The organism is Scleromatobacter humisilvae (assembly GCF_023231945.1).
GTDB lineage: Bacteria > Pseudomonadota > Gammaproteobacteria > Burkholderiales > Burkholderiaceae_C > Scleromatobacter > Scleromatobacter humisilvae.
Map to the genome: position 1 here is coordinate 336531 of NZ_JAJLJH010000001.1, position 56159 is coordinate 392689.

Below are 56159 nucleotides of genomic sequence, written 5' to 3' on the forward strand. Positions count from 1 at the left end.
ATGTTCAAGACTTCGAACCTCGTTCGCGGCACCGTTGCGGCCGCTTCGTTGCTGATCGCCGGCGGCGCGCTCGCCGAGGGCACGTTCACGCCCGAGATCGGCATTGGCTACGGCAGCGGCAAGCAGATCGGCATCCCGGGCGACCGCCAGACCTTCACCTACAACCTCGGCTTCGGCTACAGCGACGTCAGCGGCTTCGGCGCGCGCGCCGTCGTGATCGCCGACGGCGACCTGGTGCGCGGCGTGTTCACGGACACGCGCTCGTTCGACAACTTCGTCGGCGCCGAGGCCACGTACTCGCTGCCGCTGCAGGACAGGCTGAAGCTGACCGGCGGCCTGGGCGTCGGCCGCACGAAGCTCGATGACGGCAATGGCGGCGTGGCCAACTCGGGCTCGATCACCGACGGCCTGCTGTCGCTGGGCCTGCAGTTCAAGTTCCACGCGCACTACGCGATGGAACTGCGCGTCAGTCACCTGACCAGCAGCAACGTCACCTCGACGACGCTGCAGGCGCAGTTCCCGTTCTGACGCCTGCGCGCGCCGCGTGACGCACGCGCGTCACGCGAGCAGCACGCTGCAGCCCGTCGTCCTGCGCGCCTCGAGATCGCGGTGCGCCTGCGCCGCCTGCGCGAGCGGGTAGCGCTGGTCGATGCGGATCTTGACGGTGCCGTTGCGCACCACCTCGAACAGCTCGTCGGCCATCGCCTGCGTGCGCTCGCGCGTGGACAGGTGCGTGAACAGCGTCGGCCGCGTCAGGTACAGCGAGCCCTTGGCGGCCAGCGTGTTCGGCGCGAACGGCGGCACCGCGCCCGACGCGTTGCCGAACACCGCCATCAGGCCGAACGGGCGCAGGCAGTTCAGCGAACCCTCGAACGTGTCCTTGCCCACCGAGTCGTAGACCACCTTGACACCCTTGCCGCCGGTGATCTCCTTGACGCGGTCGACGAAGTTCTCGCTGCGGTAGTTGATCATGTGCGCGGCGCCGTATTCCTTGGCAAGCGCGCACTTCTCGTCCGAGCCCGCGGTGCCGATCAGCTCGAAGCCCAGCGCCTTGGCCCACTGGCAGGCGATCAGGCCGACGCCGCCGGCGGCCGCGTGGAACAGGATCGTGTCGCCCGGCGCCAGGCCCTCGACCGGCAGCGTGCGCAGCAGCAGGTAGTTGACGGTCAGGCCCTTGAGCATCATCGCGGCGCCGGTCTCGAAGTCGATCTCGTCGGGCAGCCTGCACACGTGCAACGCGTCCATCAGGCGCGCCTGGCAGTAGCTGCCGGGCTTGGGCGCGGCGTAGGCGACCCGGTCGCCCGCGGCCAGGTGCGTGACGCCCTCGCCCACCGCCTCGACGACGCCGGCGCCCTCGCCGCCCGGGATCAGCGGCAGCGGGTTCTGGTACAGGCCGGTGCGCTGGTAGACGTCGATGAAGTTGATGCCACAGGCGTGGTGGCGCACGCGCACCTGGCCGGGGCCGGGATCGCCCACGGCCACGTCGACGAGACGCAGCACGTCGGGGCCGCCGTATTCGCTGATCTGGATGGCCTGGCTCACGTTGGTTCTCCTCGTTGGGTGGCGGAGAGTTTTAGCACGTGCGCGTTGACCTCGCGCGCGGCTCAGAAACCGGCGGCCTGGCCGTCGCGCCGCGAGTCGCTCGCCGCGACGTAGCCGTCGGCCGGGTCGTCCGACAGGCGCCAGATGAACTGGCCCGAGCCGAAGTCCATGTACGGATCGACCGTGGCCTGGGATTGGTGGCCCAGCGCGCGCAAGCCGTCGATGCGCGACGGCGCCATCGTGCGCTCGAAGTCGATCGCCAGCCCCGTCGCGACCTTCCAGCGCGGCGCGTCGCACGCGGCCTGCGGCTGCTGGCGATGGCGCAGCATCCGCATCAGCGTCTGCACGTGGCCTTGCGGCTGCATGTTGCCGCCCATCACGCCGAAGCTCATGCGCGGCCGCCCGTCGGCGTCGCAGAGGAAGCCCGGGATGATGGTGTGGAACGGCCGCTTGCCGCCGGCCACGACGTTTGGATGATCCGGATCGAGCGTGAAACCCTGGCCGCGGTTCTGCAGGCTGACGCCGGTGCCCGGGACGACGACGCCGCTGCCGAAGCCCATGTAGTTCGACTGGATCAGGCTGACCATGCGGCCCTGCTCGTCGGCCGCGGTGAGGTAGACCGTGCCGCCCGACGGCGGCGTGCCGTGCGCGAAGTCCTGCGCGCGCGCGGGATCGATCCGGCGCGCGCGCTGCGCGAGGTAGTCGTCCGACAACAGGTGCGAGGCCGTCACCTCGGTCATCGCACGCGCGTCGGCGACCCAGCGGTAGGTGTCGGCGAACGCCAGCTTCATCGCCTCGATCTGCAGGTGCTGGGCCTCGACGCTGTCGATGGGAAGGCGGGCGACGTCGAGCTTGTCCAGCATGCCCAGCGCCATCAGCGCGGCGATGCCCTGGCCGTTGGGCGGGATCTGGTGCACCGTGTGGCCGGCGAAGGCCATCGAGATCGTGTCGACCCACTCGGGCTGGTAGTTCGCGAGATCGGCCGCCGTCATCGAGCCGCCGTTGGCCGACGCATGCGCGACCAGCGCGGCCGCGACGCCGCCGCGATAGAACGCCTCGCCCTGCGTCTCGGCGATCGCGCGCAGCGTGCGCCCCGCGGCCTCGAACACGAAGCGCTCGCCCGGCGCCGGCGCGCGGCCGCGCGGCATGAAGGCGTCCGCGAAGCCCGGCTGCGAGGCCAGCAGGGGCACCTGGCGCGCCCACTTGTCGGCCACGATGCAGGCGACGCCGTGGCCCCGCTCGGCCAGCTCGATGGCCGGCTCCAGCAGGTCGCCGAAGGGCAGCTTGCCGCAGCGCCGCGACAGCGCGACCCAGCCGGCGACGGCGCCGGGCGTCGTCACCGTGTCCCAGCCGCGCAGCGGGATCGCGCCGCCGTGGCGCCGCTCGAAGTACGCCGGATCCCACGCCGCCGGCGCGACGCCCGACGCGTTGAGCCCGTGCAGCCGCTCGCCGTCCCACAGGATCGCGAACAGGTCGCTGCCCAGTCCGTTGGACACCGGCTCGACGATCGTCAACGCCGCCGCCGCCGCGATCGCCGCGTCGATCGCGTTGCCGCCCTTGGCCAGCATGCGCAGGCCGGCCTGCGAGGCGAGCGGATGCGAGGTCGAGACCACGTTGCGCGCGAACACCGGGCTGCGCACGGTGGGATACGGGTTGTGCCAGTCGAAGCTCATGTCGATCTCACGTTTTCGGATGTGCCTTGGCCAGCATCCAGATGCCGGCCAGCACGAACACGGTGCCCACGCCGATCCACACCGTGAACGGCTCGCCCAGGATCAGGATGCCCATCAGGATCGTGCTGACCGGGCCGACCATGCCGGTCTGCGCGGCGACGGTGGCGCCCACGCGCTCGATGGCCATCATCACCATCAGCACGGGCGCGAACGTGCACAACGTGGCGTTGAGCACGGACAGCCACAGCACCTCCGGCGCGACCTGCGCGGCGGACAGTGGTCGCACGAGCGCGAACTGCGCGAGGCAGAACAGGCAGGCGACGCTGGTGGCCAGCCCGGTCAGGCGCAGCGAACCGAGCCGGCGCACCTCCTCGCCGCTGAAGACGAGGTACAGCGCGTAGCTCACCGCGCTGCCGAAGACCAGCGCCGCGCCGAGCGCGACATGGGTGCCGGCGACGCGCACCTCATGACCGAAGACGAGCAGCACGCCCGCGTAGCTCACCGCCAGCGCGATCAGCTGCGCGGGTGCCACGCTTCGCTTGAACCACACGCGGCCGATCAGCAGCACCAGCGTCGGATTGAGGTACAGCACGAGGCGCTCGAACGCCGCGCTGACGTAGGCCAGCCCCGCGAAGTCGAGGAAGCTCGCGAGGTAGTAGCCCGAGAAGCCGAGTCCGACGACGATGCGCCAGTCGCGCGCCGTGAGCCGCGGCCGGCCGCGTCCGGCCCACCACGCGAGCCCGAGGAACAACGGCAGCGCGAACAGCATGCGGTACATGATCAGCGTCACCGCGTCGACGCCATGCCGGTACGCGAGCTTGACGATGATGGCCTTGCCGGAGAAGGCGATCGAGCCCGCGGTGGCGAGCGCGAGGCCGGGCCACAGCCGCTGCGGCCGCGGCACCGCGTCGGTGGTTCGCAGCGTCGCGAGCGTGGGCGGCGCGGGCGCGTCGGAGCTCATGCGGCCGTCGGGCGGCTGGGCGCTACTTGGACTGCCACTGCGGCGTCGTGCGCAGCACCTCGTCCATCGTCGTGAGCCCCTCGGCCACCTTCATCAGGCCGGCCAGGCGCAGCGGGCGCATGCCTTCGAGCAGCGCCTGGCGCTGCAGCCGGGCGACGTCCAGCGTGGGATGCATCGCGTCCTTCAGCGGCTCGGTGATGGGCATCAGCTCGTAGAGCGCGGCGCGGCCACGATAGCCCGTGTTGCGGCACGCCGGGCAGCCCACCGGCTTCATCGGACGCAGGCGGCCGCCCAGCTTCCAGGGCTGCGCGAGTTCCTCGAGCATCCTGGCGTGGTCGGCGGAGTCGTCGGGCACCTTGCACGACACGCACAGCGTGCGCGCGAGGCGCTGCGCGAGCACGCCGATGACGGTGGCCGAGATCAGGTACGGCGGCACGCCGAGGTCGACCAGGCGCGTGATGGCCGAGGGCGCGTCGTTGGTGTGCAGCGTCGAGAAGACCAGGTGGCCGGTCAGCGCGGCCTGGATCGCCATCTCGGCGGTCTCGAGGTCGCGGATCTCGCCGACCATGATGATGTCCGGATCCTGCCGCATCAGCGAGCGCAGGCCGGTGGCGAAGTCGAGGTCGATGGACTGCTGCACCTGCGTCTGGTTGAACGCCGGCTCGATCATCTCGATCGGGTCTTCCACCGTGCAGACGTTGACCTGCTCGGTCGCCAGCTTCTTCAGCGTCGAATAGAGCGTCGTCGTCTTGCCCGAGCCGGTCGGGCCGGTGACCAGGATGATGCCGTGCGCCTGGCTCATCAGCGTCTGCCAGCGCTCCGCCTCGGACGCGGAGAAGCCCAGCGCGTCGAACGGCTTGTCGACGGTGCCCGGGTCGAAGATCCGCATGACGACCTTCTCGCCGAACGCGGTGGGCAGCGTCGACAGCCGCATCTCGACCTCCGCGCCCGGCATCCCGCCGGCGCCGTCGGGGCGCTTGGTCTTGATGCGGCCGTCCTGCGGGCGGCGGCGCTCGATGACGTCCATGCGACCGAGCAGCTTGATGCGCGCGGTCATCGCGTTCATCACCGCGGCCGGTACCTGGTGCGCGGTGTGCAGCACGCCGTCGATGCGCAGGCGGATCGCGGCCATGTCGCGCCGCGGCTCGAGGTGGATGTCGCTGGCGCGCTGCTCGAACGCGTACTGCCACAGCCAGTCGACGACCTGCACCACGCCCTGGTCGTTGGCGTCGAGCTGGCCCTTGGTCTTGCCCAGCTCCACCAGCTGCTCGAAGCTGTTGGCCGCGGCGGCGCCCGTGGTCTTGTTGGCGAAGCGCACCGACGCGGCGAGCGAGTAGAACTCCGGCGTGAAGCGCGTGATGTCCTCGGGATGCGCCAGTTGCAGCCGCACCGGGCGCTTGACGACGGCCTCGATCTCGGGAACCCAGGCCACGTCGAACGGCTCCGACGTCGCCACGACGATCTCGTTGGCGTTGACCGTGACCGGCAGCGCGCGCTTGCTCTCGGCGTAGGCCACCGACATCACCTCGGTGACGCGGCCGACGTCCGTGCGCAACGGGTCGATGCGCGTGTACGGGATGTCGAACCGCGTCGCCAGCCAGCGCGCGAGGGCGTCGGTGTCGAGCACGCGGCCGTCGCGCACGTCGACCAGGCTGGCGCCGCCCAGGCGTTGCAGCGGATGCAGGTTGGACGCGCTGTTGCCGAAGCGGCGCACGAGCTTGTCGGCCTCCTCGGGCGCGAGCACGCCGTCGTCGCGCAGCCACTTGAGCAGTTGGCGCAGGTCGAGGCGCCCCTTCGGCGGCGTGTGGCGGCGGCCGGGTGCGTGCGAGGGCGCGGACTTGACGGGAGGCGTGGCGGACATGGAAGCTTTCAAAGGGACAGCGGCCGCACCATGCGCAGCCACTTGCGCGCCGGCAGGCCGAAGCGCGACTCGATGTTATCTGCCCGGGCGGACAGCGTGTCGCGGTCGGGCACGACGACCCCGCGGCCGGCGATGACGACGGTGTTGCCCTCGCGCGTGGGCCGCAGGCTCCAGACCTGGTCGACGCCGAAGGCCGAGGCGATGCGCGCCGCGCTGGCGGCGAAGCTGGCGTCGCGTCCGAACAGGTTGACGGCCATCAGGCCGCCGTGCACCAGCGCGCCGCGGCAGGCCGCGTAGAACTCGTCGGAGTCGAGCACGGGCGCGGCGGCGTCGTGGTCGTAGAGGTCGACGCTGAGCACGTCGGCGGTTTGCAGGTTCGCGGCGTCGCACACCCAGGCCCCGGCATCGCCCTCGACGACCGCCAGCCGCGCGTCGTCGGCCGGCAGCTGGAACCACATCCGGCAGGCGCTGATGACGGTCGGGTTGAGCTCGACGGCCGTCGTGCGCATGCGCATCACCTTGTGCGTGAAGCGCGTGATGGACGCGGCGCCAAGGCCCAGCTGGACCGCGTGGCCCTGGTCGACCTCGTCCTGCGGCCGCCACAGCATCCAGGCCATCATGCGCTGCACGTACTCGAGCTCGATCGCCTGGGGCTTGCGCACGCGCATCGCGCCCTGCACCCACGGCGTGCCCAGGTGGAGGTAGCGCACGCCGTCCTGCTCGGACATGGTGGCGGGCTCGAGGGTCTGGCGCGAGGGACTCATGAACGCAGGCGAGGGACGATGGCGGTCTCGGATCGTAGCGCGAGAACGTTTCTCGTCCCGATACAGAATGCGCGTCACCGACACGACGCCTGCAGCGGGACGATGCCCGCGATCGCCAGACGAACCTTGGCTGGCCTGCAGCGCCCGGTGCGCGACGCCTGCGCAGGACCGACGCCGACTGCCTGCCGGCGCTGCACGCCTAGCGCAGCGCGATGCTCAGGCGCAGCCAGGCGCGGCGCTTGTCGTCCAGCGCGATCGTGTGCGCGGGGCTGGACGACGGCAGGTCGATCAGCGCGAGACCGTGGTCGACGCCGGCCAGCTGCAGCCGCCCGAGCCGCGCCGCGGTGCCGCCGTTGAAGCCGATCGCCCGCAGTTGCGGCAGCGTGGCGACGAAGTCGGCGAGCGGGTTGCGCGTCTCGTTGCGGATCGCCGAATCCAGGCTGCCCTGGCGCTCGGCCTTCGCGATCACATCCCACACGCCGACGCCATGCGCGCGCAGCGTGTCGAGGCGAGTGGCGTACGGCAGGCCGCGCAGGTCGACACCGAGGACCGCGCCGACCAGCTCCCAGAAGCCGTTGCGCGGGTGGCCGTAATACTGCTGCACCGCCAGCGACGCGGCGCCGGGGAAGCTGCCGAGGATGACCAGGCGGGTGTCGGCGGAGACGACGGGGGCGAGGCCTTCGAGCATCGGCCGATCGAACGCGATGCGGCCTACTTGCCGGTCACCTTGTCGACGCCCTCGTGGATCGCATGGCCCGTGGCCCTCACGCCTTGATGGATGGCGTGACCCGTGGCCTTGACGCCCTCGTGGATCGCATGGCCGGTCTTGCGCAGGCCCTGGTGGAACGAGTGGCCGGCCTCGCGCGCATCCTGGCGCACGCTGCCGCTGCTGGCGCGGCCGCTCCCGGTGCTGCCATCATGGCGCGTGCGATCCTCGGCGCGCGCATCCTGTGCGGACGCGCCGGCGGACAGCGCGACGAGGACGATGGCGAGTGCAGTGGAAAGCTTGTTGTTCATGGAGCGCGAACCTGCGGCAACGACGGCCGGATTATCGTCGGGACGGGCGGTCGGCTGGTAACAACAAGCTCGCGGGCCGGCGTCACTCCTTGCCGGTCGCCTTGTCCACGCCGTGATGGATCGCGTGCCCCGTGGCGCGCACGCCGCGGTGGATCGCGTGGCCGGTCGCGCGCACGCCGTTGTGGATCGCGTGGCCGGTGTCGCGCACGCCATTGTGGATGTCGTGGCCGACGCGATGCGTGTCGTCGCGCGCGGCCTCGCCCGCGGTGCGGTGGGAGTCGGCGTAGGCCGCGTCCATGCGCTCCTGGCGTGCGGCATCGGATTCCTGCGCGAACGCGCCAGCGGACAGTGCGAACAGGGAGACGGCGAGAACGGCGTGGAGCTTGGTCATGGAACTTCCTCGATGTGGAATGGGCCGGCTGCGCGCAGCGCGACAGCAGCTGCCCCAAGCTCGGCAATTGGCGAGCCCGCCCGGCCTCACTTCAGCAGCGTGGCCTTGAAATGCATCCAGACCAGCGTGCCGCCGTCGATCTCCGGCGCCGCCGGCCCCAGCGCGCGCTCGGCGAGCCGATTGTCGGTCGCGAGGCCGGGCAGCACGTGGCCGCTGCCATGCAGCACGACCTGTTGCGACAGTTGCCCGCCGACGCAATGCGAGCGCACGATGCGCTCGGCCCAGCGATGGCGCTCGTCGGCGGCCTGGTCGGTGATCGCCTCGCGCGCGGTGGGCGCGGCGCAGCCGGCGCGGTCGGCCCAGAAGCGGAAGGTGGCGTCGGCCGAACGCAGCGCGGCCTGCGTCTCGCCGCGCCGCACGGTGCCGTCGACCTGGCCGCCGAAGGGCACCGCGGGATCGTCGGTGCCGTTGACGGCCAGCCATGGCAGCGGCCGCGGCGACTTGCAGTCGCGCGCGAGCGCGTCGGGCATCGTCGAGAGCAGGCTGGCCGCGGCGCGCAGGCCCTCGCCGGCGTCGCAGGCGAAGCGCATCGTCATGAAGCCGCCGTGCGACGAGCCCACCATGAAGACGGCCGACGGGTCGCCGTGATCCTGCGCGATCACTTCCGCGATCACGGCCTTGAGGAAGCGCACGTCGTCGACCGCCGACGCGCCGGTGACGCCGCGCGCATCGTTCCAGTGGCGATCGAGCGCCTCGGGCGCCACGACCAGGAAGCCCTCGCGCGCGCCCAGCGTGGGCAGGCTGGTCTCGCGCCAGATGTCCTCGGCCGACTGCGTGCCGCCATGCAGCAGCACGACCACCGGCAGCCGCCCCGCGCCGCGCGCGCCGGGCACGGGCTGCACGAGGTAGCTGCGATCGAGGCCTGCCACCGTCATGTGGCGTCGCCGCGCGTTCGCGACCTTGCCGCGCTCGGGCATCGCGCCCTCGGACGTGCGCGCGCGCAGGACCGACGACGCCAGCAACGCATCGGACGCCGCGCCGGCCATCGCCTCGGGCGTCGCCGCGCGCAAGGGCGTCGATGCGGCCGCCGGCAGGCCGTCGGGGGCCAGCAGCCTCACCGCGCCGGCGTCGACGATCGCGCGCGCCGGATCCATCGCCAGCGCCAGCGCGCCGGCCAGCGCGCACGCCAGCGCCGCGAGGCCTGAGCAGCGCGATCGACCTGCGGGCAGCGGACGGGCGGGATGTTCGGTCATGTCTTCTTGTTCTCGGGTGAGCTTGTCAAACGCGGGGCCTTGCTCGGCCGTTGACCGTGCCCTGCCCGCTCGCCGTCGTGCGCGGCGCCTCGAGTTGACCGAACTCGACAGCGACAGTTCCGTCCCGACCGAACTTTGCGTTGGCTCACAGAACCGGCGCGAGGACGGCGATCGCCTCCCTAGTTCGACCTGCCACCCGCGTTGACCCGCCCCGGGCCGCCCCGGAGACTGGCTCGGTTCGGCTTGGCTTCAGCCCGCCCGCACGTCAACATGCGCGAACCTGGAGGACATGAAAATGAAGAGTCTTCTCGTCACGACCCTGGCCGGCCTCGCGCTGGCGAGCCTCGCCGGCGCGTCCGGCGCGGCCACGACGCTGGCCGGCAACCTGACCGACAGCGGCAACACCCACCTCGTCGGCAGCGACCTCGGCGCGCCCGACTTCGGCAATCCGGCGTACAACGTCGCGCTCTACACGTTCTCGATCACGCGGGGCGGCGCGGTCGACATCGCCAGCAGCGGCTTCGCCGGCGGCAGCGGCGTCGATCCGTACTTCACGCTGTTCGCCGGCAGCGGGGACGGCGCGACCTTCCTCGACTCCAACTACACGCAGGCCTACTTCGGCGGCGGCGGCGATTTCGACTGGAACGGCACGCTCTCGGCCGGCACCTACGAGATCGCGCTGGGCGTGTTCGGCAACATGTCGTTCGCCGAGCAGGACGTGACCCCGGGCACGCTCGGCGAGGGCTTCATCGCCATCCCCAACATCGATTCGCTGGGCGACGGCAGCTATGTGCTGACGCTGACCACGCCGGTGCCCGAGCCCGCGACAAGCTGGCTGCTGGCGCTGGGCCTGGTGGCCGGGGGCAGCCGTGCCTGGCGCGCCCGTCGCGGCGCCTGATCCCGCGCCCGCAATGAAAAACGGCCCGCGAGCGCGGGCCGCTTCTCGTGGCGCGGGGCTCAGCCCATCGCCAGCGAGTTGCAGATCTCGTCGAGCACCGCCGCCTCTTCCGGCGGCAGCCTGCCGGCGGCCAGCAGCGTCGCGCGCTGCACGCCGCGCAGGCGGAAGTACAGCTCGTCCTCGAGCGCCTCGACCTCGGCGGCATCGGTGGCCGAGATGGCGTCGACGCTCCACAGGCCGCTCTCGTTCCAGCCGGCGCGCAGGCGCGAGATGAGGAACTGCGCGAGCTCCATCGCCTTCTTCATCGCCAGCAGCTTCGAGCGGCCGGCGACGGCCGCGATGTTGGCCTCGGCGGCGGTCAGCACGCCGTCCAGCGCCTCGAGACGCGCGCGCACGTCGGCCGGCTCCATCACCGACTTCTGCGGCGCCAGCGCGCTGGCGGCCTGCGTCACGCGGCCCATCCAGTGCAGGTCGAACTCGCCCGGCACGGCGCGCAGCGCGACGCTCGCGCGCTGCAGCGTGTCGTAGGGGCTGCGCACCGCGCTCAGCGTGGCCTCGGTCACGGCCAGCAGCCGGCCCAGCGGCGAGAAGCGGTCGGACTCGATCGCGTGCGGATAGCCCGAGCCGTCCATGCGTTCGTGGTGCTCGGCGACGGCGCGCGCCATCGACGCGGGATAGTTGGTCAGCTGCGAGATCAGCAGCGAGCCGACGTGCGGATGCACGACCAGCTGCTGGTAGCTGACGAAGTCGAGTGCGCGGTCGGCATCGGCCTCGCCGTGCGCCGAGGCGATGTACATCTCGCCGAGGTCGTGCGTCAGCCCGCACAGCATCGCGAGCCGGATCGAGGCGACGTCGGCGCCGCTGGCCGCCATCAGCGCGCCGTTGAGCGCCATCGCCGCGACGGCGTGGTCGTAGGCCTGCGGGCGCGAGGTCTCGACCGCGGTCAGCAGCAGCTGCACCACCGGATGCAGCGGCAGGTAGGCCGCCTCGCGCGCGAGACGCGCGCCGTGCGCGCGCAGCACCGGCGCCAGCGGCGTGTCGCTCTGCAGCAGCTCGTTGAGCGACTCCAGCAATGTGATCGAGGTGACGCCGTCCTGCGCGATCAGGCAGCTCTCCAGCGGCTGGCGCAGCTGGCGATCGAGCAGCTTGCGCTGCAACGCGGCCGACACCGGCTGGTTGCTGGCCCACAGCTTGATGCCGGAGATGTCGAAGATGTCGGTTGCCGCGATGATCCGCTTGGTCTCGCTGGCCTCGAGGATGGCGGCCAGCGCGTGCGGATTGGCACGCCCGAAGGACGATTCGGTCTGGGTCAGGGTCGACATGGCGGCGGTTTCGGGAGTTTCGTGCCATCTTCATCGGCACGCGGCGCGGGCGATCAAGGGGCGCGATTGAGTGAATACCCGCGGGTTCGGCTGCCAATTGGCGAGCCTCCGCGCCCTGGCACGGCCCCCGCCGGCGCGCCGCCGGCCGGCTTGGCGATCGCGGGATCCGGGGCGGCCCACCGAAGAGGCTTCGTCCCGGCCGGACGCTGCGATCCGGAGACCCGGCGGCCACGCCCGCAGCGTCGCGACGCCGCGGCTCACGCTCGGCGTTGCCAGGTCACGCGGGCATTTCGGCGAGCGAGGACGGGCGCGGAGCGCCGTCAAGGCGAGCAGCGGAGTGCGAAACGACGGTTTGGCGGATAGGCGGGTGTCGACCCGTTGCGGACTTCCCAGTTTGTGATCAGGCCGCCCGGAACCGGTCAGTCGACCCGCCCACAAATGAGCCGGCTACTCCTTTTTCGACTCTGCGTCGCAGGCGGCGGCGGTGTTGTCGATGTCTTCAAGGGAAATGTAGTTGCCAGACTCGGTACCGAACGCTCGGGCACCAAACTCGGACACCAGTACCGACGCAACTCGAAACACGGAGGCGCACTCCAAAAAATGCCCGCCGAATCCCAGCGAAATCACCGACTTGGCAGCGCCACTTGGAACCCTGGCTTGTGGATAGTCCGTGGTCAGCTCTTTGTAGGTGAGCTGAGCAACGAAGAAGCCGGTCGGCTTCATCTCGTACATGAGCGGCAAGAACCCCGCGCGCTTTTGCAGATCGCCGGACTGAGACAGGCGAATGGGCACGCCTTTGCGATCCAGGGCGGATTGCAGACTTTCGGCCGAAGGCGGCATGGCTAGCGCAAAGACAACGACGAGTTCCAGTGACATGTCGGCAATCGAAAGTCTGCGTCAGCGGCAAAGGCCACGTGGATGGAGTCTTGCGAGGTGGCCGTAGCCTACCCTAAACCTGTCGCTCGTCGAAGACCGCTCATGGCCGGCCTGCGACCCCAGTGCCGTCGGCCAAGTTGCGAGCCGAGGAGATCACCCTGCTCGCTTGCGCGGACAGAGATTCAATTGTGCGTCGAGCCGATCACTCGATCCTTGCGCATCGAGCTCAATAGGGAATCGACGTACGCATCCACGAGCGAATCGTCGATCCTGGCCGTCAGCGAGGATGAGCCTACCAAGGACTCATAAGTCCAGAAGGTGTGCCCCTTGTCATCCTGCAGCTTCGTCTGCAGGCCCAACTCTGGTCCGTCCCGCGTGGGAGTGCGGCTCGTCCCCATCATGTTCACATGCAGCAGGATTCGCCCCACGCCAGGGCCGGGTGCGTCGACTACGACCATGCCGTACTTCCGGGACTGCTCTTTGAATCGGGGCGAGAATCGAGCCAGGAATTCGCTGTACAACGCCTTCGATCCAGCCAAGGCCGCATTGCGGTCCGCATCCGAAAATTTCGGAGGCTGCAATTCGCTGCCCATCTTTTCCATATAGACCTCGGTAGGCATGGTGGCGTCGAAGGCGATACGGTACTGGGCAACCGGTGGCGGCTCAGACAGTTCGCCGCTGGTCCAGGGGTGCTGAACCGCACACCCTGAAGTGACGGCCAGCAGGGCCAAGCAGCAGAGCAGGAAGTTCGATCGCTTCGTCATATCGAGGCCAACCTTGTGCTTCTTACAGACAACGGCAGGATCGACGTCCGCCTTTGCATCTTCGCGTTCGGTCAGAGTATGCCGGTCCAGCCCAAAGCCAGACGCCCGGATTCGGCCGCTCATGGCCGACAGCCGGACCCCGCGATCGGGTGCGCGACTAGAGCATCTTGGTGAGAGCGTATCGTGCCCCACCCGGCGGGAACCCCTCGAGCTTGCTGTGCACCTCGTACCCCAGCTTCTCGTAGAACGGCAACGCCTGGAAGCTCAAGGTCTCGAGGAACACGCGCGGACAGCCGCGGCGCACGGCCTCGTCCTCGGCCAGCTTCATCAACGCGGCGCCGTGGCCCTGGCTGCGCAGCGACTCGTCCATCGAGACCATCGTGACGCTCAGCCAGCCCAGGTACGTGGCGCCGACCAGACCGCCGCGCACGGTGCCGTCCTCGTCGCGCGCCGCGATGAACAGGTAGTCGGGCGTCTCGCCGCCGGCCTTGGAAGCGTTGTAGGCCGTCAGCTGCTGCATGACGACGCCCACGTCGGCGTTGTTGGGAGGCTCGATGGCGATGCGGAGGTTGGCAGTCATGCGGATCATCGAAACGGGAGTTGCGAAGTGGCCAGCATGATGCCGCATGCGGCGGGGCGCGAGCGCGGGTCGACGAATCGACGGCGAACGCCCGTCCGATCGACGACCGCGTCGCCCGGTCACAGCGTGGCTAGTCGAGGCATCACGGCCAGCGCGTTCGCCCGCGTCAGCGCGGACAGCTCCGTCAGCGACATGCCTCGCAACGCCGCCAGCGACTCCGCGATCCGCGCCACCTCCGCCGGCTCGTTGCGCGCCTGCGGCAACGCGGGCGACCGGGACTCCCGTTCGGCCGCCGTCCGATAGAGCCAGTGCGGCGGGATGTCGGGCGAGTCGGTCTCGAGCACCAGCGCCGACGCCGGCACCGACGCCGCGATGCGCCGGATCTGCTGCGCCGTCTCGAACGTCACCGAGCCGCCGAAGCCCAGGCGGAAGCCGCGGTCGACGAAGTGGCCGGCCTGCTGGTCGCTGCCGTTGAACGCGTGCGCGATGCCGCCGGGCACCTCGATGCGGCGCAGGCCGGCGAGCACGGCGTCGGCCGAGCGCCGCACGTGCGTCAGCACCGGCAGGCCGAAGCGGCGGGCGAGCTTCAGCTGCTCGCGATAGAAGTGCTCCTGGCGCGGGCGGATGGCGATCAGCCCCGGCACGAACAGGTCGACGCCGATCTCGCCGATGGCCACCAGGCGCGGGTCGTCCTTGTGCGCCTGCAGCGCCTGCTCGAGGCGGTCGAGATCCTCGTCGGGCGCATCGCCCACGCACAGTGGATGGATGCCCAGCGCGTAGGCCAGCCGGTGCTCGTGCGCCAGATTGCGCACGGTGTCGAAGTTGAAGACGCCGACCGCCGGGATGACCTGCATCGTGACGCCCGCTGCATCGGCGCGCGCGACGACCGCGGCGCGGTCGGCGTCGAACTCGCGGGCGTCGAGGTGGCAGTGGGTGTCGATCCACTGCGGCGGGGCGGACTCGTCGGGCATGGCGTCCGCCGGCAAATCTCAGTAGGCCTCGGCGGCGATCGGCGGGACGAGCACGCCGCGTTCGAGCCGCAGCTGGCGCTGGCAACGCGCCGCGATGCGGCCGTCGTGCGTCACCAGCACGAACGCAGTGCCGCGCTCGCGCGCCAGCTGCAGCATCAGTTCGAAGACGCCGTTGGCGGTGTCGCGGTCGAGGTTGCCGGTGGGCTCGTCCGCGAGCACGCACGCGGGGCGCGTGACGAGCGCGCGCGCGATGGCCACGCGCTGGCGCTCGCCGCCGGACAGCTCGCCCGGCCGGTGCTGCGCGCGCTGGCCGAGCCCGACGGACGCGAGCATCGCCAGCGCCTGCTTGTGCGCCTCGGGCGCCTTGACGCGCCGGATCAGCAGCGGCATCGCCACGTTGTCCAGCGCCGAGAACTCGGGCAGCAGGTGGTGGAACTGGTAGACGAAGCCGAGGTGCTCGTTGCGGAACAGGCCCTGCTGCGCGAGGCCCATCGCGTTGAGGTCCTGCCCCATCAGCGTGACGCGGCCCTGCGTGGGCGCGTCGAGGCCGCCCAGCAGGTGCAGCAGCGTGCTCTTGCCGGAGCCCGACGCGCCGACCACCGCCAGCGTCTCGCCGGCGTGCACGTGAAGGTCGACGTCGTGCAGCACCTGCACGTCGAGGCCGCCTTCGGAGAAGCGGCGACCGAGGCCGGTGGCCTGGAGGACGACATCACTCATAGCGCAGGGCCTCCGCGGGACGGACGCGACTCGCGCTCCAGCTCGGGTAGAGGGTGGCGATGAAGGCGAAGAACAACGCCCAGAGGCAGATCGGCACCAGGTCCGACAGTTGCGGATCGCTGGGCATGTGGTCGATGAGGTAGACCTGGGCTGGCAGGAACGTGGTGTGCAGCAGGTGCTCGATGAACGGCACGATCGACGGGATGTTGTAGGCCACGAGCAGGCCGAACACGACGCCCCCGACGGTGCCGGCGATGCCCGAGGACGCCCCCTGCACCATGAAGATCAGCATGATGGAGCGCGGGCTCGCGCCCAGCGTGCGCAGGATCGCGATGTCGGCCTGCTTGTCGGTGACGGTCATCACCAGCGTCGACACCAGGTTGAACGCGGCGACGGCCACGATCAGCGTGAGGATGATGGCCATCATCGTCTTCTCGATCTGCACCGCGTCGTACCAGGCGGCGTTGGTGCGCGTCCAGTCCTGCACGCGCAGCCCGTTGCCGAGGCCGACGGCCAGGCGGTTGGCGGCGGCGCGCGCGTCGTGCACGTCGGCGAGCTTCAGCTGCACGCCGGTCGCGCCGCCGGTGCGATAGAGCTTGGCGGTGTCGTCGAGCGCGGCCAGCGCCAGGGCGCTGTCGTACTCGTAGTGGCCCACCGAGAACACGCCGACGACGTTGAACGACTTCAGCCGCGGCAGCGCGCCCGCGGGCGTCACCTGCGCGCCGGGGGCGATGACGGTCACCTGGTCGCCGACGGTGACGTCCAGCGTGCGCGCGAGCTCGGCGCCCAGCACGATGTTCCAGCTGCCAGGCTGAAGCTTCTGCAGGACGCCCTCGTGCTGCAGCTCGGCGGCCAGGTCGGTGATGCCGCCTTCCTCGGCCGGATCGACGCCGCGCACGACGGCGCCGCGCACGCCGTCGCCGTGGGCCAGCAGCGACTGCGTCTCGGTGTACGGAGCGGCGGCGCGGATGCCCGGCTCGATCTGCCTGGCCTTCGTCGCGAGCGCCTGCCAGTCGGCGATCGCGTCGCCGTTGTCGTTCATCAGCTGGATGTGCGGGATCGCCTTCAGCATGCGATCGCTGACTTCATTCTGGAAGCCGTTCATCACGGACAGCACGATGATGAGCGCCGCCACGCCCAGCGCGATGCCCAGCATCGACACCAGCGAGATGAAGGAAATGAACGTGTTGCGCCGCCCGGCGCGGCCAGCGCGGGTGTAGCGCCAGCCAATGGACCACTCAAAAGGCACCAGGTTTCCTCGACCGCGTGGAGGCACGCGGGCATCGGGGCATTCTAGGCGGGGCCGGCAACTCACCAGTAAGGGTGGCTGCGCGGCTGTACAGCCGTGGAAATGAGCCCCTAAGATGGCAAATTGTCACGTGGCGCAGATTGAGCGCCTGAGAGAATGAAAAAATGAAAGCACCGGATTTCGCAGGCGCCTCCAGGGAGGTGCTCTCGTTCCTGCACCAGCGCATCGGCATGGAGCTGTGGATGGTCAGCCGCGCCGACAACGAGGACTGGGTCGTGCTCACGGCCGAGGATCACGGCTACGGCGTCAAGCAGGGCGACGTGTTCCGCTGGGCCGACACCTTCTGCTCGCGCATGGTGCGCGGCGATGGCCCGCGCATCGCGCCGTGCGCCATCGACGTGCCGGCCTACGCCGACCTGCCGTTCACGCGCCAACTGCCCATCGGCGCCTACGTGGGCGTGCCGCTGGTCGACGGCGAAGGCCAGTTGTTCGGCACGCTGTGCGGCCTGAACCCGCGGCCGATGCCCGCCGGCATCATGGACGAGCAACCGATGGTGGAAGTGCTCGCCGACATGCTCAGCGGCCTGCTGACCGCCGAGCTCAACACGACGGCGCTCACGCGCGAGGCCGAGGCCGCGCGCTCCGAGGCGCTGACCGACCCCCTGACCGGCCTGGCCAACCGCCGCGGCTGGGAAACCGCGCTGGCCGCCGAGGAAGAGCGCTGCCGCCGGTACGGCGCCACCGCCTGCGTGGTCGCCGTCGAGCTCGACGGCCTGAAGTCCCCGTGCACGAGCCAGGCCCAGCGCGAAGCCTGCGACGCCGTCCTCGTGCGCGCCGCGCAGGCGCTGCGCCAGACGGTGCGCAAGCCCGACACCCTGGCCCGTCTCGATGACGACCGCTTCGTCGTGCTGGGCGTCGAGTGCACCACCGCCGAGGCGATGGCGCTGCTGCGCCGCCTCGAGCTCGGCGTGCAGGGCGCCGAGCTGTCGGCCGCCCTCGGCATGGCCATGCGCAACCGCACCAGCGGGCTGTTCGACACCTACGAACGCGCGATCGATGCGATGGTGGAGCATCGGGACGCGCGGGCGCGCGACTGAGCGCGAGCCCGCCCGACAAGCACGCCTGCATCGCCCGCGCGCCTGACTGAACGCCCGATTCGGGTGTATCCACCAACTGTCGGCTCGCTGAACTCCTCCAAGTTGTTGGCACAATCCCACCCGACAGCAAGAGATTCCGCCTGCAGCGGAGCCATCAACGGGAGGAACCCCATGACGACGACTCTTCGCGGCAGCATTGCCGCAGCAGCGCTGTGCGCGCTTCTCGCCGCTTGCGGCGGCAGCGACAGCCCGCCCGCGCCCACCGTGCTGCCGGCCAGCGTGGCGATCGCCAACGACGCCCGCGCCGAGGCCGGCACCACCGCCACGTTCAGGACGGACCTCGCCACGACGACCGGCCTGACCTTCCGCTGGGACTTCGGCGACGGCAGCACGGGCACCGGCGCCACCGCGAGCCACGCCTACGCCAGGCCCGGCACGTACCAGGTGACGCTGGCCGTGGCCAACGACGCCGAGGACCTTCGCACGGCGACCTCCACCATCGAGGTCGGCGCCTATGCCAACGTGAGCGGCCTCGCCTGCTCGCAGGCGGATTCCGCGGGCTGGTGCTGGCAGCACGCGATCGTCACGGGCCATGAGATCAACGACCTCTTCTTCGTGGACGGCACCCATGCCTGGGCGGTCGGCAACGGCCCGTCGATCCTCAAGTCCAGCGACGGCGGCAACACCTGGTCGACGGTCGCGCTGGATGCCACGCTGCCGGCGGAGTCGCTGCAGACGGTGCGTTTCTACGACGCCGCGCACGGCATCGCCCTCGACAACCAGGGCGGCGCGCTCCTCACTGCAGACGGCGGCGGCACCTGGACGGCCACCAACTTCGGCGGACTGATCTACAGCGGCGGAGCCAACCTCGTCGATTACAGCGCCAGGCGCATCGTCGTGCAGGCAAGCTACGGCGGCAACGGCGCCATGAGCGTCGACGGCGGCAACAGCTGGAGCAGCGTCGCCGCCTACGGCCCGATCCAGACGACCTCGACGGACTGCTGGAGCTTCGGCGGGAACCTGGCCGAACGTGGCGCGGGATGCGGCCCCACCATGCAGCCGTCGTCGCCGTCGTTCATGGGGAACGGCTACAGCTACTTCACGGCAGGGTCGTTCGCGTCGGACAGCCAGGCGCTCGTCGTCGGCTCGGGCTACTCGTACGGCACTGGCATCCTGGGTTCCTGGGCCTGGGCGACGTCCGACGGCGGCACGACGTGGACGCAGTTCACGCCCAACGGCCTGCCCTCCTACGTGTACTACAGCCTGACGCTGCGCATGACGGATGCACAGACCGGCGTGCTGTACAACCCGTCCGATCTCATCGCCTACACCACGACGGACGGCGGCCAGAACTGGACGGCCCTCACCTCCTCCAACTCACTGATGCAGGCCTATGGCGGCTACCGGGCCACCGGACTCGTCGGAAACGGCGTGCTGTGGCAGGCGGTGTCCAACCACCTGGCCATCAGCACGGATCGCGGCCGGAACTGGAAGGACGTGGTCGTGCATGCCGAGGACGCCGTCAGCCAGAGCGGTCAATCGACCAGCCTCGCCATCACCCAATACACCGACGCGAGCAATTTCGTCGTCGCCGCCAGCAAGCGCTTCTACGTCACCAGCGACGGCGGCCAGACGTTTCGCGAGGTGCTCGGCCCGGACAGCCGCGATGTCGGCGCGCAGTACGCGGCGGGCGAATTCAGCGACATCCATCACGGCAAGTTCCTGACGTCCAACGGCGCGCTGCTGTCGACGGCCGACGGCGGCCGCACCTGGACGCGCCTCGACTATCCCTCGACGACCAATACGCCCACTGCGCTCCACTTCACGTCCGCGACCGAGGGCTGGCTGGTGCTCGGCGGCAAGCTCGCTCATTCCACTGACGGCGGCGCGACCTGGTCGACTCCGCTGACGGGCTCCGCCATGGCCAACCTGCAAGGCATGAGCTGGGGCGACGCCACGCACGGGTGGGCCTGGAACTCGGGCGTGCTTTTCTGCACGGCCAACGGCGGCGCGACCTGGACGCAGGCCACGATGCCCAACAACCTCATCGTGAGCAGCGCCGTGATGACGGGGCCGCTCACCGGTGTCGCCGCCTCGAACTACAGCGGCGCGGCGACGACGCAGGACGGCGGCGCCACGTGGCAGGCCGTCACCGTGCCCAACACCTACCTGGGGACGCTCGTGCACGCCAGCGGCCAGACGGTGTGGTCCGTATCGGGCTCCGTCATCGAACGCAGCAAGGATGGCGGCCGCACGTGGCAGTCCGCGGGCCCATCGGTCTACAGCACCTACGTCAGCAGCATGACGTTCGCGGACGCCATGCACGGCTGGCTCGTCACCAACACGGGCAGCGTCCTGCGCACCATCGACGGCGGCGACAGCTGGACGGCGCAGCCGGTCGGCTCCGACCTCGTGCTGGAGGCCGTCGTCGCGGCCGACGCACAGACGGCCTGGATCATCACGCGCGACGGCCAGATCCTGGCGACGGCGACGGCGGGGAACTGACGCCGGCGGGCGGCTCGCGGGCCCGGCACGGGATAATCGCCTGATGCATCTCGTGATCCCCTACGCATCGGCGCTGTCCGATGCCGCCGTGCAGGCCCTCGGCACGCTGAGCCTGCCCAACCTCGAGCGCCTGCTCGGGCGCTGGGCGCCCGTCGAGGACGCGAGCACGACGGATCTGCCGGATGCCGACGAATACGCGCTGTCGCTGCCGCACGAGCGCCTGCTCGCGCGCCTGCGCGGCTGGCCGGTGCGCGACGGGCTGCTGCCGTTCGCCGCCGAGGCCGCGCGCCGCGACGGCTTCGCGCCCGAGCCGGGCAGCGGCTGGGGCGTGCTCACGCCGGCGCACTGGCACGTCGGCCACGACCAGGTCAACCTCGTCGACCCCGCAATGCTGGAACTCGACGAGCCCGAGGCGCGCACGCTGCACGACACGCTCGCCCCGCTGTTCACCGACCTCGGCTGGACCTGGCACTGGGCCACGCCCACGCGCTGGTACGTGAGCCACCCGTCGCTGGCCGAGCTGCCCACGGCGTCCATCGACCGCGTGATCGGCCGCAACGTCGATCTCTGGCTCAACGACCATCCCGGCGTGATGCTGGTGCGTCGCCTGCAGAGCGAGGTGCAGATGCTGCTGTACGTGCATCCGCTCAACGACGAGCGCGAGGCGCGCGGCGCGATGAGCGTCAACTCGTTCTGGCTCGCCGGCACCGGCCCGACACAGCCGTCCGACAAGACGCTGCCCGCCGACGTCGTCGTCGACGACCGCCTGCGCGCGCCGTTGCTGGGCGACGACTGGAGCGCCTGGGCCGAGGCCTGGCATGCGCTCGACGCCGGGCCGCTGCGCGCGCTGGTCGACGCCTCCGGCGACGCACGCCTGTCGCTGTGCGGCGAGCGACTCGCGCGCACGTGGCAGCCGGCGCAGCGCTCGTGGTGGAAGAATCTGCTGGGCGCGCGCGGCCCTTCGATGCACGCCGTGCTGGAGGCGCTGTGAGCAGCTCGCCGCGCATCCACACGCGGGAAGTGCCGCCGCGCACCGCCTTCGCGCTTGAGCAGGCAGGCGTGCATCCCCTGCTCGCGCGCCTGTTCGCCGCGCGCGGCGTGCGCAGCGCCGCCGAGCTCGACGACGCGATGGCGCAGCTGCTGCCGCCGTCCACGCTGCGCGGCAGCGCCGAGGCCGCGCGCCTGCTGGCCGACGCGATCGCGGGCAACAAGCGCATCGTCGTCGTCGCCGACTACGACTGCGACGGCGCCACCGCCTGCGCCGTCGCGCTGCGCGGCCTGCAGATGCTGGGCGCCAACAGCGCGCGGCTGTCGTACGTCGTGCCCGATCGGCAACTGCACGGCTACGGCCTGACGCCCACCATCGTCGACCTCGCCTGCGGCGACGACGGCCCCGACGACACGCGCCCGTTCGATGCGTCGCGCGTGCCCCGGCCCGACCTGCTGGTGACGGTGGACAACGGCATCGCGAGCCTCGCGGGCGTCGCGCACGCCCGTTCGCGCGGGATCGACGTCCTCGTCACCGACCACCACCTGCCGGCGCTCGTCGACGGCCAGGTCGTGCTCCCTGATGCCAACGTCATCGTCAACCCGAACCAGCCGGACTGCACGTTCGAGAGCAAGGCGCTCGCGGGCGTCGGCGTCATGTTCTACACGCTGCTCGCCACGCGCGCGGAGCTGCGCGCGCGCGGCCGCTTCGATGCCGCGTCGCAGCCGCGGCTCGACGCGCTGCTCGACCTCGTCGCGCTGGGCACGGTGGCCGACGTCGTCAGGCTCGATCCGAACAACCGCCGGCTCGTCGCGCAGGGCTTGAAGCGCATCCGCGCCGGCCGCATGCAGCCGGGCATCGCGGCGCTGTTCCACGTGGCCGCGCGCAAGCACGAGCGCGCGAGCGCGTTCGACTTCGGCTTCGCGCTCGGGCCGCGCCTGAACGCCGCGGGCCGGCTCGCCGACATGACGCTGGGCATCGAATGCCTGCTCACCGACGACCCGACGCGCGCCGCCGAACTCGCGGCCGAACTCGATCGCATCAACCGCGAGCGGCGCGACGTCGAGGCCGGCATGCGCGAACAGGCCGAGGTGCTGATGGAGCAGATCATGCCCAGCGGCGCGCCGCCCGCGGCGCTGGCGCTGTTCCACGAGGGCTTCCACGAAGGCGTGGTCGGCATCGTCGCCGGCCGCATGAAGGATCGCCTGCATCGGCCGACCTTCGTGTTCGCGGTCGGCGCCGACGGCACCCTCAAGGGCTCGGGCCGCTCGATCGCCGGCTTCCACCTGCGCGACGCGCTGGACCTCGTCACCAAGCGCCATCCCGGCGTGCTGCGCAAGTTCGGCGGCCACTCGATGGCCGCGGGCTGCACGATCGCGCGCGAGGACTTCGAGACCTTCGACAAGGCCTTCACGGCCGTCGCGCAGGAGTGGCTGACCCCGGCCGCGCTGTCGCGCGTGCTCGCAACAGACGGCCCGCTCGCGCTCGAATGGTTCAACACCGCCACCGTCGCCGCGCTCGACGCCCAGGTGTGGGGCCAGGGCTTCGAGGCGCCGACGTTCTGCGACGAGGTCGACGTGGTGCAGCAGCGCCTGGTCGGCGAGAAGCACCTGAAGCTGCGCGTGCGCCACGGCGGCCAGCTGCGCGACGCGATCTGGTTCGGCCACAGCGAGCCGGTGCCCGAGCGCGTGCGGCTGGCCTATCGATTGAGCATCGACGAGTTCCAGGGGCAGCAGCGGCTGCAGATGGTGGTGGAGGCCGCTGACTGAAGGCGCCTCGGGCGGTGAGGCAGAATCGCCCGCGGCCCCTGGATCGACACGCCGGCGCATGACGCCAGGCGGCACCGCGAGGCCGGCAACCAAGGGTGCTCGCGCACCGGGAGGAAGATCGGATGTCGACGATCCTGCGAAGCGTCGCCCTGCTCGCGCTCGGCGCCGCGGCCGCATCCGCCAACGCGTCCGAAGGCGCCGATGGCCGCGCACGCGAACTGCACGCCCAGAAGCTGACGGTCAGCGACCCCCTGCTCGAGCCGTTCCTGAAGCCGCCCACCTTCACGCAGATGGCGCTGTCGCCCGACGGCAAGCACGCGGCCGGCGTCGCGATCAATCCGCTGGGCTCCAATTCGGCGGTGATCATGATCGACACCGAGACCGCCGAGGCGCGTGCGATCGTGCAGCCGCGCGTCTGGAAGGTGACGGGCTACCAGCCCTACGTGCGCGACCCGCGCGCCGTGCGCTGGCTCAACAACCAGCAGATCGCGGTCAACTTCACCGTGCCCGACGCGGCGATCTTCGGCATCGACGGCAAGCCCGGCACCGACCTGATGCAGGGCTACCTGCACCCGCTGCGCGACGCGCCCGGCAAGCCGACGGACTGGCACCTCGTCGTGCGCGAGGCCCGGGGCCACCGGTTGGCGGCCCTCAACGTGCGCACCAACGAGAACGTCTCCTACGACCTCGACCTGCCGGACAACCTGATGGACTGGGCCACCGACGCCACCGGCCAGATCCGCGCCGCGCGCACGATCGATACCGCGTTCTGGTCCGACACCTCCACCGTGACGACCTGGTACCGCATCGACGCGAAGGCCAGGTGGCAGAAGGTGGACGAGCGCTCGGTGCTGGCCGAGACCTTCCGTCCGGTGTTCGTGCCCGACCGCCCGAACCGCCTCGTCGTGCAGGCCCGCAACGGCGGCGACCGCCTCGCGATCTGGGACTACGACGTCCCGGGCCACACCTTCGGCGAGCTGCTGGCCGGACACGAGAGCGAGGACATCGTGTCGCTGCGCTTCGACAATCCCGAGGCCACGGAGCTGCAGAGCGCCGTGACCGACGGCCTCAAGCGCCACACCTACTGGTTCGACGCGCACTACGCGAAGATCCAGGCCGCGCTGGACGCCAGCCTGCCCGACAACGTCAACGTGCTGCAGGGCGGCAGCCGCAACCACCAGCTCGTCTTCTCGTATTCGGACGTCGATCCGGGCCGCTGGTTCGCGCTCGACGCCACGACGATGAAGATGTCGCTGGTCGCGACGCGCGAGCCGTCCATCGACCCGGCCCGCATGCAGCCCATGCAGGCGCTGCGCTACCCGTCGTTCGACGGCACCTCCGTGCCGGCCTACCTCACGCTGCCCGGCAAGCCCGCCGGCCCCGCGCCGCTGATCGTGCTGATCCACGGCGGGCCTCAGGCGCGCGACTACTGGGGCTTCGACCCCGAGGTGCAGATCTTCGCGGCCCACGGCTACGCGGTCTTCCAGCCGCAGTTCCGCGGCTCGACGGGATTCGGCAGGCACTTCGAGGAATCCGGCTACGGCCAGTGGGGCCTGGCGATGCAGGACGACATCACCGCGGGCGTGCACTGGCTGATCGCCCAGAAGATCGCCGACCCGCAGCGCATCTGCATCGTGGGCGCGAGCTACGGCGGCTATGCCGCGCTGTGGGGACTCGCGAAGACGCCGGATCTCTACAAGTGCGGCGTCAGCGTGGCCGGGCCGTCCGACCTGGCCCGCATCCTGGGCGACCGCTCGGACATGAGCCGCAACGCCATCGTGCGCGAGATCGTGCGACACCAGCTGGGCGATTCATCGAAGATGGCGGCCGAGATGGAGGCCGTCTCGCCGGTCAAGCACGCCGACCGCATCAAGGCGCCGCTGCTGCTGGTCTACGGCAAGCTGGACCAGCGCGTGCCGATCTCGCACGGCAGGCGCATGCTCGACGCCATGCAGGACCTGCACAAGGACGTGCAGTGGATCGAGTTCTCCGACGAGGGCCACGGCGTGCGCCTGGCCGCCAACAGGGTCGTCTACTACGACGCCGTCTTCGCGCTGCTCGCGCGCACGATCGGCAAGGGCGAGCCGCCCTTCCCGCCGCCGGTGGCGCAGACGGCGACGCCGCCGGCCTCCGCCCCGCAGTGAGGCAGGAGGCGCGCGCGGCGCCGGGACGCGAGCGTCAGTTGTTCAGCAGCAGGTCCGCGATCACGCCGGTCGCGACCGCGGCCAGCACGTAGTCGCCGTTGACGTTGACCCAGTGGTAGCCCGCCGGCGGCTGGCGCAGGTTGTGGGACTTCCAGTCGCTCACTTCGTAGCGCTTGTCGCGGTACTCGGCGGGAACGCGGTCGCCCTTGTGCCAGCTGTGGTCGGGGCCGGCACCGCGCTCGTCATGACGTTGCTCGGTGCGACGGTCGTCGTGCTTCTCTTCCTGTGCCATCGAGATGGCCGGAGCGGCGACGGCCGCGATCAGGAGAGCGCCCGCCAGGGTCTTGAGGGTGATCATGAGAGTTCCTTGGTGAGGGATGGAGTGAAGACATTCTTGGGCCATCCCGTCGACGCGGGCGTAGGCGGCTCGACGCATCGCCGGTAGGCCGGGCGACGGACACCCTGTCGGCGCGTGGCTTCTTTGCCGGACTTGACGATGCATCGATGCCGACACAATCGACGGCGGCATCCCCTGTCGCTGCGGACGGCGTAAGGAATCGCCTGCGTCAAGCGACGAACCGCTATCCTCCACCGCACGGACGCCCACGCTCGTCCGACCCGCCATGCGCCATCCCACCACTTCCTCCCCGCTGCGCCGCGTGCTCGCGTTGCTCGGCTTGGCCGTCTCCGCGACGCTCGCACTCGCGGCGCCGACCGGCGCCTCGGCGGCGTCCAGCTGCTCGGCGCAGTCGGGCGCGACGGTGCCGGCGGTCATCGAGCTCTACACGTCCGAGGGCTGCAACTCGTGCCCGCCGGCCGACCGCTGGCTGAGCTCGCTGAAGGGCCGCGACGACGTCGTCGCCCTCGCCTTCCACGTCGACTACTGGGACAGCCTCGGCTGGAAGGATCGCTTCGCGCAGCCGCAGTTCACGCAGCGGCAGAACGCGACGCAGCACACCAGCGGCGCGCGCTTCGCGTACACGCCGCAGGTCATTCTCGACAGCCGCGACGCGCCCAACTGGAGTTCGCTTCCCCCGGCCGTGCTGCAGCGCAGGACGCCGGCCGCGATCGGGCTGGCGCTGGCGCGCGACGGCAGCGGGCTCGCGCTGACGGTGACGCCCGGCGCCGGCGCGCCGGCGGCGCTGTCGGGCTACGTCGCCGTGGTCGACGACGGCCTGCAGACCCACGTGGGCGCCGGCGAGAACCGCGGCGAGACGCTGCACCAGGACGGCGTCGTGCGCGAGCTGCTGCCGTGGAACCTGGCCGGCGGCCGCCCGGCCACGCTGCGCTTCGCGTCCGCCTCGACGCCCGAGCCCGGCGCGACCCGGCACTGGGTCGCCGTGGCCACCGACGGCCCCTACGGCAAGCCGCTGCAGGCCGTGACGCTGGCGTGCGCTCGCTGACATCGGCCAAAACCTCGTAAAACCCGACCGATCGGTCGGAGAATCGACGGTTTGCCGAATCGGATTCCGGGCGAAATACGTTACGCTGTCGGATGCGACGCGCTGCGGTGACCCCGCCGTGCGCGCCATGTTCCGGCCGGCCGCGGCACACCCACCGCGCGACCGGCCGTTTCGCAGCTATCTTTCCGCTCGCCACCGCGGGCGCGGAGCTTTGCCGATGACCCAGCACGACCCCTTGAGTCTGCACGTCCCGGAGCCCACGGGGCGCCCGGGCTGCGCGACCGACTTCTCGTACCTCCACGTCTCGCCCGCCGGCGAGGTCCGCCGCCCGCCGGTCGACACCGACCCGAGGTCCACCAGCGACCTGGCGTTCTCGCTGATCCGCGTCCTCGACGCCGACGGCAACGCGGTCGGTCCCTGGGCCCCGGAGGTCAGCGACGAGCTGCTCCGCAAGGGCATGACCACGATGATGAAGACGCGCGTCTTCGACTCGCGCATGCTCATCGGCCAGCGCCAGAAGAAGATGTCGTTCTACATGCAGTCGCTCGGCGAGGAGGCCATCGGCACCGCGCACGGCCTCGCGCTGATCGATGGCGACATGTGCTTCCCCACCTACCGCCAGCAAAGCCTGCTGCTCGTGCGCGACTACCCGCTGGTCGACATGATCTGCCAGCTGCTGTCCAACGAGCGCGACCCGCTCAAGGGCCGCCAGCTGCCGGTGATGTACTCGGTCAAGGCCAAGGGCTTCTTCTCGATCTCCGGCAACCTCGCCACGCAATACATCCAGGCCGTGGGCTGGGCGATGGCGTCGGCCATCAAGGGCGACACCAAGATCGCGTCGGCGTGGATCGGCGACGGCGCCACCGCCGAGTCCGACTTCAACACCGCCCTGACCTTCGCGCACGTCTACAACGCGCCGGTGATCCTCAACGTCGTCAACAACCAGTGGGCGATCTCGACGTTCCAGGCGATCGCCGGCGGCGAGCACACGACCTTCGCCGCGCGCGGCGTGGGCTCGGGCATCGCGTCGCTGCGCGTGGATGGCAACGACTTCCTCGCGGTCTACGCGGCCTCGCAATGGGCCGCCGAACGCGCGCGCCGCAACCTCGGCCCGACGCTGGTCGAGTGGGTCACGTACCGCGCCGGCCCGCACTCGACGTCCGACGACCCGAGCAAGTACCGCCCCGCCGACGACGCACAGCGCTTCCCGCTGGGCGACCCGATCGCGCGCCTGAAGGCGCACATGATCAGGCGCGGCTGCTGGTCCGACGCCGAGCACGAGGAGACCCAGAAGGCGCTGGAGGCCGAAGTGGCCGCCGCGCAGAAGGAAGCCGAGTCCTACGGCACGCTCAACGACGGCCGCATCCCGAGCGCCGCGTCGATGTTCGAGGACGTCTACAAGGAAATGCCGGAGCACCTGCGCCGTCAACGCCAGGAGCTGGGAGTCTGATCATGGAAATGCAGAACAAGAACCAGTTGGCAGCGGCCCCCACCGGCCCGACCGCGCCGATGACGATGATCCAGGCGCTACGTTCGGCGATGGACGTGATGCTGGAGCGCGACCCCAACGTGGTCATCTTCGGCCAGGACGTGGGCTACTTCGGCGGCGTGTTCCGCTGCACCGAGGGCCTGCAGAAGAAGTACGGCAAGCAGCGCGTGTTCGACGCGCCGATCTCCGAAGGCGGCATCGTCGGCGCGGCGGTCGGCATGGGCGCGTATGGCCTGCGCCCGGTCGTCGAGATCCAGTTCGCCGACTACTTCTATCCGGCGTCCGACCAGATCGTCTCCGAGGCGGCGCGCCTGCGCTACCGCTCGGCCGGCGACTTCACCACGCCGATGACGATCCGCATGCCTTGCGGCGGCGGCATCTACGGCGGCCAGACGCACAGCCAGTCGCCCGAGGCGATGTTCACGCACGTCTGCGGGCTGCGCACGGTGATGCCGTCCAATCCGTACGACGCCAAGGGCCTGCTCATCTCGTGCATCGAGAACGACGACCCCGTCATCTTCCTCGAGCCCAAGCGCCTGTACAACGGCCCGTTCGACGGCCACCACGACAAGCCCGTGGTGCCGTGGTCCAAGCACAAGCTCGGCGAGGTGCCCGAGGGCTACTACACGGTGCCGCTGGACTCCGCGTCGATCTACCGCGAGGGCTCGCAGCTGACGGTGATCACCTACGGCACGATGGTCTACGTCAGCGAGGCCGCGGCCGCGCTGACCGGCGTCGATGCCGAGATCATCGACCTGCGCAGCATCTGGCCGCTCGATCTCGACACCATCGTCAAGTCGGTCAAGAAGACCGGCCGCTGCGTCGTCGTGCACGAAGCGACCAAGACCAGCGGCTTCGGCGCGGAGCTGACCGCGCTCGTCCAGGAGCACTGCTTCTACAACCTGGAAGCCCCCATCGAACGCGTCGCCGGCTGGGATACCCCCTACCCGCATGCGCAGGAGTGGGCGTATTTCCCGGGGCCCGACCGCGTCGGTGCCGCGTTCAAGCGTGCGATGGAGAAATAATCAATGGGTATTCACGTCATCAAGATGCCGGACATCGGCGAAGGCATCGCGGAAGTCGAACTGGTCGCCTGGAACGTCAAGGTCGGCGACAACGTCGTCGAGGACATGAACCTCGCCGACGTCATGACCGACAAGGCCACGGTCGAGATCCCGTCGCCGGTGCACGGCAAGGTGCTGGCGCTGGGCGGCAAGGTGGGCGACGTCATGGCGGTCGGCTCCGAGCTGATCCGCATCGAGGTCGAGGGCGCGGGCAACGTCAAGGAAGGCGCCGCGGCGCCGGCTCCGGCGACCGCTCCAGCGGCTGCTGCCAAGGCCGCGCCTGCGCCGGCTCCGGCCGTCGCGGCCGCGCCCGCACCGGCGCCCGTCGCTGCCAAGGCGCCGGCTCCGGCGCCGCAAGCGGCCCCGGCGCGCGCGCCCGCGGCCGGCGCGCAGAAGATCACCCGCGCCCCCACCGACAAGCCGATCGCCTCGCCCGCCGTGCGCAACCACGCGTGGGATCTCGGCATCGACCTGCAGTACGTGATGGGCACCGGCACCGCCGGCCGCATCACGCACGAGGACATCGAGGCCTACGCCAGGCAAGGCACCATCGGCGGCACCGGCGGGACCGCAAACGCGGGCGGCGATCCGCGCTACGCGCAGCGCGCCGACGAGGAGCAGATCCCCGTCATCGGCCTGCGCCGCAAGATCGCGCAGAAGATGCAGGACGCCAAGCGCCGCATCCCGCATTTCACGTACGTGGAAGAGATCGACGTCACCGAGCTCGAGGCGCTGCGCGGCAAGCTGAACCAGAAGCACGGCGCGACGCGCGGCAAGCTCACGATGCTGCCGTTCATCATGCGCGCCGTGGTGCTGGCGGTGCGCGACTTCCCGCAGATGAACGCGCGCTTCGACGACGAGGCCGGCGTGGTCACGCGCTTCAGCGCCGTCCATCTCGGCATGGCCACGCAGACCGAGGCCGGCCTGATGGTGCCGGTGCTGCAGCACGCCGAGACGCTGGACATGTGGGCCACCGCCGCCGAGGTCTCGCGGCTGGCGGCCGGCGCGCGCACGGGCAAGTCCGCGCGCGAGGAGCTCACGGGCTCGACGATCACGATCACCAGCCTGGGCGCGCTGGGCGGCATCGTCACGACGCCGGTGATCAACTCGCCGGAGGTGGCCATCGTCGGCGTCAACCGCGTCGTCGAACGGCCGATGATCCGCGACGGCCTGGTCGTCGCGCGCAAGATGATGAACCTGTCGTCGTCGTTCGACCACCGCGTGGTCGACGGCATCCATGCAGCGGAGTTCGTGCAAGTCATCCGGGGCTATCTCGAAACCCCGGCAACGCTGTTCGTGGAGTAAGACGACATGGATATCCAATCGACCACCCTCGTCGTCATCGGCGGCGGCCCCGGCGGCTACGTCGCGGCCATCCGCGCCGGGCAGCTGGGCATTCCCACGGTGCTGATCGAAGGCGAGAGCCTGGGCGGCACCTGCCTGAACGTCGGCTGCATCCCGTCGAAAGCCATCATCCACGCGGCCACCGCATTCGAGGAGGCCACGCACTGGGCGGGCGACTCGAAGATCGGCATCAAGGTCGCCGATCCCACCATCGATCTCGCGAAGACGATGAAATGGAAGGACACGATCGTCGGCAAGCTGACCGGCGGCGTCGGCGTGCTGCTGAAGAAGAACGGCGTCAAGGTCATCAAGGGCTGGGCCACGCTCGTCGACGGCAAGACCGTCAACGTGACGCCCGCCGGCGCCAGCGAGCCGACGATCCGCATGACCTGCGAGCACCTGCTGCTGGCCGCGGGCTCCGACGCCGTCGAACTGCCGATGATGAAGTTCGGCGGCCGCGTGATCTCGTCGACCGACGCGCTCGCGCTGACCGAAGTGCCGAAGACGCTCGCGGTCGTCGGCGCCGGCTACATCGGCCTCGAGCTGGGCATGGCGTATCGCAAGCTGGGCGCGGAAGTGTTCGTCGTCGAGGCGCTGGATCGCATCCTGCCCGCGTATGACGAGGAACTGACCAAGCCGGTACGGGCCGCGATCGACAAGGCCGGCATCAAGCTGCACCTGGGTCATACGGTACAAGGCATGAACGACTTGGGCGACGCGCTGCACGTGAAGAACGGCGCCGGCGAGTCCGTGCACCTGCCGGCCGACAAGATCCTCGTCGCGGTCGGCCGCAAGCCGCACACGGCGGGCTGGGGACTCGAGTCTCTGATGCTGGACATGAACGGCCGCGCCGTGAAGGTCGACAGCCAGTGCCGCACGTCGATGCGCAACGTCTGGGCCATCGGCGACCTCACGGGCGAGCCCATGCTGGCGCACCGCGCGATGGCGCAGGGCGAGATGGTGGCCGAGATCATCTCCGGCAAGAACCGCCACTTCGCGCCGGCCGCGATCCCGGCGGTGTGCTTCACCGATCCCGAGATCGTCGTCGTCGGCCTCAACGCGACCGAGGCCGCGGCTGCGGGCCATGAGGTCATCAGCGCCATGTTCCCGTTCGCGGCGAACGGGCGGGCGATGACGCTGGAGTCCACCGACGGGTTCGTGCGCGTCGTCGCGCGCAAGGACAACCACCTGATCGTGGGGTGGCAGGCGGTCGGCAAGGGCGTGTCGGAGCTGTCGTCCGCGTTCTCGCAGTCGATCGAGATGGGGGCTGTGCTGGAGGATGTCGGGCATACGATTCATGCGCATCCGACGTTGGGCGAGGCTGTTCAGGAGGCTGCTCTGCGGGCTTTGGGGCACGCGTTGCACATCTGATCCGGCGCCGCCGGTCGCATCGAAGGGCCCGCCGCGCGCGGGCCCTTGTCATTGGCGACTGCCAGAATCGCGGCGTGAACCTCGAGTCCCTCCAAGGCCGCGCGATCTTCGGCAAGACCACGCGCATCCGCCCGCTGCAACTGGGCCCGCACGCCGGCACCTATCGCATCGAGTCGCATCGCCTCGAGCGGCCGGACGGCGCCGTGCTCGAAGGCAGGTCGTCGCGCCCGCTCGATGATCGCGTCGACACCGTCGTGCTCTATTTCGGCGGCCGCAACGAGAACGTCGTCTGGGCGCCGGACATGGCGTCGTTCAACCCGCGCCATGCGATCTACGCGTTCAACTATCGGGGCTTCGGCCGTTCCACCGGCCGCGCGTCCGAGAGTCGTGCGAAGGCCGACGCCCAGGCCATCCACGAGTTCGTCGCCGCACGCGAATCCATGGCCGATCTCGCGATCGTCGGGCGCAGCCTGGGGACGGCCGTCGCGCTGTGGCTGGCCCGCGAGGCGCGTCCGCGGCGGCTGGTGCTGATGTCGCCGTTCGAGAGCGTCGCGGCGGTGCTGCGTACGCGGCGCCTCGGCTGGCTCGCCGCGCCGCTCGTGACGCAGCGCTTCGACGGCGTCGAGCTCGCGGCCGGCTACGAGGGCCGCACGCTGGTGCTGCTCGCCGGGACCGACACCTCCGTCCCGCACGCGCACAGCCGGCGTCTCTGCGCGCGCCTGCCCGAGGCGCCGGAGCTGCACGTCATCGGCGGCGTCACGCACCAGTCGCTGCCTCGCTCGCCAGGCGCGCAGGCGGCGATCGCGCGCTTCCTCAGTAGTGGTAGCCCAGTTGCAGGAAGATCGTCTCGTCCGTCCGCCGCTGCGTGAGCGGCGTGTGCGCGGCGCTGCCCAGCAGCACGCTCGTGTTGACGCCGGAGGCCAGCGACCACTTGTTGCTCAGCTGCGTGCCGGCGGCGATGTTGAAGAAGACGTTCTTCAGGCCGGGGTGCGTCACGTAGGGAGCGAGGTGGTCGCTCCCGGACTGCGCCGGCGTGATGCCGAAGCTGGACTTCATGTACGACGCATTGACCGCCTCGAAGCCCGGGCTCAACGTCAGGAAGCCGTGCGCGCCCAGCTTCATCGAGAAGTTGGCGTTGGCGACCAGCCTGACCCCGCTGCGGTCGGCGCCGCCGCCATACGTCAGCTCGCTGTTGAAGCGCACGTGCTGGTCGAACAGGAAGGTCGCGAAGACGCCGCCCTCGATGTCGAGGCGGATCTTGTCGGAAGGATCGTCCGTGCGCAGCGGCCGCAGGCCATAGGTCAGCAGCGGGCCATAGTCGAACACCGGATCGTCGGAGACATCCCAGAGCACCTGCCCGGGCGAGGCGACGATGCCGTTGCTCCAGCGTCCCGACAGCGAGGGCAGCAGCGCGACCTCGCGCCGCTCGCCGCCTTCGCTGCGCGGCGCGTCGACCGCGGTCGCGGCGAACGAGATGTCGTGCGAGCCCTCGGGCATGTTGAAGCTGCTGTCGGCTCGGGCCGCGCAGCAAGCCAGCGCGATGGCGGCGGCGACGAGAACTCTCGGCGATCGGGTCTTCATTCGTTTGGAGGACGGTTGTGGGAGGTCGGGGCGCAGTCTACGGGCAGCCGACGCGGCGGGCCCGTGCCGGAAGTCATGCCGCGCGGCCATGCCTTCCGGCACATGCGTCGGACACATCGCCATGCCTAGAATTTCGCCACGCTCACGAAGGACGACGCCCGGGACATGAAGACATCGCAAGCCATCGCCGTCACATTGCTGCTGGCCGCCGCGCTCGCGCCGGGCATGGGTCGCACGGCCGAAAGCGAGCCGCAGCACGTGGAGGTGGCGGGCGCGCTCGACGCCGAATGGGCCAGCTATCGCTACGCCTACGAGGCCGCCTCGTTCATTGGCAAGTTCCTTCGCAAGCGTCCGCTGATCCAGGCGCAGATGCAGCTGCGTCCGGTCGATCCCGCGACGCCCGTGACGGGCCTGAAGGTGCGCCTGGTGGGCAAGACGACGGACATCGAACTCGCCGCCGACGACATCGGCCTGGTCACCGTGCCGCAGCTCAAGCAGGCCTACGACGAGGACGCGGTGCTGCGCCTCAATCGCCCCAAGGGCCTGTACAAGTTCAGCGGCCGCTACACGATCAAGGCGCGCGACGACGGCCGCTACAGCGTCGCCGACCTGCGCGACGCCTGCGAGCAGATGATCGGCGCCCAGCGCGAGTCGGGCTACCGCATCCGGCTGTGGGGCAAGAAGTGCGTCGGCGTGAAGTTCGTCTATCCGGCCGGCGACACCGCCGCGGCGCTCGATTTCCACGCCGCCGATGACCGTGTCACGCCCATCGGTGCGACCGACGGCAAGCCCTTCGAGGACGACTCGATGGGCGACTACAAGATCGTCGTGGTGCGATTCGAGGACTGGCCCAAGGGCGGCCGAATCGTCGCCGGCATGAAGCCGCTGGCGATCGGCACCGTCTACGAATAGCTACTTCAGCAGCGTCATCAGGCTGGCCGCCGACACCGGCTTGACCAGGTGCGCCGAGAAGCCCTTGGCGCGCGAACGGCGCACGTCCTCGGGGCCGCCCGCGCCGGTGATCGCGACGATGGGCAGCTCCTCGCAGCCCGGCTGGAAGCGCAGGTGGGCGGCGAGCTCGTAGCCGTCCATCGCGGGCATGCCGATGTCCAGCAGCGCGATGTCGGGCAGCGTGTCCTGCAGGGCCGCGAGCGCCGCGGGGCCGTCGTGGGCGACTGTGACGCCGTAGCCCCAGGCCTCGAGCATGGCGCCGAGCGAGTCGGCGGCGTCGACGTTGTCGTCGACGACGAGGATGTTGCGGATCTTCGGATTGGCCGTGACGGCGTGCAGTTGCGAGAAGCGGCCGTCGTTCGTTTCGTGAAGGGCTGACATGTTGTTCTTCGAATGCAGGTGCGGACGCCTGGCGCCCGCTTCGTAAAATCTTGATACATGCCCAGCAATCGGGATGCCTGCCTCAGCGCGCGCAGAAGTCGAGCGGCACGGCCGCGGCGACGGCCGCATAGCCGGTGTCGTTGCCGTGGAGGTGGTCGGCGCTGGCCAGCCGCGCGAGCAGGCGCGCGGGATGCGCGGGATCGTGCACGATGGCGTCGAAGTCGATCACCGCGTCGAAGGCGCCCGCTGTGCGGATCCACGCGTTGATGCCTTGCCGCAAGGCCTCCTTGGCCGGCGTGTCGTAGCCGGGCAGGACGACGACGCCTTCCACCGGTGTCAGCGTCGTGCCGATCGCGCGCAGGCCCGCGCGGTGCGCGCGCGCGGCGAGCTCGCGATAGCCCGCGGCGAGCGCGTCCACCGTCGGCAGGTCGCCGGCCGGGGCGACGCCCGCGGCCAGGCCGAGGTCGTTGGTGCCCAGGTGGATGATCACCGCGTTCGCGCCGGGCTGCTGCAACACGTCGCGATCGAAGCGGGCCAGGCCGGACTCGCCGAGCGCGCTGCCGAAGTCCGGCGACCTGGGCTGGCGATGCGCCGGACTGTCCCGCAGCAGCCGGTTGCCGATCAGGCCTTCGTTGAGCACGGCCACGCGCGGGCAGGCGCCGCCGGCGCGTTGCAGGCGCGCGGCGAGCGCATCGGTCAGGCGCGTGTTGGCGCCGGGCGTGCTGCCGTCGCCGTCGATCCACGAGTCTCCGAAGGCCACGATGGCCGTGGCGTCGGCGGCGGCCACGTCCACGCCCGTCAGGAAGGGCCAGTCGTCGATCGTCCTGGCCGGCGGGAAATGGGCGGCGCCGGTGGCGTCGACGCGGTCCCGGGTGACGTAGCTGGTCTGCTGTGCAAGCGCATGCGTGGTGTCGGCCACGAGCGGCGCCGTCGAATGCAGGCTGATCGCCAGGTCGGACAGCGCGGGCACGTCCAGCGCCACGGCGTCGCTCGTCACGCTCGCGCCGGGCGCGATCACGACGCCGGGCCGGCCGCCGAAGGACAGCGCGCGGTCGGAGGCCGGGTCGATGTCCGCGCCCCGGCTGCGCCGCGCCACGTGCGCCGCGTCCAACCGCAACGGCGTCCTGCCGTAGGTGTTGGACAGCCGCACCCGCACGCGTCCGCCGCCGATGCTGACGTGCACCACCAGCCGCAGCGTGCGGCCCGCGTCGTTCGCCACCGGCCCCGGGAACGCCGGCTGCGCGGCCGTCGCCCAGGTGCCGACCCAGTGCTCGTCCGCCCGGGCCCGCGCGGGCCACAGGGCCGCCAGCATGAGCGCGGCGCCCACCAGGGCGATGGCGAACGAGGAGGTCGAATGTCGCGCGGGCTTGTCCATGCATGCCAAGGTAGCAGCGGCGGCACGGCGCGGCCGGCCGGCTGCGACGGGAGACGGACGCGAGGGGCCGAACGGCGGCGACGCCTTCGTTCGTCGGCGTTTCGGGGGCGTTGGTCGATTCGCGCGTGCGGCGGCCGCCGGCTTCTGCGATGCTTCGTTCATCAAGACCTCGCCCCGGACGCCCGCATGTTCGACTACTCCCGCCCCCACCCGCACGTCCACGTGCTGCGCCTGCGCGGCCATCGCACGCTGCGCCGCGTTTTCACCGGCATGGTGCTGATCCTCGCAGGCATCGGCGTCCTGCTGAAGAACCAGGGCCTGATCAGCGGCGACGAGCTGTGGCTGATCGCGCCGGCGGTGATCGCGCTGTCCGGCCTGGCGCGGCTGATCGCGTTGCCCGACGCGGTCAACGTCGTGCGCGCGGTGCTGCGGCTGGCGGTCGCGGCCTATCTCGTGGTGGTGATCGAGCACATCGGCGGCTGGACGTTCGCGGCCACCTGGCCCGTGCTGCTGATCGGCGTCGGCGGCAGCATGCTCGGCTACGAACTGCTCGTGCGCCGCCGCCCGTCGCAGGAGCCGAACTGGTGAGCCGTGACCCGCTGAACCGCCAGCGCAGCCGGCTCGTCTTCGGTGTCTTCATCATCGTCGTCGGGCTGTTCGCGCTGCTGGACAACCTGCATGTCTTCGACAGCCGCCTCGTCCAGCCGTTCTGGCCGCTCGTGTTCGTGGCGATGGGCGCGTTGAGGCTGTCGCAGAACGATGGCCATGCCAAGCACTACATCTTCGGCGTCGCGCTGATGGTGGTCGGCACCGGCATGACGCTGAACAATCTCGGGCTGATCCACTTCCAGTGGCGCGACCTGTGGCCGGTCGCGCTGATCCTCGTGGGCCTGAACGTGCTCACGCGCGGATTCACGCGCGGCACCGACGGCCAGCCGCTGCCGCGGCCGCGGCCCGGGCAGCGCGACGAGCGCTTCGAGCACGGCACCAGCATCGACGCCTCCGCGATGATGAGCGGCATCGTGCTGAAGAACGACTCGCAGGAGTTCACCGGCGGCGAGATCAACGCCGTCATGGGCGCGGTCGAGATCGACCTGCGCCAGGCGGCCATCGCCACCGAGGCGGTGCTGCACCTGTCCGTGATCATGGGCGGCGTCGAGATCCGCGTGCCGCGCGAGTGGTCGGTCTCGGTCAACGGCACGCCGATGCTGGGCGGCATCGAGGACAAGACCGCGCCGCCGATGGCGCCGGGCAAGCGCCTGATCATCGAGGGCTCGGTGATCATGGGCGGCGTCGAAATCACGAACTGACGTGCATCCCATCCTCGCCGATCCTCGTCGGCTCCTCTGGTACGAACTCGCCTGGATCATCGCCGGCGTGGGCATCGCCGCGCTGCTGCGTCTCACCGAGCAGGCCGAGTGGACGGGCGCGCTCGAGTTCGCGGTGCCGCTCTGCGTGGTCTGGTCCTTCGACGCGCTGTCCTCGTACTACATCTGCCGCAGCCAGCCCTACTCGCAGCGGCGCTGGCCGGTGACGCTGAGCCTGTTCGGCGGCGCGTCGCTGCTGTCGGCGCTGGTGTGGCTCGGGCTGGGCGAGACGTGGAACCTGCTGGGGCGCTGGATGTCGCACGACAACCGGCCCTTCGTGGTCATGAACCCGGCCGGCTGGGTGATGTACTTCGCCGCCGGCTTCGTGCTGTACCTGCTGGCGCTGCTGGCGCACGACGTGCTCATCGCGTTCGAGAGCGTGCAGGAGGCCGCGCGCCGCGAGGCCGAGTCGCGCGTGCTGGCGCGCGACGCCGAGCTGCAGATGCTGCGCACGCAGATCAATCCGCACTTCCTGTTCAACAGCCTCAACTCGATCAGCGCGCTCACCGGGTTCGACCCGGCCGCCGCGCGCGAGATGACCGTCGACCTCGCGCAGTTCTTCCGCCGCACGCTGGCGCTGGCCGAGCGCGAGCGCATCACGCTGGGGGAGGAGGTCACGCTGTGCGAGCACTTCCTCGCGATCGAGAAGCGCCGCTTCGGCGCCAAGCTCGCCACCGAGCTGCGCGTGAGCGCCGAAGCCGCCGCCTGCCTGCTGCCGCCGATGACGCTGCAGCCGCTGCTGGAGAACGCGATCAAGCACGGCATCCGCCAGGTCGACGGCGGCGGCACCATCGCCGTCGACGCGCTGGTGCGCGACGGCCAGCTGCGCATCGCGGTCGTCAACCCGGTGGCGCCGGAAGACGCGCCCGCCGGCGCGCACGGCGTCGGCCTGAAGAACATCCGCGAGCGCCTGGCCGTGCTGTACGGGCCGCGCGCCCACATCGCATGGCAACGCAGCGAGACGCAGTTCGCCATCGAGATCCACCTGCCCGTCGACAAGGAGAGCGGCGCATGACTTCATCACCAGGACTCCGCGCGCTGATCGTCGACGACGAGGACCTCGCGCGCCGCCTGATCCGCGAATACCTGCAGGGGCATGCGGACATCGACATCGTCGGCGAATGCGAGAACGGCCTCGACGCCGTCAAGCAGATCGGCGCGCTGCAGCCCGACCTCGTGTTCCTCGACATCCAGATGCCGCGCCTGACGGGCCTCGAGGTGCTCGAGCTCACCGGCCGCCGCGCCGGCGTGATCTTCACCACGGCCTACGACGAGCACGCGATCAAGGCCTTCGAGCTGCATGCGGTCGACTACCTGCTCAAGCCGTTCTCGAAGGCCCGATTCGACGACGCCCTCGCGCGGGCGCGCACGCTGCACGCGCCCGCGGCGCCGGCGCCGGGTATCGATGCGCTTGTCGCGCGCAGGAACGCGCCGCTCGAACGCATCCTCATCCGCGACCGCGAACAGGTGCACGTGATCCCCATCGAGCAGGTCGAATGCATCGAGGCCCAGGGCGACTACCTCGCCATCCACGTCGACGGCAAGTGCCACCTGAAGCCGCAGCGCATCTCGGAGATCGAGGAGCAGCTCGACCCCGCGCGCTTCCTGCGCGTGCACCGCTCGTTCATCATCAGCCTCGCGCACCTGCAGGCCATCGAGCGCCCCGGCCCCGACCGCCACGCCGCGCGCCTGCGCAGCGGCAAGCGCGTGCCGATCAGCCGCAGCGGCTACGAGAAGCTGCGCACGCTGGTCTAGCGGGCGCGTCGATTGCATCCTGACGGCTCCGCTGCGATGCAGCCCGCTCGTCTGGAGCCCCGATGTCTCGCCTGCTGCCCATCCTCACCGCTGTCGCCGCCGTCGCGGCCGCGCTGTCCGTCCATGCGATGCCCGGCGAGACCGGCGTCGGCCCGGTGGCGTCGCCGACCGAGACGGTGGGGCCGCATCCCGTGATCAAGCCGGTCGACAAGCACCTGATCCCGACGGTGCAGATCGCCGTCGCCAAGGGCTGGCCGGCGGGCGCGAAGCCGAGCGCGGCCGCGGGCATCGCGGTCAACGCGTTCGCCACGGGACTCAACCATCCGCGCTGGCTCTATGTGCTGCCCAACGGCGACGTGCTGGTCGCCGAGACCAACGCGCCGCCCAAGCCCGACGACGCCAAGGGCATCAAGGGCAAGGTGATGAAGTCGGTGGAGAAGAAAGCCGGCGCGGGCGCGCCCACGGCCAACCGCATCGTGCTGCTGCGCGACGCCGACGGCGACGGCGTGGCCGAGACGAAGACCGTCTTCATCGACGCGCTGAACTCGCCCTTCGGCATGGCGCTGGTCGGCAACGACCTCTACGTGGCCGACACCGACGAGATCCTCAAGTTCCCGTATAGAGCCGGCGAGACCAGCATCGCGTCGCCCGGCGTCAAGGTGACCGACCTGCCGGCCGGCACGATCAACCACCACTGGACGAAGAACATCATCGCGTCGGCCGACGGCAGCAAGCTCTATGCGACGACCGGCTCCAACAGCAATGCCGGCGAGAACGGCATCCCCGCCGAGGAAGGGCGCGCGCGCATCTGGGAGGTCGACCTGGCCACGGGCGAGAAGCGGCCGTTCGCGACCGGCATGCGCAACCCGAACGGCATGGCCTGGGCGCCCGGAACCAACGTGCTCTACACGGTCGCCAACGAGCGCGACGAGCTCGGCGACGACCTCGTGCCCGACTACCTGACCTCGGTCAAGGACGGCGCGTTCTACGGCTTCCCGTGGAGCTACTACGGCCAGCACGTCGACGACCGCGTCAAGCCGCCGCGTCCCGACATGGTGGCCAAGGCGATCCCGCCCGACTTCGCGCTCGGCGCGCACGTCGCGGCGCTGGGCCTGGTCGCGGCCACGCAGACCGCGCTGCCCGCGCCGTTCGCCAACGGCATGTTCATCGGCGAGCACGGCTCGTGGAACCGCAAGCCGCCGGTGGGCTACAAGGTGCAGTTCGTGCCGTTCGCCAACGGGCAGCCCTCGGGCATGCCGATCGACGTGCTGGCGGGTTTCGTCAGCGACCAGGGCGAGGCCTGGGGCCGGCCGGTGGGCGTGGCGATCGACGGCAAGGGCGCGCTGCTGGTGGCCGACGACGTCGGCAACGTGGTGTGGCGGGCGACGGGCGCGGCGCACTGAGCTACCACTTGCAGCCCTTGCCGGTGACGGCGTCCTTGGCCAGTGGGATCACGGCCAGCAGGCCCGCGCCGGCATAGGCCTCCGAGCACTTCGCGCGGTTGGCCTTCTCGAGGTCGGTCTCGAGCTGCGTCTTCTTCTCGGCCGGTGCGGGCAGCGCCGGCACCAGCCCGCTGCGCGTGCGGCCGAGGCTGGGGCCCATGCCGCCGCCATGCAGGTCGAGGTTGAGCGGCGCGCTCGCGCCGGTGTTGGGCGGCGGCGCCGAACCGTTGCCGCCGGGGCCGCTCGATCCGTCGAGGTTGAGCTTGCCGCCGCCGTTGGTGGGCGAGGCCGTGCCGCCGGCGCCGCCGCGCTCGGCGGGGTTGTCGACCGGGCGCACCGACTGCGTCTGCGTCGCGGTCGACGGCGCCGCGGGCGTCGCGCCGGTGGCCTGCGGGCGCGGCGTGGGCGTCGGCGGCGCGACGGGCGCGGGCACCGGTGTCGGCGCGGGCGATGGCGCGGGCGGCGCGGGCACGGGTGCGGGCGCTGGCGTCGGCGTGGGCGTCGGACTGGCAGCCGGGACGGGCGCCGGGGCAGGCACGGGAGCCGGCGCGGGTGCGGGCGCGGGTGCGGGTGCGGGCGGCGGTAGCGGTGCGGGCGTTGGCGCGGGCTTGGGCGCGGGGGCGGGCACGGGGGCGGGTACCGGCGCGGGTGACGGAACCGGCGCGGGTGCCGGCACCGGAACGGGCGTCGGCGCGGGCGGCATCGGCGTCGGCGCAGGCGCGGACACTGGAACGGGCGCGGGTGCGGGAGCCGGCACCGGCTTGGCCACCGGCACCTGCAGCGGCACGAAGGTGGGCTTGGTCAGCGGCGGCGGCGCCAGCGGCGGCGCGGCGATCGGCGCCGGCCGCGGGGCGGGCGGCAGCGGCGGAATCGGCGGCAAGGGTGCGGGCGGCGGCGGCGCGACCGGCACGGCCAACGGCGTGAACGTCGGCTTGGGCAGCGCGATGGGCGTCGGCGTCGGCGGCACGATCGGCGCCGGGCGCGGCTCGGGCGGCAGCGGCGCGGGCATCGGCAGCGGCTCGGGCGGCGGCGCAGGCGGGGGTTCGGACGCGGGCGGCGCCGGAACGGGCGCTGCCGCCGGCACGGGCACTGGGGCCGGCGTGGGCGCGGAGGCCGGCGCGGACGCGGGCTGCGCCGACGGCACCGGCTTGGGCACCGGCGGCGACGGCAGCGCCGACGACGCCTGTCCGGCCGAGATCGGCGCCTTGCGCGCGACCAGCAACGGCAGCGTGGCCGGCGGCGCCTCGACGGGCGCGGGTGTCGGCGGCGCGGCGTTGTCGCGGATGACGATGGACGGCTCGACGATGGCGGTCGCCTCGGCGGCGTCGGCAACGGTGCGGTTGGCGGCGGCCGAGGCGCGGTCGGCGGGCGACGCGGCGGCGGACGCGGGTTGCGTCTCGGGCAGCGCGGCGCCGGCGGCCAGCTCGGTGGCGCTGCGGCCGGCCGGCGCGCGCGACTCGCGCGTCTCGGGCATGTACACGACCAGTTCGCCCGCCCGCCGATTGCCGACCGGCGAATTGCCGCCCGGCGCGGTGCCCACGATGATGAACAACAGGATGTGCAGCAGCAGCGCCAGGACGATGCAGCGCTCCAGGCTGGGCTGGCTGACGCCCGGCTGCGGCCAGGGCAGGCCCGCGGCGCCGCTGAACGCCGAGCCGCGCAGCGCGAGCCCGACGGGCGGCACCGCCGGGCGCTTCTTCAGGAAGTTCCTCGTGAGGGCGTAGCGGACGGGGCGAAGCAAGCTGGAGGATTCCGGACAGGGGCTGGGAAGCTCGGCCGTGGATCCGGCACGCTCCCGGTCGCCATCGTAGTCGCAACCCGTGACGGCGCCGCCGGCATGTGGCTTGGCTGCCGCAGCGCGGCGTCGAGATCCTCACGCTCCGGCGTTCGGGAGAAGAGGCGACGCGCAGGCGCCGACGGCATCGACAATGGGCCGATGACGCCCGACTTCGAGACGCTCGAGATCCGCGCCAACGGCCTGCGCTTCCACGCGCTGGCCGCCGGCCCCGCCGACGGCCCGCTGCTGCTCCTGCTGCACGGCTTCCCGGAGACCTCGCACTGCTGGAGCCGCCACCTCGTGCCGCTGGCCGCGGCCGGCTTCCGCGTGATCGCGCCCGACCAGCGCGGCATCGGCCTGAGCAGCAAGCCCGAGGGCATCGCCGCCTACCGCATCGACCACCTGGCGGCCGACATCGTCGCCCTCGTCCGCGCGCTCGGGCGCGAGCGCGCGCAGGTGGTCGGGCACGACTGGGGCGGCGCGGTGACGTGGTACCTGGCCGAGCATCACGCCGATGTCGTCGAGCGCGTGGCCATCATCGACGTGCCGCACGGCGGCACTTTCGAGCGCTACCTGCGCAGCCATCCCTCGCAGATGCTCAAGAGCTGGTACATGCTCTTCTTCCAGCTGCCGCGGCTGCCCGAGGCGCTGCTGCGCGCGAACGACTTCAGGCGGCTGGCGCACGCGATCGTCGCGACCAGCCTCTCCGGCGCCTTCACGCCCGAGGATCTCGCGATCTACCGCCAGGCCTGGGCGCAGCCCGGCGCGCTCACCGGCATGCTGAACTGGTACCGCGCGCTGCGGCTGACGTCGAAGCTGCCGCGCGGCACCGGCCGCGTCGCGATCCCCGTGCGCCTGATGTGGGGCGACCGCGACCACGCGCTGGAGCCGGCGATGGCCGAGGCCTCGATCGCGCGCTGCGACGCCGGCGAGGTGTTCCACTTTCCGGACGCCACGCACTGGCTGCCGCGCGAGGAGCCCGAGCGCGTCACGGCACTGCTGCTCGAGTTCCTGCGGCGCTGAAAACGCCGACGGCGCGCGAGTCCGAAGACCCGCGCGCCGTCGCTGGCCCCTGGTGGCTTACTGGCCCGTCGGGACCTTGTCGGCCGCGAGCTTGGTCGGCGAGCCCTTGATCTCCTTGACCAGGCGGCCCGCGCCGTAGACCTTGTCCATCGCCTCGAGCAGCGCGGCGGAGTCGACCGCGACCGCGCGGTTGAGCGCCGGGTCGTAGCCGTAGTCGCCCCCCAGCGAGTGGATGTTGCCGTCGAAGATCAGCCCGGCCACCTCGCCCTTGCGATTGACCAGCGGCGAGCCCGAGTTGCCGCCGATGATGTCGTTGGTGGTGACCACGTTCATCGGCGTCGACAGGTCCAGGCGCGGCTTGTCCTTGATCCAGGAGTCGGGCAGCTGGAACGGATCGGCGCCGGTCGCGCGGTCGAACGCGCCGGCGATGGTCGTGAACGGCGCGACCGCGTGGTCGCCCTCGGTCCAGCCCTTGACCGTGCCGTACGACAGGCGCAGCGTGAAGGTGGCGTCCGGATACTTGCTGTCGCCGTAGACCGCGAAGCGGGCCTTGGCGAGCAGCTCCTGCTGGCGCTTCATCGGGCCGTCGACCTCGGTCTCGACCTTCTTGCGGATCGCCCGCGCGTCCGGGTCGAGCGCGCGCGCGAGCTCGATCATCGGATCGTGCGACGCATCGACCGCCGCCTTGCCGCCGTCGTACAGCGCCTTGCGGTAGCCGCCGATCGCGTTGCCGTGCGCGCCGACCTGCAGCTCCTTCAGGCGCGTGTGCCTGACGGCGTCGGTGGCGATCTGGGCCGGGCTGCGCTTGCCGAATACGCGCTTGACGATGGGCGAGTCGGCGCCGAGGTCGGCGCGCATGCGCGTCAGCGACCAGGTGAGCGTGGCGATCTCGAGCTCGTCGTAGATCGGCTCGTTGGCCAGCGTCACCGCCTTCATCTGCGGCAGGCGCGACTCGCCGAACTCGCGCAGGCGCTCGCCGTTGGGCTTGGCCACCTCGTCGCCGTGGCGCACCAGGTTGCGCGCGATCGTGAACAGCGACGAGTAGCGGATGCCGCGCTCCAGCGCCGTGTACTCGGTGCGGTAGATCTCGTCCTTGCGCACCAGCTCGCCGATCGCGTCCCACACGCCGCCGTAGGCCTGCGCGAGCGCCGGATCGGCCATCACCTTGGCGCGGAACGCCTTCTCGTTGGCGGCGAGCTGGCCGTAGAACGCCTTGTCGGACAGCGCCTCGTGGCGGCCCGTGAAGACCTTCAGGCCGTTCTCGGTGCCGAACAGCATGTCGTTGCTCTGGCGCTTCTGCTCGGCGCCGCGCTCGCCGTACTCCGTGAGGTAGCCGCGCAGCTCGGAGCGCAGGGCGATGTCGCGCACGAGCTTGTCGTCGCGCTCGTCGTCGAACTGCGCCATCGTGAGCTCGCGCGCGGTGCCGCCCGGGTTGCCGGACACGAAGGTCAGGTCGCCGTCCTTCAGCTTGCCATCCGACCAGGACAGGTGCTCGGCGTTGTGCAGCGGCTTGCCGTCGCTGCCGTAGATGCGCACCATCGACACGTCGAGGTCGTAGCGCGGGAAGTTGAAGTTGTCCGGGTCGCCACCGAAGAACGCGATGCGGTCTTCCGGCGCGAAGACGAGGCGCACGTCCTGGTAGCGGCGGTACTTGTAGAGGTCGTAGCGGCCGCCCTCGTAAAGCGTGACGACCTCGCAGCGCAGCTCGTCGCTCGTGCCGCATTCCTTCTCGATGGCGGCCAGCGTGGCCTTCTGCACGTCGTTGAAGGTCGCGGGCGTGGCGTCCCTGGTCGCGTCCTGCACGCGCTTGGTGACGTCGGTGATCTCCACCAGCTGGTTCATCTCCATGCCGGGGCAGCGCGCCTCCTCGCCGACGGTCTTCGCGTAGAAGCCGTCGCGGTTGTAGTCCTTGTGCGTGAGGCCGGACACGTTCTCGATGCAGCTGCGCGCGCAGTGATGGTTGGTCATCACCAGGCCTTCGGACGACACCAGCGAGGCCGAGCAGCCGCCCGCGATGCGCACCGAGGCCATGCGGACATGGTCGAGCCACGCCTGGTCGGGCGTGAAGCCGTAGGCCTGGCCGACCTTGGCCGCGGGGAAGTTGTTGAACGTCCACATGCCCTCGTCCGCGATCGCGGAGGACAGGCACAGCGAGAGCGCCGCGGCGAGCGGCAGGCGATTCATCATGGGAAGGAGAACTCCGGCAAGGGTCGCGAAAACCCGGCCGGCACGCGGTTGCGCTCATGGCGCGGCACGTGCCGCCGGGCGGCGGGGCACGATGCTAGCAGCTGCGATTTAAGCTTGCGTTCAGGCTGGCGCGAGCAGCGACCAGGCCGCCAGCGACGACGACACCAGCAGCACGAGGCAGTCGACGACCGCCAGCGCGCCATAGAGGCCGCCTTCGCTTTCGTCCGCGCCGATGCGGATGCGCAGCGGCTGGCCGGCCTGCGGCGCGGCGATCACCGGCAGCAGCAGGCCGTGGCCGGCGGTCGGCGACGCCGCCTGCGCCTGCAGCACCAGCGCCTCCGGCGAGGCGGCGACGAAGCGCCCCACGACGTGGATGCGGTCGCCGTTGCGCAGCAGGCGCTCGGGCGCGTCGGCATCGTGCGCGCCGGTGTCCTCGCCCAGGCCGGAACGCGCGGCCGACGGCGTCACCGCGCCCTGGCCGGTCACCTCCGCGCCGGCCGGCAGCACGATGCATTCGCCGCTGTCGTCCTCCAGCAGGAACGGACGCACGCTGTCGCGTGGCGGGCCCTCCTCGCCGGCGCTGAACCAGAGGCACAGCTCGCCGTCCGGCGACACCAGCGGCACCGCGTCGGGCAAGGCGCGCGCGCGCCCGTGCAGCGCCACGACCCCCGCGAGCTGGCCGGACTGCGCCAGCGCACCGGCCTTGGAGACGGGAACCCCGGGCGCGACACGCAACTGGCGCGCGGTGCCCCAGGCCACCGCCGTGCCGAGTGCCGCCACGGCGGCCAGGATCGCGCGCGCGACGGCCGACCGCGCCACGTCGCCCTCGCCCTGCGCGGCCGCCCAGATGAAGAACGCGACGCCGATGAGGGGCGCCGCGCCGACCAGCAGCCGCCACTTCGTATCGTGGGTCATCACCGACATCGCGCCACTCCCGCGGTGGAGAACTGCTGGATGCCTGATATTGAGCGTCCCCCCGCGCGGCGGATATCCCGCGAATCGAAATGCCGGTGCCGCCCCGTCTAACCGATGCTTCAGTTGCGCAGCGCGGCGATCACGGCCGCAGCGTGCCGTCCGCCACCTTCTTGCCGGCCTCGAAGGCCTCGAAGGACAGGCCGTTGTCGTACAGCTGCCAGGGCGTCGTGCACAGGATGGTGCCGGTGGCCGTCTCGCCGGGCTGTACCAGTTGACCGGCTTTGGGGAGGTGGAACGCGCAGGTGTGCAGGTCGGTCTGGCCCGCGAAACGCAGCTGCGGGCTCCAGCCGTCGGCAACGGGTGCGTCCTGGCGCAACGTCAGCGTGGCCGGCACGGCGTGGTGCGTGGTGAACTTCAGCGTGCGCACGGCGGTGGGCGGGGCGACCGCGCTGGCCGGCTTGGCGTTGGTCATCGTCTGCTGCTCGGTGGCGTGCGCGGCGTGGGCCAGGACGAGCGCGCACGCGGCGATGGCGGCACGGGAAAGGGTGGGCTTCATGGCGGTTCCGTCAAGTTGCGCGATCCGTTTGTCGCGGTGCAGCTCGACGGCAAACGGCGCGCCCAGCGACGCGCCAGCTGCGCGGCCCTCAGCGATCCGGCATCACGTCGTCGATCATCGCGGTCGTGTTCAGCGCGTGCTGCGCCACCTGCTCGATGCTCATGCCGATCACCGACAGCGGGTAAGTGCCCGAGACGACGCCGTCGTACGCGAGCTCGGCCGCGACGGCCTCGGGCGGCATGCCCTCGACGGCGGCGACGAGGCACTCGACGATGGATTCGAGGCCGTCGTCGGCATACAGCTCCTCCGACTCGTAGCCGACGCGGTAGCCGAAGGAGTCGGCGGACTTGTCGATGTCGATGCGTACGATCATGGGGTCTCCTTTGGGGCGTCGCGCTTGCTCGAGGCGAAGAAGTGTACCGAGCGCGCCGCGGCCGCTCGTGGAGAATGCCGGCATGAAGCGCTACATCGCCCTGCTCCGCGGCATCAACGTCGGCAAAGCCAAGCGGGTTCCCATGGCCGACCTGCGCGCGCTGATGGAGGCGCTCGGCCACGCCGGCGTGCGCACGCTGCTCAATAGCGGCAACGCGGTCTTCGACGCCAGGGCCGGCACTGCCGCCAGCCACGCGAAGAAGCTGCGCGCCGCCATCCTCGAGAAGACCGGCGTCGACTGCGAGGTCATCGTCAAGACCGCCGCCGACCTCGCCGCCGCGATCGCCGAGCACCCGCTGCGCCGCCACGCCGAGGACGACGCCCGCATGCAGGTGATGTTCGTGCAGGAGGCGTCCACGCTCGCCGAACTGAAGCCGCTCGAGGCCGCAGACTGGGCGCCCGAGGCCTTCGCGGTCGGACAGCACGCGGCCTGGATGTGGTGTGCCAGCGGCATCATCGAGAGCCGCGTGGCCAAGGCCGTCGGCAAGGTGCTCAAGGAACGCGGCACGGCGCGCAACTGGGCGACCGTCGAGAAGCTGCAGGCGATGGTGGCGGCGGAGGCCTAGAGCCGGCGGTTCATCAGCACCTGGCTCATCATGTGCGGCGCGAAGCCCGCGCGGCGCAGCGCGTCGCCGCCGAGGTCGTCGCGGAAGATCGGCGGCGCGAACACGTCCGGATGCGTTGCCGCGACCACGCGTGCGAGCACCTCGGCGTCGCGCAGACCGGGTTCGCGGTCGATCAGGCTGTGGATCTGCGTCGGCGTGCCGTCGACGACGCTGAACACGAGTTGCGCGCTGCCGCACTGCCAGAACGTCAGCGGACGCACCTGCGCCGCCATGCAGCGTTCGCTGTTGGGAAACGGCAGCCAGTCGATGCGCTGGTCGGCGTCGGCCAGCCAGGCGAGCGCCTGCGCGCGGTCGACCGCGCGCGCGTCCCGCGCGGGGGCGCTCGCGGGCGCGCCTTCGGGCAGCTTCCAGCCGTTGAGGCCTTGGATCACGTCGAAGCCGCGGCTGCGATAGAGGCGCAACGCGCGCTCGTTCTCCGCGAAACATTCGAGCTCGACCCACGGCAGGCCCTCGGCCGACGCGCGAGCGATGAAGTCGTCGAGCAGCGCCTGCGCCGCGCCCGTGCCGCGCGCGGACGGCAGCGCGCCCATCACGCCCAGGCGCCAGCGGCCGACCTCGGGTCGCGGGCAATTGAACGCGAACGCCGCGACGGCGCCGTCGCGCACGGCGACGCGGCTGTGCGCGAGGTCGATGCCCTGGCGGCCGATGAACGACGGGAACTGCTCCAGCGTCATCTGGAACGGCCCGACCAGGTAGTCGGCGAAGGCGGCGACGGTCGCCGCGTGGAGGTCGGCCTCGGGCAGCGTGTCGGCCGCAACCAGCGTGAAGGAACTCATCGTGTCTGTGCGATCAGGGATTGAACACCGGCTCCGACGACGGCGCCGCGGGCGACACCGGCGCCGCGCCGGCCTCCGACCTGCGCCACAGCCCGCCGGTGGGCAGGCCGAGCGCGCGACGGCCGGCGCGCCAGAAGAAGCGCACGGTGGCCAGGAACGCGAAGAACTCGAGCAGCGTCAGCACGAAGCCGCCCACGGCCGTGAAGCGCTCCGAGCGACGATGGAACTTGGCCAGCATGCGCTCGCGCATCATCTCGATCGAGTCGTAGAAGCACGGGATGACCAGCAGCGTCAGCATCGTCGACGTGATCGTGCCGCCGATGATGGTGACGGCCATCGGCCGGTAGAACTCGCCGCCCTCGCCCAGGCCGATGGCCACCGGCAGCATGCCGGCGATCAGCGCGAACGTGGTCATCATGATCGGGCGCAGGCGCTTGCGGCCGGCGTGCATCAGCGCCTCTTCGCGATCCATGCCCTCGCGTTCCTCGGCACGCGCGGCGTCCAGCAGCAGGATGGCGTTCTTCGCGACCAGCCCCATCAGCATGATGACGCCGATGATGCTCATGAGGTTGAGCGTCCCGTGCGTGGACACCAGCGCGATCACCACGCCGATCAGGCTCAGCGGCAGCGAGATCATCACGGGAATCGGCGCCGTGAACGAGCCGAACTGCATCACCAGCACGAGATACATCAGCGCCACGCCGGAGACCAGCGCGATGCCGAGGTTGCTGAACACCTCCTGCTGGTCGTGCGACGCGCCCGTCAGCTCGATGCCGAAGCCCGGCGGGAACTGGATGGCCCTGGCGATCTTCATCGCGTCGGCGGTGACCTCGCCCGACGAGCGGCCCTGCGCGTTTGCGGCCACCACCATCATGCGCTTGGAGTTCGCGTGCTGGATCTTGGACGGCGCCTTGCCCATCGTGACGGTGGCGATCTGCTCGAGCGGCACCATGCGGTCGGAGCCGGCGACGGCGATCGGCAGGCGCTCGATGTTGCTCGCGTCGACGCGGTCCTCCGGCGCCAGCCGCACCGCGACGTCGCGCGCCTCGCCGGTCGGATCGACCCAGTCGCCCGCCTCGACGCCCGCGAACGCCACGCGCAGCGACTGCGCCGCGTCGTTGATCGACACACCCATCGAGTTGGCCAGCCCGCGGTCGAGGTCGATGCGCAGCTCCTGTTGCGGATCCTGCTCCGACAGCCCGACGTCGACCGCGCCCTTGACCTTGCGCAGCTTGTCCATGAAGTCGTTGGTGATGGCCAGCAACTGGCGCGAATCGGTGCCGTGGAAGCGGATCTGCACCGGCTTCTGCGCGCCGTTGTTGAGGTCGTCCAGCACCACGTATTCGGCGCCGACCAGGCGCGACATCAGCTTGCGCAGGTCCTCGCCGACCTCGGTGGCGTTGCGCTTGCGCTGCGTGCTCTTGCCGATGTCGACGTAGATGCGGCCCTGCGCCGGGTTGACCCAGGCGTTGGTGGCCACCGTCTCGGGCAGCGTGCGCGCCAGCGCCGTGGCCTCGTCGAGCTTCATGCGCGCGTAGTCGAGGCTGGCGCTCGGCGGCATGCGGATGTCGACCGCCAGCGTGCCGCTGTCGGACTTGGGCAGGAAGTCGGAACCGCCCAGGCCCATCTGCAGTGCGATCGCGAGCACGAAGCTCAGGAACGCCGCCCAGCCCATGTACCAGCGATGGTGCAGCGCCCATTCGATGATGCGGCTGTAGCGGTCGGCCTGGTGGTCGAACCAGTCGTTGAAGCGTTGCAGATAGCGGCCGATGCCCTTGCGCGGCGCGTCGTGCAGGTCCACCGGATCGCCCCAGTAGGCCGACAGCATCGGGTCCAGCGTGAACGAGATGAACAGGCTCACGATCACCGACGCGACGACCGTCAGGCCGAACGGCCGGAACCACTCGCCGGTGATGCCCGGGATGAAGGCCACCGGCGCGAACACCGCGACGATGGAGAACGTGGTCGAGGCCACCGCCATGCCGATCTCGGCCGTGCCGTTGAGCGCCGCGGTGCGCCGGTCCTCGCCGCGCTGCATGTGGCGCACGATGTTCTCGCGCACCACGATCGCGTCGTCGATCAGCACGCCGATGGCCAGCGACAGCCCCAGCAGGCTCATGAAGTTGAGCGTGAAGCCGCACAGCCACACGGCGATGAACGCGGTGATGACGGATGTCGGCAGGCTCAGGCCCGTGATCAGCGTCGAGCGCCACGAGTTGAGGAACACGTAGACGACCAGGATGGTCAGGCCGGCGCCGAAGAACAGCGAGTGGATGACGTTGTCGAGGCTGTCCTGCGCGTCGTTGCCGCCGTCCTGCGTGACCTCCAGCCTGGCCTTGCCGGCCTGCTCCTTGTTGATCGTCTCGACCAGCTCGCGCACTTCCTTGGCGATGGTGACGGTGCTGCCTTCGCGCGTTCGCGTGACCGACAGGCCGACGTTGGCGCGCCCGTTGCGCTCGTTGTAGCCGGCCATCTCGGCGAAGCCGTCCTGCACCGTCGCGACCTGGCCCAGGCGGATCAGGTTGTCGCCGCTGCGCTTGATCAGCATCTGGTTGAACTCGGCCGGCGACTCGAAGCGGCCGACGAGACGGATGCTCTGGTCTTCCAGCGTGCCGCGCACCTTGCCCACCGGCGCCGTGGCGTTCTGCGCGCGCAGCGCGTTGACGACATCGGTGACGGACACGCCGAACTCGCGCAGCTTCTGCGCGTGGAGCAGCACGCTCAGCTCGCGCGTCAGCGAGCCGTTGACGTTGACGGTGGCCACGCCCGGCAGAGCGCGGAAGCGGTCTGCCAGCTGGTCCTCGGCCAGGCGCGAGATCTCGGCGTGCGACATCGTCTGCGACGACAGCGCGATCTGCATGATGGGCTGCGCCGACGGGTCGATGCGCGTGAGCACCGGCTCGCGCATCTCCACCGGCAGCTTGTAGCGCACCGTGCCGATCGCGTTGCGGATCTCGTCCGAGGCCTGCGTCATGTCCTTGTGGAAGTCGAACACCAGGACGAACTGCGCCTGGCCCTCGCTGGCCGTCGACGACGAGCGCGACTGGTCGACGCCCTCGATGCCCTGCATCGCGCGCTCGATGCGGTTGACGATCTCGCGCTCCACGGTGTCGGGCGACGCGCCCGGGTAAGTGATGCTGACCACCATCACGGGCTGGTCGACGTCGGGGATCTGGTTGACGCGCAGCTTGTTCAGCGCGATCAGCCCCAGGCCCATCAGCGTGATGACGATGACGAGCGCGGCCACCGGCCGCTTGATGCTGAAGTCGGAAAGAAACATCGCGTGCTCCCCGTCAGGCGCCCAGCGCCACCGATGCGGCCGGCGCGACCGGCTTGGCCAGCTCGAACTTCTGGCCGCTGGTGAGCGACGAGCCCGGCGTGCGCAGCAGGCGGTCGCCGGCAGCCACGCCCGACAGGATCACCACGTTGCCCAGGCGCGCGTCGCGCTCGCCGAGCGTGACCGGCGTCTTCACGAGCGTGTTGCCCGCCAGCTTCCACACGAAGGCCTTGTCGCCTTCCTTGACGATGGCGGCCTCGGGCAGCAGCAGCGCCTGCGAGGCGTCGGACGAGATGCGCCCTTCCGCGTACAGGCCGGCCACCTTGGGCGCGGTGCCGGGCGCGAAGTCGACGATGACCGCGACCTGGCGCGTCACCGCGTCGGCTGATGCATCGACATGGCGCACCTTGCCCGCGAAGTCGGTCTTGTCGAAGCCGTTGATGCGGAACTGCACCGCCTGGCCGGGGTGGATGTCGCCCATGCGGTCGGCCGACACCAGGCCTTCGAAGCGCATGCTGTCGGGCGCGATCACCTTGAGCAGTTCCTTGCCGACGGCGGCGGTGTCGCCGGCCGAGACCTTGCGGTCGCTGACGACGCCGTCGAACGGCGCGCGCACCTCGGTGCGCGTCATCTGCTGGCGCGCGGCGACGGTGCGCGAGTCGGCGGCCACGCGGTCGCTCTGCGCGGTGTTGCGGCGCACCTCGGCGTCGTCGAGCGCCTGCTGCGAGCTCATGCCCTCGCCCTGCAGCGTCTTCACCCGGGCGTACTGGCGTTGCGCCTGGTCCAGCGCCTGCGCCGCGGCGCGGCTGGACGCCTCGGCCGACTGCAGGCTGTCGCGGATCGCCGTGTCGTCGAGGCGCACCAGCAGGTCGCCCTTGTGCACGGCCTCGCCGTTTTCCTTGAGCACCTGCAGGACGACCGCGGAGATCTCGGCGCGCAAGTCGGCGCGGCGCTCGGGCTGGACGGAGCCGGTGATCACCGGGCCCGACGCGTGCGTCTGCAGGGCCACCGTGCGCACGTCCTCGGGCGCGATCAGCAACGCCGACGACGGCGCCGACGCCGCGTCCGCCGCGGAACGCGCACCGGACTTCTGGCAACCGGCCAGCATGCCGGCGGCGAATGCCAGGGCCACGGCGCCGGCGATCAGGGTCGTGCGGGGCGCGGTGAAGCGGCGGGACAGCGTCATCTTGGCAGGCTCCTCGGAATTCTCTTATGCGGTACCGGCGAGCCTCCGACGGGAGACTCGAAAGGCGCAAGCATATCGGCACCGAGGGCCCACCGGACCGGCGAGACGACCGACCGTCGATTTTGGGCCGTGAATCGACGAGAAGGCGTCGCGATCCGGCGACGCCTACAGCCGCGTGAAGCGGCGCTGCATCCGGCCGTCGACCTCGAGTTCGCCGAAGAACATGTCGTACGGCCGCGCCCACAACCCGGTCGCGTTGTAGAGCGGCCGGTAGATCACGAGCGGTTCCAGCGTCTCGCTGTGGCGCGCCACGCCGACGAGCTCGTACTCGCCGCCCTTGTAGTGGCGGTAGCGGCCGGGCTCGGCAGGCGGCAGCGGCGGCAGGTCGTCGCCGGCCATCACTTCTTGTCCGAGAACGTGCCGGCCGCCGACCAGTTGACCTTCGACGGATCAATCCACTTGCGGATCGCCGCGTTCACCTGGTCGACGGTCAGCGCGGCGAGCTTCGCATCCTGGTCCGCGCTCCACGCGAACGTGCGGCCCTGGTCGAGCTTGACCGCCCAGCCGCCCGCCACGGCCGCGTCGCTGGTGCGCGTGGTGGCGCGCTCGGCCAGGATGGCCTGCTTGGCCTCGGCCAGCTCGGCGGCCGTGATGCCGTTCTTGACGAAGCGCGTGAGCTCCTGGTCGAAGCCCGCCTGCACGTTGGCGCGGTTCTGCGGCGCGTAGATCGCGTAGAACTGGATGATGCCGTTGGGCTCGAACGCCGAGGCGCCGATGCCGGCGCCCACGTTGTACGAGTAGCCGTCCTTCTGGCGGATGCGCGCGTTCAGGCGCGAGCCGAACTCGCCGCCGCCCAGCACGTGCGCGGCCAGCGTCAGCGCCGGGTAGTCGGGGTCGGTGTCCTGCAGCCTGAGATTCAGCGCGCCGACGGTCATCGCGTTGGCCTTGTCCTTGAGCGGCGAGACGAGATGCTGCCCCACCACGTCGCTGACCGGGCTCTCGATGCGCGCATACGGCACCGACGACTTCCAGTCCCCGAACAGGCGTGTCACCGCGGCCCTGACCTGCACCGGATCGAAGTCGCCGACGATGGCCATGTCGGCGTGGTCGGCGCCCCAGTACGCGCGGTAGAACGCGATCGTGTCCGCCAGCTTCGTGCCCTCGGTCTCGGCGACGGCCTCGGCGACGGTCGGCGTGTAGCGCGGATCGTCCGCGGCGTAGTGCTCCTGCGCGCGCGCCAGCGCCAGGCCCGCGACGGCGCCCGGATCGTCGCTTTGCTGCTCGAGGCCCTGCACCGTCTGGCGCTTGCCCTGCTCGTACTCGTCGGGCGAGAACGACGGCTTGCGCATCGCCTCGGCCAGCAGTTCCAGCGCCGGGATCAGCGTCTCGCGCCGCGTCTTCAGCGAGGCATGGCCCTGCGCCGCGTTGCCGTTGAGTTCCCAGTCGGTCTTCAGCGCGGAGAACGCGTCGGCCAGCTGCGCGCGCGTCTTGGTCTCGGTGCCCGTCCCGATGATGATGCCGGTGCCCTCGCCCGCGCCGCGCTTGCCGCGCAGGTTGTCGAGCGCGCCGAAGTGCAGGTCGAAGCGCATCTCCACCGTGCCGCCCTTGCTCTTCTTGGGCAACAGTGCGAGCTTCATGCCGTTGGGCAGCGTGAAGACCTGGCTGCGCTTGTCGAGGCCGGCCGGGGTCGAGTCGAAGGCCTCGCCCGCGGCGACGGCCGCGCGCGGCTTGAAGTCCTTCAGCTGGGCCTCGGGATCGGTGCGGGTCGCGAACGGCGCGCGGTCGGGCGCGTCGGTCGGGATGAAGCGGCCCAGTGTGCGGTTGGAGGCTTTCAGCCACTCGTCGGCGACCTTGTTGACCTGCTCCACCGTCAGCGCGTCGACGCGATCGCGCTGCAGGAACAACAGGCGCCAGTCGCCGCCCGCGATGTATTCGGACAGCGTCACGCACAGGTCCTGCGGACTCGCGAGCAGCTGGTCGAAGCCCTTGTCGATCTGCAGTTGCGCGCGCTTGAGTTCCTCCGCGGTGATCGGCTCCGTCTTCACGCCTTCGATCGTGTCGAGGAAGATCTTCTGCGCGGCGTCGAGGTCGTCGTCCTTCTTCAGCACGGCGCCGGCATCGAAGGTACCGGGGTCGGTATGGCGTGACGGCCACGCGAACGCCTGCGTGGCCTTGCCCGACTCGACGAGGCGCTTGTGCAGGCGGCCGTTGGGCGTGTCGCCGAGCGCGTTGGCGATGACGCTGAATGCCGGCATGTCGGGGCTGGCGATCGACGGCGTGTGATACGTCACGTAGAGGTCCTTCTCGCTGCCGACGCGGCGCAGCGTGACCTCGCGCTCGCCGTCCTGCACCGGCTCGATCGTGTACGTGGGCTCGATCACGCGCGCCGGCTTGGGGATCATGGAGAAGTCCTGCGCGATCTCGGCCAGCACCCTGGCCGCGTCGAACTTGCCGGCCACGATCAGCGTCGCGTTGTCCGGCTGGTAGTACTTGCGGTAGAAGGCCTGCAGGTGCGGGATGTTGACGTTCTCGACGTCCG

At 70.7% G+C, this 56159-nt stretch carries 51 protein-coding genes (1 of these 51 only partly in view); 21 read left to right on the forward strand and 30 right to left on the reverse strand.

The features are described 5' to 3' along the window. Complete coding sequence (locus LPC04_RS01575) at nucleotides 1-528, forward strand: outer membrane beta-barrel protein (RefSeq protein WP_275680424.1); 528 nt, start codon at nucleotides 1-3, stop codon at nucleotides 526-528. Nucleotides 529-558: 30 nt separating this feature from the next. Here LPC04_RS01575 and LPC04_RS01580 read toward each other — a convergent pair whose 3' ends face one another. The 9 genes from LPC04_RS01580 to LPC04_RS01620 all read right to left on the reverse strand — a co-directional run bounded on the left by LPC04_RS01580 (nucleotide 559) and on the right by LPC04_RS01620 (nucleotide 9462). After that, nucleotides 559-1542 (reverse strand): quinone oxidoreductase family protein, encoded by a 984-nt coding sequence (locus tag LPC04_RS01580; protein ID WP_275680425.1) that lies wholly within the window; start codon nucleotides 1540-1542, stop codon nucleotides 559-561. 62 nt (nucleotides 1543-1604) lie between these two features. Further along, nucleotides 1605-3215 (reverse strand): gamma-glutamyltransferase family protein, encoded by a 1611-nt coding sequence (locus LPC04_RS01585; protein WP_275680426.1) that lies wholly within the window; start codon nucleotides 3213-3215, stop codon nucleotides 1605-1607. Nucleotides 3216-3222: 7 nt separating this feature from the next. Continuing rightward, a complete protein-coding gene (locus LPC04_RS01590; RefSeq protein WP_275680427.1) occupies nucleotides 3223-4176 on the reverse strand; it encodes a DMT family transporter in 954 nt (317 codons plus the stop codon). A gap of 22 nt (nucleotides 4177-4198) precedes the next feature. Then, complete coding sequence (locus LPC04_RS01595; protein ID WP_275680428.1) at nucleotides 4199-6037, reverse strand: GspE/PulE family protein; 1839 nt, start codon at nucleotides 6035-6037, stop codon at nucleotides 4199-4201. Nucleotides 6038-6045: 8 nt separating this feature from the next. Then, entirely contained in the window at nucleotides 6046-6765 is a 720-nt protein-coding gene (locus LPC04_RS01600) for a spermine/spermidine synthase domain-containing protein (RefSeq protein ID WP_338055423.1), read from the reverse strand. Nucleotides 6766-7000: 235 nt separating this feature from the next. Next, nucleotides 7001-7489, reverse strand: a complete 489-nt coding sequence (locus tag LPC04_RS01605) for a DNA-deoxyinosine glycosylase (protein WP_275680430.1) — start codon at nucleotides 7487-7489, stop codon at nucleotides 7001-7003. Nucleotides 7490-7512: 23 nt separating this feature from the next. Then, nucleotides 7513-7818, reverse strand: a complete 306-nt coding sequence (locus LPC04_RS01610) for a hypothetical protein (RefSeq protein WP_275680431.1) — start codon at nucleotides 7816-7818, stop codon at nucleotides 7513-7515. 82 nt (nucleotides 7819-7900) lie between these two features. Next, nucleotides 7901-8209, reverse strand: a complete 309-nt coding sequence (locus tag LPC04_RS01615) for a hypothetical protein (RefSeq protein WP_275680432.1) — start codon at nucleotides 8207-8209, stop codon at nucleotides 7901-7903. Between the two features lie 86 nt (nucleotides 8210-8295). Continuing rightward, a complete protein-coding gene (locus LPC04_RS01620; RefSeq protein WP_275680433.1) occupies nucleotides 8296-9462 on the reverse strand; it encodes a CE1 family esterase in 1167 nt (388 codons plus the stop codon). Nucleotides 9463-9757: 295 nt separating this feature from the next. Here LPC04_RS01620 and LPC04_RS01625 point away from each other — a divergent pair, with 295 nt between their 5' ends. Continuing rightward, entirely contained in the window at nucleotides 9758-10360 is a 603-nt protein-coding gene (locus tag LPC04_RS01625) for a DVUA0089 family protein (protein WP_275680434.1), read from the forward strand. Nucleotides 10361-10419: 59 nt separating this feature from the next. Here LPC04_RS01625 and LPC04_RS01630 read toward each other — a convergent pair whose 3' ends face one another. The 7 genes from LPC04_RS01630 to LPC04_RS01660 all read right to left on the reverse strand — a co-directional run bounded on the left by LPC04_RS01630 (nucleotide 10420) and on the right by LPC04_RS01660 (nucleotide 16839). Beyond that, nucleotides 10420-11682: an HD-GYP domain-containing protein gene (locus LPC04_RS01630; RefSeq protein WP_275680435.1), complete on the reverse strand. Its 1263-nt coding sequence runs from the start codon at nucleotides 11680-11682 to the stop codon at nucleotides 10420-10422. A 447-nt stretch (nucleotides 11683-12129) separates the two neighbouring features. Next, nucleotides 12130-12558: a hypothetical protein gene (locus tag LPC04_RS01635; protein WP_275680436.1), complete on the reverse strand. Its 429-nt coding sequence runs from the start codon at nucleotides 12556-12558 to the stop codon at nucleotides 12130-12132. A gap of 182 nt (nucleotides 12559-12740) precedes the next feature. Continuing rightward, complete coding sequence (locus LPC04_RS01640) at nucleotides 12741-13445, reverse strand: hypothetical protein (protein WP_275680437.1); 705 nt, start codon at nucleotides 13443-13445, stop codon at nucleotides 12741-12743. A 34-nt stretch (nucleotides 13446-13479) separates the two neighbouring features. After that, the gene (locus tag LPC04_RS01645; protein ID WP_275680438.1) at nucleotides 13480-13902 is read right to left on the reverse strand and encodes a GNAT family N-acetyltransferase; all 423 of its coding nucleotides are present in this window, start codon (nucleotides 13900-13902) and stop codon (nucleotides 13480-13482) included. Between the two features lie 119 nt (nucleotides 13903-14021). Then, complete coding sequence (locus LPC04_RS01650; protein WP_275680439.1) at nucleotides 14022-14873, reverse strand: TatD family hydrolase; 852 nt, start codon at nucleotides 14871-14873, stop codon at nucleotides 14022-14024. An 18-nt stretch (nucleotides 14874-14891) separates the two neighbouring features. Beyond that, the gene (gene lolD / locus LPC04_RS01655) at nucleotides 14892-15590 is read right to left on the reverse strand and encodes a lipoprotein-releasing ABC transporter ATP-binding protein LolD (protein ID WP_275680440.1); all 699 of its coding nucleotides are present in this window, start codon (nucleotides 15588-15590) and stop codon (nucleotides 14892-14894) included. Further along, nucleotides 15583-16839 (reverse strand): lipoprotein-releasing ABC transporter permease subunit, encoded by a 1257-nt coding sequence (locus LPC04_RS01660; protein ID WP_275680441.1) that lies wholly within the window; start codon nucleotides 16837-16839, stop codon nucleotides 15583-15585. Before LPC04_RS01660 ends, lolD begins: the two co-directional genes overlap by 8 nt. Before the next feature lie 164 nt (nucleotides 16840-17003). Between LPC04_RS01660 and LPC04_RS01665 the strand changes: the two genes are divergently transcribed. From LPC04_RS01665 to LPC04_RS01685, 5 genes are all read left to right on the forward strand, one after another. Beyond that, nucleotides 17004-17936, forward strand: a complete 933-nt coding sequence (locus LPC04_RS01665; RefSeq protein WP_275680442.1) for a sensor domain-containing diguanylate cyclase — start codon at nucleotides 17004-17006, stop codon at nucleotides 17934-17936. 171 nt (nucleotides 17937-18107) lie between these two features. After that, the gene (locus tag LPC04_RS01670; RefSeq protein WP_275680443.1) at nucleotides 18108-20441 is read left to right on the forward strand and encodes a YCF48-related protein; all 2334 of its coding nucleotides are present in this window, start codon (nucleotides 18108-18110) and stop codon (nucleotides 20439-20441) included. A gap of 43 nt (nucleotides 20442-20484) precedes the next feature. Further along, complete coding sequence (locus LPC04_RS01675) at nucleotides 20485-21432, forward strand: hypothetical protein (protein ID WP_275680444.1); 948 nt, start codon at nucleotides 20485-20487, stop codon at nucleotides 21430-21432. Then, complete coding sequence (gene recJ / locus LPC04_RS01680; protein WP_275680445.1) at nucleotides 21429-23198, forward strand: single-stranded-DNA-specific exonuclease RecJ; 1770 nt, start codon at nucleotides 21429-21431, stop codon at nucleotides 23196-23198. The genes LPC04_RS01675 and recJ overlap by 4 nt, the downstream gene beginning before the upstream one ends. A gap of 122 nt (nucleotides 23199-23320) precedes the next feature. Beyond that, nucleotides 23321-25342, forward strand: a complete 2022-nt coding sequence (locus LPC04_RS01685) for an alpha/beta hydrolase family protein (protein WP_275680446.1) — start codon at nucleotides 23321-23323, stop codon at nucleotides 25340-25342. Nucleotides 25343-25376: 34 nt separating this feature from the next. Here LPC04_RS01685 and LPC04_RS01690 read toward each other — a convergent pair whose 3' ends face one another. Continuing rightward, complete coding sequence (locus tag LPC04_RS01690) at nucleotides 25377-25700, reverse strand: RcnB family protein (RefSeq protein WP_275680447.1); 324 nt, start codon at nucleotides 25698-25700, stop codon at nucleotides 25377-25379. Between the two features lie 265 nt (nucleotides 25701-25965). Here LPC04_RS01690 and LPC04_RS01695 point away from each other — a divergent pair, with 265 nt between their 5' ends. From LPC04_RS01695 to LPC04_RS01720, 6 genes are all read left to right on the forward strand, one after another. Then, nucleotides 25966-26745 (forward strand): DUF1223 domain-containing protein, encoded by a 780-nt coding sequence (locus LPC04_RS01695; RefSeq protein ID WP_275680448.1) that lies wholly within the window; start codon nucleotides 25966-25968, stop codon nucleotides 26743-26745. Between the two features lie 217 nt (nucleotides 26746-26962). Next, entirely contained in the window at nucleotides 26963-28195 is a 1233-nt protein-coding gene (locus LPC04_RS01700) for a 3-methyl-2-oxobutanoate dehydrogenase (2-methylpropanoyl-transferring) subunit alpha (RefSeq protein ID WP_275680449.1), read from the forward strand. 8 nt (nucleotides 28196-28203) lie between these two features. After that, the gene (locus LPC04_RS01705) at nucleotides 28204-29259 is read left to right on the forward strand and encodes an alpha-ketoacid dehydrogenase subunit beta (protein WP_275681903.1); all 1056 of its coding nucleotides are present in this window, start codon (nucleotides 28204-28206) and stop codon (nucleotides 29257-29259) included. 3 nt (nucleotides 29260-29262) lie between these two features. Continuing rightward, entirely contained in the window at nucleotides 29263-30603 is a 1341-nt protein-coding gene (locus LPC04_RS01710; protein WP_275680450.1) for a dihydrolipoamide acetyltransferase family protein, read from the forward strand. A 6-nt stretch (nucleotides 30604-30609) separates the two neighbouring features. Next, nucleotides 30610-32013 carry a dihydrolipoyl dehydrogenase gene (lpdA, locus tag LPC04_RS01715; protein ID WP_275680451.1) on the forward strand — a complete coding sequence of 468 codons (1404 nt, stop codon included), beginning with the start codon at nucleotides 30610-30612 and terminating at the stop codon, nucleotides 32011-32013. A 74-nt stretch (nucleotides 32014-32087) separates the two neighbouring features. Further along, nucleotides 32088-32882, forward strand: a complete 795-nt coding sequence (locus LPC04_RS01720; RefSeq protein WP_275680452.1) for an alpha/beta hydrolase — start codon at nucleotides 32088-32090, stop codon at nucleotides 32880-32882. Here the strand turns inward: LPC04_RS01720 and LPC04_RS01725 are convergent. After that, nucleotides 32827-33594 (reverse strand): MipA/OmpV family protein, encoded by a 768-nt coding sequence (locus LPC04_RS01725; RefSeq protein ID WP_275680453.1) that lies wholly within the window; start codon nucleotides 33592-33594, stop codon nucleotides 32827-32829. The genes LPC04_RS01720 and LPC04_RS01725 overlap by 56 nt on opposite strands. Nucleotides 33595-33759: 165 nt before the next feature. On the opposite strand from LPC04_RS01725, the gene LPC04_RS01730 reads away from it, so the two are divergent. Further along, on the forward strand, nucleotides 33760-34506 hold the full coding sequence (locus tag LPC04_RS01730; protein WP_275680454.1) for a hypothetical protein: 747 nt from the start codon (nucleotides 33760-33762) through the stop codon (nucleotides 34504-34506). Here LPC04_RS01730 and LPC04_RS01735 read toward each other — a convergent pair whose 3' ends face one another. Together LPC04_RS01735 and LPC04_RS01740 are read right to left on the reverse strand one after the other, a co-directional pair. After that, nucleotides 34507-34926 carry a response regulator gene (locus LPC04_RS01735; protein ID WP_275680455.1) on the reverse strand — a complete coding sequence of 140 codons (420 nt, stop codon included), beginning with the start codon at nucleotides 34924-34926 and terminating at the stop codon, nucleotides 34507-34509. Nucleotides 34927-35008: 82 nt separating this feature from the next. Then, entirely contained in the window at nucleotides 35009-36301 is a 1293-nt protein-coding gene (locus LPC04_RS01740) for an SGNH/GDSL hydrolase family protein (protein ID WP_275680456.1), read from the reverse strand. A 186-nt stretch (nucleotides 36302-36487) separates the two neighbouring features. Between LPC04_RS01740 and LPC04_RS01745 the strand changes: the two genes are divergently transcribed. The 5 genes from LPC04_RS01745 to LPC04_RS01765 all read left to right on the forward strand — a co-directional run bounded on the left by LPC04_RS01745 (nucleotide 36488) and on the right by LPC04_RS01765 (nucleotide 40826). Further along, nucleotides 36488-36889: a LiaF transmembrane domain-containing protein gene (locus tag LPC04_RS01745; protein WP_275680457.1), complete on the forward strand. Its 402-nt coding sequence runs from the start codon at nucleotides 36488-36490 to the stop codon at nucleotides 36887-36889. Next, complete coding sequence (locus tag LPC04_RS01750; RefSeq protein ID WP_275680458.1) at nucleotides 36886-37611, forward strand: LiaI-LiaF-like domain-containing protein; 726 nt, start codon at nucleotides 36886-36888, stop codon at nucleotides 37609-37611. Before LPC04_RS01745 ends, LPC04_RS01750 begins: the two co-directional genes overlap by 4 nt. Nucleotide 37612: 1 nt before the next feature. Then, entirely contained in the window at nucleotides 37613-38683 is a 1071-nt protein-coding gene (locus tag LPC04_RS01755; protein WP_275680459.1) for a sensor histidine kinase, read from the forward strand. Continuing rightward, a complete protein-coding gene (locus LPC04_RS01760; protein ID WP_275680460.1) occupies nucleotides 38680-39423 on the forward strand; it encodes a LytR/AlgR family response regulator transcription factor in 744 nt (247 codons plus the stop codon). Before LPC04_RS01755 ends, LPC04_RS01760 begins: the two co-directional genes overlap by 4 nt. Nucleotides 39424-39485: 62 nt before the next feature. After that, nucleotides 39486-40826 carry a PQQ-dependent sugar dehydrogenase gene (locus LPC04_RS01765; RefSeq protein WP_275680461.1) on the forward strand — a complete coding sequence of 447 codons (1341 nt, stop codon included), beginning with the start codon at nucleotides 39486-39488 and terminating at the stop codon, nucleotides 40824-40826. A 1-nt stretch (nucleotide 40827) separates the two neighbouring features. On the opposite strand, the gene LPC04_RS01770 is transcribed toward LPC04_RS01765, so the two are convergent. Then, the gene (locus LPC04_RS01770; protein WP_275680462.1) at nucleotides 40828-42606 is read right to left on the reverse strand and encodes a hypothetical protein; all 1779 of its coding nucleotides are present in this window, start codon (nucleotides 42604-42606) and stop codon (nucleotides 40828-40830) included. Between the two features lie 195 nt (nucleotides 42607-42801). On the opposite strand from LPC04_RS01770, the gene LPC04_RS01775 reads away from it, so the two are divergent. Next, nucleotides 42802-43665, forward strand: a complete 864-nt coding sequence (locus LPC04_RS01775; protein WP_275680463.1) for an alpha/beta fold hydrolase — start codon at nucleotides 42802-42804, stop codon at nucleotides 43663-43665. Between the two features lie 57 nt (nucleotides 43666-43722). Here LPC04_RS01775 and LPC04_RS01780 read toward each other — a convergent pair whose 3' ends face one another. The 4 genes from LPC04_RS01780 to LPC04_RS01795 form a co-directional block, all read right to left on the reverse strand. Next, complete coding sequence (locus tag LPC04_RS01780) at nucleotides 43723-45852, reverse strand: S46 family peptidase (protein ID WP_275680464.1); 2130 nt, start codon at nucleotides 45850-45852, stop codon at nucleotides 43723-43725. Nucleotides 45853-45972: 120 nt separating this feature from the next. Continuing rightward, a complete protein-coding gene (locus tag LPC04_RS01785; RefSeq protein WP_275680465.1) occupies nucleotides 45973-46767 on the reverse strand; it encodes a hypothetical protein in 795 nt (264 codons plus the stop codon). Nucleotides 46768-46906: 139 nt separating this feature from the next. Then, nucleotides 46907-47323 carry a hypothetical protein gene (locus LPC04_RS01790; RefSeq protein ID WP_275680466.1) on the reverse strand — a complete coding sequence of 139 codons (417 nt, stop codon included), beginning with the start codon at nucleotides 47321-47323 and terminating at the stop codon, nucleotides 46907-46909. An 88-nt stretch (nucleotides 47324-47411) separates the two neighbouring features. Then, the gene (locus tag LPC04_RS01795; RefSeq protein WP_275680467.1) at nucleotides 47412-47696 is read right to left on the reverse strand and encodes a hypothetical protein; all 285 of its coding nucleotides are present in this window, start codon (nucleotides 47694-47696) and stop codon (nucleotides 47412-47414) included. Nucleotides 47697-47778: 82 nt separating this feature from the next. Between LPC04_RS01795 and LPC04_RS01800 the strand changes: the two genes are divergently transcribed. Then, the gene (locus tag LPC04_RS01800; protein ID WP_275680468.1) at nucleotides 47779-48321 is read left to right on the forward strand and encodes a DUF1697 domain-containing protein; all 543 of its coding nucleotides are present in this window, start codon (nucleotides 47779-47781) and stop codon (nucleotides 48319-48321) included. Here LPC04_RS01800 and LPC04_RS01805 read toward each other — a convergent pair. From LPC04_RS01805 to LPC04_RS01825, 5 genes are all read right to left on the reverse strand, one after another. Continuing rightward, entirely contained in the window at nucleotides 48318-49157 is an 840-nt protein-coding gene (locus tag LPC04_RS01805; protein WP_275680469.1) for a GNAT family N-acetyltransferase, read from the reverse strand. The two genes, LPC04_RS01800 and LPC04_RS01805, sit on opposite strands and share 4 nt — an antisense overlap. Nucleotides 49158-49170: 13 nt before the next feature. Further along, complete coding sequence (locus LPC04_RS01810) at nucleotides 49171-52437, reverse strand: efflux RND transporter permease subunit (RefSeq protein WP_275680470.1); 3267 nt, start codon at nucleotides 52435-52437, stop codon at nucleotides 49171-49173. 13 nt (nucleotides 52438-52450) lie between these two features. Continuing rightward, nucleotides 52451-53620, reverse strand: coding sequence for an efflux RND transporter periplasmic adaptor subunit (locus tag LPC04_RS01815; RefSeq protein WP_275680471.1), 1170 nt, complete (start codon nucleotides 53618-53620; stop codon nucleotides 52451-52453). A gap of 165 nt (nucleotides 53621-53785) precedes the next feature. After that, a complete protein-coding gene (locus LPC04_RS01820) occupies nucleotides 53786-54019 on the reverse strand; it encodes a DUF1653 domain-containing protein (RefSeq protein WP_275680472.1) in 234 nt (77 codons plus the stop codon). Beyond that, nucleotides 54019-56159, reverse strand: partial view of a M16 family metallopeptidase gene (locus tag LPC04_RS01825; protein WP_275680473.1) — the 3' portion only. It continues 598 nt past the right edge of the window; the window shows 2141 of its 2739 coding nt (coding positions 599-2739); its start codon lies beyond the right edge, outside the window; its stop codon occupies nucleotides 54019-54021. Before LPC04_RS01825 ends, LPC04_RS01820 begins: the two co-directional genes overlap by 1 nt.

What these genes read in the sequence shown, in the direction of transcription:
- LPC04_RS01620 (WP_275680433.1), bottom strand. Translation starts at nt 9,462, where the DNA reads ATGACCGAACATCCCGCCCGTCCGCTGCCCGCAGGTCGATCGCGCTGC.
- LPC04_RS01740 (WP_275680456.1), bottom strand. Translation starts at nt 36,301, where the DNA reads ATGGACAAGCCCGCGCGACATTCGACCTCCTCGTTCGCCATCGCCCTG.
- LPC04_RS01795 (WP_275680467.1), bottom strand. Translation starts at nt 47,696, where the DNA reads ATGATCGTACGCATCGACATCGACAAGTCCGCCGACTCCTTCGGCTAC.
- LPC04_RS01635 (WP_275680436.1), bottom strand. Translation starts at nt 12,558, where the DNA reads ATGTCACTGGAACTCGTCGTTGTCTTTGCGCTAGCCATGCCGCCTTCG.
- LPC04_RS01685 (WP_275680446.1), top strand. Translation starts at nt 23,321, where the DNA reads ATGTCGACGATCCTGCGAAGCGTCGCCCTGCTCGCGCTCGGCGCCGCG.
- LPC04_RS01605 (WP_275680430.1), bottom strand. Translation starts at nt 7,489, where the DNA reads ATGCTCGAAGGCCTCGCCCCCGTCGTCTCCGCCGACACCCGCCTGGTC.
- LPC04_RS01710 (WP_275680450.1), top strand. Translation starts at nt 29,263, where the DNA reads ATGGGTATTCACGTCATCAAGATGCCGGACATCGGCGAAGGCATCGCG.
- LPC04_RS01615 (WP_275680432.1), bottom strand. Translation starts at nt 8,209, where the DNA reads ATGACCAAGCTCCACGCCGTTCTCGCCGTCTCCCTGTTCGCACTGTCC.
- LPC04_RS01745 (WP_275680457.1), top strand. Translation starts at nt 36,488, where the DNA reads ATGTTCGACTACTCCCGCCCCCACCCGCACGTCCACGTGCTGCGCCTG.
- LPC04_RS01595 (WP_275680428.1), bottom strand. Translation starts at nt 6,037, where the DNA reads ATGTCCGCCACGCCTCCCGTCAAGTCCGCGCCCTCGCACGCACCCGGC.
- LPC04_RS01760 (WP_275680460.1), top strand. Translation starts at nt 38,680, where the DNA reads ATGACTTCATCACCAGGACTCCGCGCGCTGATCGTCGACGACGAGGAC.
- LPC04_RS01610 (WP_275680431.1), bottom strand. Translation starts at nt 7,818, where the DNA reads ATGAACAACAAGCTTTCCACTGCACTCGCCATCGTCCTCGTCGCGCTG.
- LPC04_RS01820 (WP_275680472.1), bottom strand. Translation starts at nt 54,019, where the DNA reads ATGGCCGGCGACGACCTGCCGCCGCTGCCGCCTGCCGAGCCCGGCCGC.
- lpdA (WP_275680451.1), top strand. Translation starts at nt 30,610, where the DNA reads ATGGATATCCAATCGACCACCCTCGTCGTCATCGGCGGCGGCCCCGGC.
- LPC04_RS01600 (WP_338055423.1), bottom strand. Translation starts at nt 6,765, where the DNA reads ATGTCCGAGCAGGACGGCGTGCGCTACCTCCACCTGGGCACGCCGTGG.
- LPC04_RS01775 (WP_275680463.1), top strand. Translation starts at nt 42,802, where the DNA reads ATGACGCCCGACTTCGAGACGCTCGAGATCCGCGCCAACGGCCTGCGC.
- LPC04_RS01780 (WP_275680464.1), bottom strand. Translation starts at nt 45,852, where the DNA reads ATGATGAATCGCCTGCCGCTCGCCGCGGCGCTCTCGCTGTGCCTGTCC.
- LPC04_RS01790 (WP_275680466.1), bottom strand. Translation starts at nt 47,323, where the DNA reads ATGAAGCCCACCCTTTCCCGTGCCGCCATCGCCGCGTGCGCGCTCGTC.
- LPC04_RS01625 (WP_275680434.1), top strand. Translation starts at nt 9,758, where the DNA reads ATGAAGAGTCTTCTCGTCACGACCCTGGCCGGCCTCGCGCTGGCGAGC.
- LPC04_RS01800 (WP_275680468.1), top strand. Translation starts at nt 47,779, where the DNA reads ATGAAGCGCTACATCGCCCTGCTCCGCGGCATCAACGTCGGCAAAGCC.
- lolD (WP_275680440.1), bottom strand. Translation starts at nt 15,590, where the DNA reads ATGAGTGATGTCGTCCTCCAGGCCACCGGCCTCGGTCGCCGCTTCTCC.
- LPC04_RS01575 (WP_275680424.1), top strand. Translation starts at nt 1, where the DNA reads ATGTTCAAGACTTCGAACCTCGTTCGCGGCACCGTTGCGGCCGCTTCG.
- LPC04_RS01695 (WP_275680448.1), top strand. Translation starts at nt 25,966, where the DNA reads ATGCGCCATCCCACCACTTCCTCCCCGCTGCGCCGCGTGCTCGCGTTG.
- LPC04_RS01645 (WP_275680438.1), bottom strand. Translation starts at nt 13,902, where the DNA reads ATGACTGCCAACCTCCGCATCGCCATCGAGCCTCCCAACAACGCCGAC.
- LPC04_RS01650 (WP_275680439.1), bottom strand. Translation starts at nt 14,873, where the DNA reads ATGCCCGACGAGTCCGCCCCGCCGCAGTGGATCGACACCCACTGCCAC.
- LPC04_RS01675 (WP_275680444.1), top strand. Translation starts at nt 20,485, where the DNA reads ATGCATCTCGTGATCCCCTACGCATCGGCGCTGTCCGATGCCGCCGTG.
- LPC04_RS01765 (WP_275680461.1), top strand. Translation starts at nt 39,486, where the DNA reads ATGTCTCGCCTGCTGCCCATCCTCACCGCTGTCGCCGCCGTCGCGGCC.
- LPC04_RS01810 (WP_275680470.1), bottom strand. Translation starts at nt 52,437, where the DNA reads ATGTTTCTTTCCGACTTCAGCATCAAGCGGCCGGTGGCCGCGCTCGTC.
- LPC04_RS01700 (WP_275680449.1), top strand. Translation starts at nt 26,963, where the DNA reads ATGACCCAGCACGACCCCTTGAGTCTGCACGTCCCGGAGCCCACGGGG.
- LPC04_RS01785 (WP_275680465.1), bottom strand. Translation starts at nt 46,767, where the DNA reads ATGACCCACGATACGAAGTGGCGGCTGCTGGTCGGCGCGGCGCCCCTC.
- LPC04_RS01665 (WP_275680442.1), top strand. Translation starts at nt 17,004, where the DNA reads ATGAAAGCACCGGATTTCGCAGGCGCCTCCAGGGAGGTGCTCTCGTTC.
- LPC04_RS01585 (WP_275680426.1), bottom strand. Translation starts at nt 3,215, where the DNA reads ATGAGCTTCGACTGGCACAACCCGTATCCCACCGTGCGCAGCCCGGTG.
- LPC04_RS01815 (WP_275680471.1), bottom strand. Translation starts at nt 53,620, where the DNA reads ATGACGCTGTCCCGCCGCTTCACCGCGCCCCGCACGACCCTGATCGCC.
- LPC04_RS01705 (WP_275681903.1), top strand. Translation starts at nt 28,204, where the DNA reads ATGCAGAACAAGAACCAGTTGGCAGCGGCCCCCACCGGCCCGACCGCG.
- LPC04_RS01805 (WP_275680469.1), bottom strand. Translation starts at nt 49,157, where the DNA reads ATGAGTTCCTTCACGCTGGTTGCGGCCGACACGCTGCCCGAGGCCGAC.
- LPC04_RS01630 (WP_275680435.1), bottom strand. Translation starts at nt 11,682, where the DNA reads ATGTCGACCCTGACCCAGACCGAATCGTCCTTCGGGCGTGCCAATCCG.
- LPC04_RS01640 (WP_275680437.1), bottom strand. Translation starts at nt 13,445, where the DNA reads ATGAGCGGCCGAATCCGGGCGTCTGGCTTTGGGCTGGACCGGCATACT.
- LPC04_RS01730 (WP_275680454.1), top strand. Translation starts at nt 33,760, where the DNA reads ATGAAGACATCGCAAGCCATCGCCGTCACATTGCTGCTGGCCGCCGCG.
- LPC04_RS01690 (WP_275680447.1), bottom strand. Translation starts at nt 25,700, where the DNA reads ATGATCACCCTCAAGACCCTGGCGGGCGCTCTCCTGATCGCGGCCGTC.
- LPC04_RS01590 (WP_275680427.1), bottom strand. Translation starts at nt 4,176, where the DNA reads ATGAGCTCCGACGCGCCCGCGCCGCCCACGCTCGCGACGCTGCGAACC.
- LPC04_RS01725 (WP_275680453.1), bottom strand. Translation starts at nt 33,594, where the DNA reads ATGAAGACCCGATCGCCGAGAGTTCTCGTCGCCGCCGCCATCGCGCTG.
- LPC04_RS01735 (WP_275680455.1), bottom strand. Translation starts at nt 34,926, where the DNA reads ATGTCAGCCCTTCACGAAACGAACGACGGCCGCTTCTCGCAACTGCAC.
- LPC04_RS01670 (WP_275680443.1), top strand. Translation starts at nt 18,108, where the DNA reads ATGACGACGACTCTTCGCGGCAGCATTGCCGCAGCAGCGCTGTGCGCG.